We start from the raw sequence: 57,671 nt of genomic DNA on the forward strand, positions 1-57,671 counted from the left end.
TTTATCTATTTAACTGGCTTTCAGTTTATACCAATGCTGCGGCATTTTGACGGACAGATTATGCTCAAGCTGTATCCGATTCAAGATCATTCAGAAAGCGTAGTTTTATTCACTTCATTCGAATTTTATTAGTCTTTCTAGGCGATTCTATTCGGCATCATCGGAATTGCACAAAATGGATCAATCGGTGGTTTAGTCATTCTTGGTGTGAATCTTGCGTTTGTCGTAGTTTTTTCATTCTTGTATATTCCGTTTCGCGTTAAAAAAATGTATCAATAGACGTAAAAAAACCGATCTGCCCTGCGGGGCAGATCGGTTTTTTTTACGTCTATTGATACATTTTTTTTAACGCGAAACGGAATATACAAGAATGAAAAAACTACGACAAACGCAAGATTCACACCAAGAATGACTAAACCACCGATTGATCCATTTTGTGCAATTCCGATGATGCCGAATAGAATCGCCTGAAAGACTAATAAAATTCGAATGAAGTGAATAAAACTACGCTTTCTGAAATGATCTTGAATCGGATACAGCTTGAGCATAATCTGTCCGTCAAAATGCCGCAGCATTGGTATAAACTGAAAGCCAGTTAAATAGATAAATAACAATGAAAAAACTATGTTCAAATAAAAGCCTTGAACAAAAATTAATAAAATCAAGGCTATTACTGTCAGCCTTACATAAAGACCTACATACTCATTTGTCCTGACAAACGTACGGCTAAATAAATACGCAAAAGTTTTGCGCTTCGCATAAGGAATCGGCCGATAAAGAAAATCCAAATACGCACGTCGTCTCACAGTTCCTTTCAAGTGTGGGACATCGGTGAACAAATTGACAAGTCTATAAAAGCGATTCATGCGCGCTTCTTCTTTATCTACTAAATATTCAAATCGAAGTGTCTTTCCTTTTGCTAGTCCACGGATAATGTAGTAACTTCCGCCAAGCAAAACAAGCACAGCCGGAATCGTCCAAATGAACGAAAACGCAAGGACTAAGTAAATGGCAAGTGCACTGATAAGCACGCGCACAAACATCCATGTTGTATCATTATTATCAAGTTTAGCGGTCTCAAAACCCGCATAAACATTCCAGGCTTTAACAAGAAGAAGCATAATAAAGAGTCCGATAAAGCGGCTGTAATGAAAGCCTGTCACTGCTGTGTACATCGGCATACAAACTAATAATACGATCGCAAACAGATAGCTTTGCATCACAATACTTATTCGTTTTGCCCTTTCAAAGTACTTTAACATTTCTGTTTCTTTCACAATCAAATAGACCGTATCCGGTCGTTTAAGTAGCGTCACAAGCGAAGCAAAACAAAGGGAAGCTGTAAGTAGTACCACCATTAAAGGCACGGCTGGGAAAGACGGCTGAATATGTTTCACCCAGTCAGCATAGTAAAAAAATGCCCGCCCCAATACCGATTATCAGCACAAAAAGCAAGTGATCGTTGAACATATAACGGAGATATTTATTCAACTCATCGGTATAAGAACTGAATCGTTTTTTAAAGAGAGTAATGCTGTCAAATTTCTTCATCAGCTTCCTCTTCCTTCGTTAGTTGGATATAAATCTCATCAAGAGATGCCCCGTCCATCCCAAATTGTGCTTGCAGTTCTAAAAGCGTTCCTTTCGCACGGATTTCGCCTTGATGCAAAATAATAAACGCATCACAATATTTTTCAGCCGTTGCAAGAATATGCGTCGACATCAAAATACTTGCGCCCTTATCCCGCATTTCGCGAATCCAGCCGAGTAACGATTGAATTCCCAGTGGATCGAGTCCGACAAAAGGTTCATCAATAATGTAAAGCTTCGGCTCAACTAAAAAAAGCCGACATGATCATAACTTTTTGCTTCATCCCTTTAGAGAAATGTGCAGGGAACCAGTTGAGTTTCTTCTCTAAACGAAACTCTTTTAGGAGTGGACTCATCCGCGTTTTAAACTCTTCCTCAGAAAGTCCGTAAGCCATCGCAGTCAGTTCAAGATGCTCATAAAGCGTTAATTCTTCGTATAAAACGGGTGTTTCTGGGATGTAAGAAAATTGAGAACGATACTGTTCCACATCTTCTGTCAGTTCATGACCATTGATCCGTATTTTGCCTTCTTTCGGCTGCATCAATCCCGTAATATGTTTAATCGTTGTACTTTTTCCTGCACCATTCAAACCGATCAAACCGATAATTTGTTTTTCTTCAATGTCAAAAGAGATATCTTTTAAGACAGGGCGCTTCGTGTATCCCCCTGTTAAATGTTCGACTTCTAGTATGGACATTCCAGTCACAGCCTCCTTTATAATTTAATTGGGCTATTTTAATAATAGCATATTTACCCATAAACTTCTCATAATTATTTATCACAATTACATGCTTTTCGTTTTTTTTTTATGGTAAATTAAAAGAAGAGACATTCTGAAATAATAGAAAGGTGGCCTTGCTATGGAAGATTGTATTTTTTGTAAGATCATTCGTGGAGAAATCCCTTCTGAAAAGATTTATGAAGACGATGAAGTCCTTGCATTCCTTGACTTAGGTCAAGTTACAAAAGGACACACACTTATCATCCCTAAAAAGCATGTACGCAACGTTTTTGATTTGCCGCCTGAAACTGCCGCGGAAATTTTCCGACGTGTTCCTAAAATTGCAGGTGCTTTAAAAGAAGCGTTTCCGCTTGAAGGTTTGAATGTAATAAACAACAATGAAGAAGTCGCTTCTCAAACCGTCTTTCATTATCACGTCCATTTAATTCCACGTTATTCGAAAAACAAGGATGATTTTGGCTTTAAATGGAAAGACAATTCCAATACTTACAGCGCCGAAGATTTTAAAGCCCGCGCTGAGGCTATCAAAGCACATCTCTAGCATTCATAATTGTAAAAGAGCTGTTATCAATCGAAGGAGCTGGTAATTCATGAATAAAAAATCATTATTTTTAGGAGCACTTATCGGCGCCGCTACCGGTGCTGTCACTTCAATTTTGCTCGCGCCGAAATCTGGAAAAGAATTTCGTCAAGACATTATCGAAAAATCGGGTGAAGCTTCTGTCATCCTAAAGGAACTTGCATATAATGCAAATGAGCTGATGCAATCTGTACAAGTACTAAGTTCTGAAGGCTCTACATTAATCAAAGATGTATCAAGCGATATCATGGAATCGGTTTCCAAGTGGAACGAAGAAATGGAACCTGAAAAGAAACGTTTGAAAGATGAGATTAAAGATATGCAACGGACTATCTCTGATCTTGAAAAAACCTTGAAAAAAGACAATAAATAAGTTTAACGCCAAGCTTCTATTCGACTTGAAGCTTGGCGTTTTCTCATTTCTTCATCATTTTTCTGCTGTTATTTCATTCGCCTTATTTCCGACATATTTTATTCTTTTTTACGAAAAAGGGTTGAAATCCATAAAAAGACGGCATACAATACAAATACAAACTGATCTAAAAATGGAGGAACGTGATCATGCGCTGCTTGAAATCTGTGAATACAGACCGTCGTGATGCTTATCATCGTGCCGTATTAAAGGGAGTTTTAAGCTGGTTTTTCATGCTTTGCCTTTTGTTCCTGATTCACAACTTTTTCGTCCCGGGAGAATTTTCTCCAAAATACAATGGGATCGCCTTTTTAGGGCTTGTCTTGCTTTACCCGATTCATAAAGGACTGCATATTTTGGCTTCGTTCAAGTATCGTTCCGGCATGGAAATAAATCTTATCCGTCGGTTTTACATCGTACCTTGTATCCAGGTTCGTGTAAAAAGTGTAATTCCGAAAGGCTACTATTTATTTTCATTATTATTTCCGTTTTTCTTCATTTTAGCTTTGCTTGTGTTATGGGCACTTTTCATTCCCATTTGGAATTCACCAGTATTTTTAATATTGCTGGCAGCCCATATTGGAATGAGTTATCCGGATTTTATTATCGCTAATAATCTTAGGAACTTACCTAAAAACTGCTTTGTTGAAGATGCGAAGCGCGGTTATTCGATTTTAATTTCGGATTAAATGGAATGTAAATGAGAAAATAATTAAATTTTTGACATATTTTCTTTTTTTTACTTCTTTTTATGTTATGATATGATAGGATTAAAGAGGTTATCTCAATCAACTAAGGAGAGTGTATGTTTTAATGAATATCAAAAAGAAAGCAGCATTAGGGATTGTTTCTGCGATGGCAGTTGTTGGATTAACAGCTTGCGGTAATGGCGGAGATGTAGTAAAAACGGATGACGGGAACGTCACAAAAGATGAACTTTATACGGCAATGAAGGACAAATATGGTAGTCAAACGGTTCAACAATTGACTTTCCAAAAAGTTCTTGAAAAGAAATACAAGGTTTCTGATAAAGAAATCGACGCTAAAGTAAAAGAGTATAAAGATCAATATGGCGATCAATTCTCATCAGTTTTAGCACAAAGTGGCTTAACTGAAGACAGCTTCAAAGAAAATATCAAGTACAACATGCTTGTTCAAAAAGCTACTGAAGCAGACATCAAAACAGATGACAAAACTCTAAAAGAGTACTACAAGACTTGGCAACCAGATATCACTGTACGTCATATCTTAGTTGAAAAGGAAGCTACAGCTAAAGAAATCGAACAAAAACTTAAAGATGGTGGTAAGTTCGCTGATTTAGCTAAAGAATATTCAACTGATACAAGCACAAAAGAAGATGGCGGTCTTCTTCCAGCATTCGGACCTGGAAAAATGGACCCAGCATTTGAAAAAGCAGCTTATGCCCTTAAGAAAAAAGGCGACATCAGTGCTCCTGTGAAATCGCAATATGGTTACCACATCATTCAAATGGAAAAACCAGCTTCAAAAACTACGTTTGAAAAAGACAAAAAAGCTGTAAAAGCAGCTTATCTTGCTTCTCAAGTAACACAAGAAAACATGCAAAAAACTTTGGAAAAAGTTTATAAAGATGCAGGTATTAAAGTAGAAGATAAAGACTTGAAAGATGCTTTCAGCAGCTACACTTCTTCAAGTAAATCTTCAAGCAGCAAATAATAAAAAAAGTCAGCCTGAAAAATCAGGCTGACTTTTTTTATCCAATGAAATAAATATTAAACATTTTCACTAGTGATCAAGCCGGTTTTTCATCAGACGCTCCAGTTTACATGCCAAGTTTTGAATAAGGCTGAGAATGAAGCATCCATGAAATGCCGTATTTATCAACAAATTCGCCCATTTTTCCGCCCCAAAACTGGGATTCAAACGGCATTCTGACATCTACCGTATTGGATGCAGCAATTTTGCTGAAAAATTCATCCGCTTCTTTAGCCGCCTTTTCATCTTCACTGTTCACATCAAGCATAATCGAAATTTGATTCCCGCTTTCAAGCTTTCTGCCAAAACTATCCGAACAAAATAGATTTGCTCCAAGAACTGTAAAACCACCATGAATCGTTGTATTGGCAAGCGCTTCATCAGACATTTCAGGCATTCCGAAATTTTTCGCTTGTTCTTTTTCTACAGGCATTCGCATGATGTTCGTTGCTCCAAAAACTTCTTCATAATACTCAAGTGCTTCTTTTGTGTTCTCAAAATTTAAATATGGGTATAAATTCGCCATATTCCCATCCCCCATTTTTCAAAAATTTGTCTAGCACGATAAGTTTACCCGAATCTTCCAGTTTTAACCAAACAAAAACACTTCTTACAAGCTGCTTTAAAAAAATCATTCCGTGATCAGCTGCTTGCAAGAAGTGTTGGTTTTACATTTCGTCAAAACTCGGGCGATAAAACGAGCGATTATCGAGTCCGAAAACCCGTTCAGTAAACTCTCCTGGTTTAGTGTGGCGCAGTGCCTTATCCATCATGTTCATCGTAGCATCCATCAAGTCGATTTGATGCAGAATTTCCGCTTCACGAACAAGCGGCGGCTTCGGACTGCCCCATTCGCCTTTGCCGTGATGAGCAAGCAGAACGTGTTTCAATACGACAACCTCTTCCCCATCAATGCCAAGCTCATCTGCCATCTTGCTTACTTCTTCCACGACGATGGAAATGTGGCCGATTAAGTTGCCTTCCAGTGTATAGGTTGTGGATACCGGACCGGAAAGTTCGATTACTTTTCCAAGGTCATGCAAAATGACACCCGCGTAAAGCAAGTCGCGATTCACATGTGGATAAAGATCTGAAATTGATTTTGCGAGCCTAAGCATTGATACAACGTGAAAGCTGAGCCCAGATACAAATTCATGATGATGACGAACTGCTGCAGGATACTCAAAGAAAGCATCCTGATACTTTTTAATCAGCGAACGAGTAATTCGCTGCAAGTTTGCATTTTTCATTTCGAAAATGTATTGCGTAATTTCATCCGACATTTCATCTTTATCCACTGGAGCGGTCTCCATAAACTCACTCGCACTTACGTTATCAAGCGGTGTTGCAAGCCGAATTTGTCTAATTTTAAGCTGCTTGCGTCCCCGATAATTTTGAATTTCACCAGCAATATGGACGATCTGTTCCGCCGCATAGGCTGTTTCATCCGTTTCAGACACATCCCATAGTTTTGCTTCGATTTCACCCGATTTATCTTGCAGCATCAATGTCAAGAAAGGTTTTCCGTTGCTTGCGATTCCTTTTGTGCTGGATTTGATCAGTAAAAATAGATCAACACTTTCTCCAACATCATGCAGCAATAATTTTTTATCCATTCAGATCGCCTACTTTCTCTGCTTCAGAGTTCTTTTCTTTAGTATAGCATGAGTACTGCGTTATCGGAAAAATATTTGCTAGTTTCCTTATGACACGTAAAAAACAAAATTTGGTTCTTCGTTTTCCGATACTTCAAAAGCTCCATTAAAAGTTCTAACCGGTGCGCATCAAAATTGACAAAGCCGTCATCAATTACGATCGGCAACGGATAATCCTCAGCAATCGTTTCAATTAAAGCCAGCCGAACCGCCAAATAAAGCTGTTCCTTTGTCGCTTGACTGAGTTCCTCTGGCTTAAAGATCACCTTATCTTCTCTTAAAACTTCGAGCCGCTTCGATTCATTAAACATTACCTTCTGATAGCGATCGCCTGTCAGTTTTGAAAAGTAATTTGACGACAGCTCTAGCGCCTTAGGAAATTTAGTTTCTTGGAGATGACCAACCGTATTTTCAACCAACTGCTGTGCCAGCTTCAAAATAATCCATTCATCCGCTAATCCTTGCAGTTTATCACGCTCCATATAAAATTCTTGTGTTAAAAGGGAAAACGTTCCGCCTTCCTCAAGAACTGCAAGCTCATGGCGTTTTTCCGCGCGCTTGCGTTCAAATTCTACTTGCTCGCTTTCCAGCCTACTAAGCTGTTCACGAAGCTTCAATTCCCGCTCCTTCAAAGCTGCAAAAGCCTCATAATCCTTAAACTTTAGTGTTTCTGGAATTTGAGCCGATAGCAGCGTAAATCGTTCGCGAATCGCGGCCAGCTCTTTTGCTCGAAACCCTTTAGCTCGAAAATCGGCTTCCGTTTCTGCACTAGCTTCATCAAGTAACTGCTTCATTTCTTCCTGCATTTTCCGCAAATCACGAAGCGCTAAATCCAGTTCGGCTTCAACCTGCTCTAATTTTTCTTCATTTTTAGCTGCAAAAGCCATGTTTTCACGATAAACCGCAAGTTTTTGCCGCAAAACCGCCACACTTTCCTCCGGCGTTTCCGAAAGCTCGCCGAATTCCCCCAAATCTGCTTCCCACTTTTGTAAAAATGCGCGCCCGGTTCGACTTCTCTCCGCAAGATCCTGACTGCGCTCAAGTTTAAACTGGTCTTCCCTTAGTCGCGCCAAGTCTGCTTCAAACTCGCCTTGCGGACTAACGCCAAGCTCCGCATAAAATTCCTGCCTTTTCCCTTCAAGACGTAAAAGCTCTTTTTCTGCCGCTTCAAGCGCTCCTTCTCGTTCGGCAAGTCCTAACAAGAGCGCATCCAATTTCCCAAGCAAATTTTTCCATTTTGCCCGGTAGCGCTTCTGTTCTTCAAAAGCCGTCTGCGCCTGATGATTATCTTGTTTCGGCTTCCGCACAAACATTACCGCCAAAAGCACAATAAAACTCGTGATTGCAAGCAGATACGTCCAGATTCCTGGCCAAAAAATAGCAGCCCCTGCACCGAAAACAAGATACAAAACGGCGAAAGGCAGCGGCTGCGCCGCTGCCTTTTCAGCCTTGCCCAGTTCCGCTTCATGCTTTTGATATTCACTTCTTGGCCACATCACAGCTTCAAGTTCATCAATTTCTTGTTGAACCCGCGCTTCTTCTTTTTTCTCAAGCTGTACATCAAACTGCAATTCTTGAACTTGTTTTTGCTCCTCACGTAGTCGCTCAGCAATTTCATCAGCATCTTTACCAAGCAATTTTTGAAGTCGTGGCAAAAGAGATGTATCCACTTTAAAACTCAATCCGCTGTTTAGCTTACCCTGTTCAAACTCTCGTTCCTGTTCCTGCTCCTTACGTTCTCTATAAACCCGATACGTTTCAAGTAGTTGCTCAATCGCTTTCGCTTCCTCTTCATCAAGCCCAAGTGATTGCTTCCTCTCTATTGAAAGGCTTTTCCGCCGTTCTTCAAATTGAAGTTTTTCATTATTTCGCTCACTGAATCGCTGCGCGAGCTGATCATAGCGCAAAAGCCCATCCGGCGGAAAGTCTGTCTCATCCTGAAGTTCCTTTAAGAGTGCTTCCCGCTCCGCATATAACGGCCATTTCTCCTTTACACGTTCAAGTTCTGCGAGTTCAATGAGTACCCCGCGTTTTTCTTCAAGCCGCTCCTCATCTTGCTCCGTTAAAAACGTTAAGTCTTTTACGATCGTCGCATAATTTTCATTTTTTTTGTTTGGAAGAAAGATATGCCTGATGACGCTTCTTTACGCTTGTTAGGACTTGGTTAATTTGGGGCTTCTTCCCGCTTGGCTTAAAAAGATTTTCCAATTTTTTATTCAGTTCGTCATTTGTTCTAAGCAGCGTATCCGAACCTGAGCTACCAGTTGCGAGCAAATATTTTTCAAATTCATCTTGCTTCAGTTGCCCAATTTGTTGCAACCCATGAATGTTGAATGAAAATATCGCTTCATACATTCCGCGATCCATTCCATTTAAAAGCTCATTTAGTTCCGCTTCCCCGCGTACCGTCCCATCCTCCAAATAGAGTGCCACATCTCCGGCCGACTTACCACGCAAGCGCTCCACGACAACCGTGCCAAATACAGTATCCTGAAGTGTAATTCTTCCACCATAAGCCCCTTTATTCTTCGGTTCCATACGCAAATTCTGACTTTGCCGCACAGGGAATCCAAATAATATGCTATGAATAAATGCCATCATCGTTGACTTTCCAGCTTCATTTTCACCGAAAATCATTTGAAAGTCCGAAAAGCCATCAAATTTTGCATTTGACCACTTACCGAATCCGATAATTTCCATTGCACTGATTCTCATCTGTCTGCCTCCTCTACCTCATGATAGACTTCCCCAAGGCGCTTAACTGCTTCTTTCAAAAGTACGGCTTTCTTTTCAGAATCAATTTCCGCCAAATACCTGCGCAATCCAGCATGAAAATATAGCGGCTCGATTGTTTTAAAAAAACGTTTCGTCTTCCATTAATTCAGCCAGAGAAGCATCCAATTCATCCGCTAAAAACTGACCTTGATACCATTTATCTGAAACAGCTTGATTTTTCTCAATGAACCGAAGTGTATTTATCCAAACAAAAGGACTCTCAGTTCGCATTTCTTCAAAAAGCTGCAACCACTCATCCGCATCAAATTTTGATGCTTGTTCTGTTACAATCTCAAGGTCGATAACATAGGAACAAAGCGTATCCCGATAAGTTTGAAACAGCTCATCTGTTGCGCGGTAAATCTCCGTCCGGTCGGCTTTTCCTTCCAAAACAATCTGCTTTTTTTCCCACATGACAGGCGCTGTTTCAAAAAAAGAGAAGGTTGCTCCCATCTCGGAAAGTTCAACAATCGTTCCACCTTTCGCTCCCGTTTCCTTCTTGCTTCGTCCTTGAATATTTCCCGGGTAATAAATTCCCGGCTGACTTGAAAGAATTTCACGTTTGTGGATGTGTCCGAGTGCCCAATAATCGAAACCTTTTTGTTTCATTTCTTTCAGTCCAAATGGCGCATAGACATCATGCTCGCTCGCTTTTGTCTCCTCCGAGCCGTGCAAAAGAGCAATATGAAAATCTGCATCACCGTGTTTACGATAGTCCCCAAGTCGATTTTCACGAATATGACGCTTATCGTAGCTGAATCCGTAAAAATGGATCTTTGTTCCAGTAGGACTTTGCCACGGCACACAGCTTACATCACTTGAAAACGTGTGAACATTTTTCGGAAGTTCCAATCTATCTCGCTCTTGTTCTAGAAAATCATGATTCCCATGAATGAGAAAAACATCAATTCGAGCCTCTTCAAGCCGCTTCATTTCCTTATAAAATTGGACTTGCGCTTTAATGCTTTGATCTTCCTTATCATAAATATCACCAGCGATTAAAACGAATTCAACTCGTTCAGAAATCGCGTGTGAAATTATTTTTTCCAAGCGATCTTGCGGCAGCATCTTGAAGCTCGCTATAAATTTCTTCTGGAAGCAAACTCAGCCCCGCAAAAGGACTATCTAAGTGCAGATCGGCAATATGTAAAAAACGAATTTTCGTCATCCATTAAGCCTCCAAATCGAATATATGTTCTAATTATACCAGTCAGAATATATTTGGCAAGCGTGAAAATGATCTATTCAATCTAACTTCTTTTATGATAAAATTATAGTAAGGAGATAGCTAGGGAGGAAACTACATGAAGAACTGGAATAAATCTTTTGGGGTCTACGCACTCTTCGTAAAAGATCAGCAAATATTTACTGTGATCCGCCAAAACGGAGCTTTCCAACACAAGTATGATTTACCAGGAGGCTTCCTGATGGAAGAAGAAATGCTGCATGACGCATTAAAAAGGCATTTACGGGGGTATGATGCTTTTCCTGAAAGAATTAAAAGTATGGGTACATTTGATTTCTTAGTCGACCACAACATGAAAGGCAAAAAAAATATTGCATCAAGTTTGCGCTTTATTTCTAGTAGATTTAAATTTTTCAAAAGAACAGCCTATTTCATTAATTTGGGCCGATGAAAAAGAACCGCCGCAAAAATTCCTGTTTTTGCCGCTTGATAAAATAACAGAAACTACCGCTTCGCCAATCTTGCAAAAAGCGAAAGAACTCGCTTACGAGATGGAAGCAAAGGCTTATTTATAAAAATAAAAACGATACGTTCTATCTAAATTCTAAAACACATGCAGACGTTGTAATACGGACTTGCATGTGTTTTTCGTCATCTGTATTTTTCAGTCTAAAAAGGCACTCCTATAAATTGCGCAACAAAAAAGCACTTACTTCCTCAGGTCAACTGAAGAAGCAAGTGCTTTTACTAAACTTATTTGACTTCGTAAAGATCTTGGAGTGGCATCATAATAATGCGGTTCAAATCATTAATAATCGTGCTCATCGCTTGTTCTTTTTCCATTAACGCAAGAATCACAGCATTTTGCTGTACTTCTTCCGCAATTTTTTGAGCTTTATCAACCGTTTCATCGTCAATTTCTTGACCAGTCATTTGTTTTTCTTGAATTGTTACTTGAATTTCACGGAAGCGATCAAACTTTTCTTTTGCTTCTTGATCACTATTTACATCTGCATAAGCAGCTTGAAGCGCCTTAAATTCTTCTGTTTCGCGAATACCGCGTTCCAAACCATGTGCTAAATCATAAATATTTTCGCTCATTGATTAATCCTCCACAAGTTAAATTATTTCTTCCTCTACTATAACAAAACTGGAAAAGAGAAGCTAGGCATTACATCCAAATCGCCAGAATCCCTTGAATAATTCCTATTAATCCGCCAAGAAATCCACCCAAATAGGTGATCATTTTTAACTCTTTTCCGGAAATATCGACAACAATCTGTTCTACTTCTGCCAAAGAAAAAGTCGAAATTTGTTTTTCGATCAGCGCCGCGATTTCGAGCCGATTCAAAATATCTGCGCTATGATTCGATGCAAAGTCTAGCAGCCGTTCGACGACATACGGAATGATGTGGTCTGAAATTTGAACTTGGTATTTCGCCAAATTTTCCTGAAGCGGCCGATTGAGCCACTTCTCACCTGCAAGAAAAGCACGGCTTTCCATTTTCATCTGCATCAACAGTTCCGCTTTCTTTTCCTCCGAGAGCACATCCGCGAGCTTCTTATCCAGCAAATGATGCCACTCTGCCACAAGCATAGTTTCAATGGTTACCTTCATTTCCGGTCGAAGCAGCATTTTTTCAAGTTCGCTTTGCGCTTTTTCCGTAAGAGTATCCAAGTTCAAAAACATCTTTGCAAAGCTGCCCATCTTGCCATGCTGCTCAAAAAAAAGTTTGCAGCATCACTCGAATTTGATTACCCCCAGCCTCGCTTTTGACATAGGCAGAAGCCCGATCAATTCCCATCTCAGAAATATCCGGCACATTTTTCACCAAATAAGCATCTAGCGCTTCCGGTACGATCGACTTAAGCTCCTCATTTTCTTTCTCCGCCAAAAATCGTTCTGCTTCACTTGCAGCTTTCTCAGAAACCCAATCTGCGAGTCGTTCTTTTCCATTTTCAAAACCCGCTAATTCCGCCAGCTCATCAGGTGTTGTTTCAAGCGCCATTTTTTCCTTAAAAAGCTCCTGAGCCGTTTGCACAATCCCTGTTTGAAGTCCTTCATCCTTCAATTTCGTTTGAATCATATCGCCCGTAAGCAGATGCCCCGTAATAACTTCTCCAATTTTCGAGGCCAGTTCATCGCGCCGTTTTGGAATCAATCCCGGTGTAAATGGGAGCCGCCACTTGCCAATATAAATCGCTTGATACGGTCTAAAGAGCATACGAATCGCAATAAAATTCGTCATTGCTCCGATAAAACCACCGATCAAGGCCATTAAAATGATTGATAAAAACACATTCATTTTTGCACCATCCTTTTAAAGTGGTTTTATTATAAGCCAAAAACAGCCGCGCAACAATGCCATTCCCCTAATTTCATTCTAAAGTCTGAACACAAAAAGTCGAGAAAGCAAACTTTCCCGACTTTTTCTTAAAGATTTGTCATTTTTAACGGATCAACCCATTCATCAAACTCTTCACCAGTCAAAAACCCTGATTTAACAGCTTCTTCGCGTAGTGTTGTTCCATTAGCATGAGCAGCTTTTGCAATTTGTGCCGCCTTTTCATACCCGATGTGCGGATTAAGTGCTGTAACAAGCATCAGTGAATTTTCAAGCTTCGTTTCGATAACATCACGATTTGCTTCAAGCCCGTAAAGCGTATGCATTCGGAACGAACGCATACCGTCTGAGAGAAGCCGTACCGATTGAATAAAATTAAAAATAATCACCGGCTTATACACATTCAGTTCAAGGTTTCCTTGACTGCTCGCCATATTAATCGTTGTATCATTTCCCATCACCTGAACAGCCACCATCGTAAGCGCCTCCGCTTGCGTTGGATTAACCTTCCCCGGCATAATCGAGCTACCCGGTTCATTCGCTGGAATCGTAATCTCGCCGATCCCGCTCCGCGGTCCGCTCGCAAGGAAGCGCACATCATTTGCCATTTTCATCAAGTCAGAAGCCAAACTGCGAAGTGCTCCGTGAGTATAATTCAGCGGGCTGTGGCTTGTCAGTGCAAAAAATTTGTTTTCATCCGAGCTAAACGGAATACCTGTTAATTTCTGAAGCTCGGCTGCCACTTTATCTCCAAAATTTCGTGAAGCATTAATGCCAGTCCCAACAGCCGTACCACCGATCGCAAGCGGAAGCAGCGCTTTAGAACTTTCTTCAATAAACTGCTTGGAGCGGCGGATCATCGCCTCATAACCGCTGATTTCTTGACCAAGCGTAAGCGGTGTTGCATCTTGCATGTGCGTTCGTCCAATTTTCACAATTTCCATAAACGCTTCTTTCTTTTCCTTTAGAACCGCTTCAAATTTATCAAGCTCAGGTAAAAGCATTTTATGTATCAACTGATAGGCGGCTATGTGCATTGCTGTCGGGAAGGTATCATTCGAACTCTGCGACATATTCACATCATCATTCGGATGAATATTCAGCCCGCTCTGCTCCTTCGCTACATATGCTACCACTTCATTCACATTCATATTCGTTTGTGTGCCGCTTCCCGTTTGATAGACAACAAGCGGAAAATGTTCATCCAGCTTCCCGCTGATAATCTCATCACAAGCCTTTGCAATTGCAGCTCTTTTGCCCTCATCGAGCTTTCCTTCCGCTGCATTCACTGCCGCACAGGCTTTCTTCAAAAATGCAAACGCATCAATCACTTCAAGCGGCATCTTATCCGTGCCGATCTTAAAATTTCTGAGGCTTCGCTCCGTTTGTGCTCCCCAAAATTTCGAAGCATCAACAGAAATTTCGCCAAACGTATCCTTTTCCATTCTTTCCACGGACAACCACTCCTTTTGACCAGTATAGCACATTTTTTCTAGTGATTTTCAGCCTGAAGCGGTTTTTTCTTCATCACAAAATACGTCGCAAAAAACAACCCGATAATCAGTAAAATCGTAAACCCGAAGCAAACCCCGAAATAATCAAGCCCTTTTCCCTCTGAAAGAAAATAAACCGCATTTTTACTTAAATACGCCGGATTAAACATTTGCCATTTTGCATCCACCGCTGTGATACTTGTTAAGATGAGTCCAAGGAGGACTGTGATACCCGCCGTAGCTGCCCCACTTTTAAAACTTGCGCTACACAAAATGACAACACCTATCAAAAAAGGCGAACCAAACGAAATAAATACCAAAAGCAAGACTGGCATGCCATATATTAAATTTGCCAAACAAGAGAAACGTATAGTAAGCCGAGAAAATGTAACCTGCCGTGAGAACACTGAAAGCCGCTACAAATTCGCTTATCCATTTTGAGCCGATGTAGCTTGCCATTCGAACAGGTCTTGTCATAATAAAGGCCAGCATTTCGCTCGAACGATCTGCCGAAATTGCCCCCATTGCCGCAATCGCAAAAATAATAATCCCCATTTGGTCATATTGAGATGCTAGTGTCTGTCCGAGAATGCTTTCCGGCGTTTGTTGCCCCATCAACTGAATGAGTGCATCTGGATTTTCAATACCGCCAACTGCCTTCAAAATCTCAGGCATATATTTCACTAACAGCGGTTGAGTTAATCCGAGAATAATAAACACAATCGGAAGCCAGATGATCTTTAATGTTCGCTTACTTTCGAGCCATTCTTTTCCAAGTAATGCCTTCATTTGCTCACCTTCTTCATGAAAACTTGTTCAAGACTTTCGTGAATATTTTCAAAACGCTCTACATCAAGCCCTGATTTAAGTGCTTCAGCAAGCAGCCATTCCCTCGCAGTTACAAGCTCTTTGGCATCAAACCTGCACAAATGTCCGATTCTTTCCGCCCGGTTCCATTTATCGTTTTGCTTCACTTTATCAAACCAAGCTTCCGGGTCTTGCACAAACTCAATTTCAAAAATCGAAGTACTGGCGTTTTGCTTGATCGCATCAAGTGAACTATCAAGCACAATTTCGCCTTGACGCATCATCGCAATGTGATCACAAATTTCCGCTGCATCTTGCAAAATATGCGTCGAAAATAAAATAGTCGTCTCCGACTTCAACGCTTCAATCAACGTGATCACTTCGCGCCGCCCGATCGGGTCAAGCGCCGAAACCGGTTCATCGAGCACAAGCAGTTTTGGCTTATGCAAAATGGCCTGCGCGATTCCAAGCCGCTGCCGCATTCCACCAGAATAACCAGCGATTTTCTTTTTTGCTTCATCCAAAAGCCCCACTTGCTCAAGCACCGCTATAATGCGTTCCTCAAGCTGTTTTCCCTTCATATTCGAAAGTTTGCCCATAAAGCGTAAGCATTCAAATGCCGTCATATAGCCATAGAACGAAGGATATTGTGGTAAATAGCCAATCTGTTGTCGCAACAAATGAATCGGCTTTTCATCAAGCAGAATCGTTCCGTTGTCCGGTTTCAAAATTTGCACGAGCATATTAATTAGCGTTGTCTTTCCAGCTCCGTTTGGACCGATGAGCGCCACACATTCCCCATCTTTTACGGAAAGAGAAACAGCCGAGACAGCCTTCTTGCTACCAAATTTTTTCGTTAAATTTTGAACCGCTAATGTCGTCATGCTTCTTTCCTTCCAAAAATAAAGTAAGCAATCGGACCAAATGTGCTAATAAATAAAATGACCAAAAGCCAAACTACAGGCGCCTTTCGAACATGCCAATTCCGCACCAGATCAACAAGAGCGACAATGAGCAGAATGACGTATAAAGCAGCAATTGGAAGCAGTAATAAAATATCTATCCCTGCAATTTTCATGAGATTTCCCCCTCAAAATTTAATCTGTTATATATATTGTATAACAGAAAAAATGAACGGTCAACTCAATAAATAGCATCATTCAATTTCTTTAATAGTTTAAAAAGCTGTTTTTGCTCGGCTTCAGAAAGTATTTCAGTAATTTCTTCATCTGGTTTCGGTAAAAACAAGTTAATATCTTCCACAATTCGTTTGCCCTCCACTGTTAAAAACAAACGCTTCTCACGCGCATCACGACTACCTGTTTTCCGATAAAGCAACCCGCGCTTTTCGAGGCCTTGAATCATACTCGTAATACTGGCACCGCGTGTACCAAGAATCGGCTGCAGTTCTTTTTGAATCATTCCTTTGTTATCCATATAGTAAAGTGCATGAAGCAAGCGTGCTTGCTGTCCGTTCAATTGATACTGACCCACATACGCATCCATTTGTCTTCTGAATTTAATCGAAACACTGCGAATCAGCTTCTCTATAGAAGGTTCCAAGTATTTCCCTCCTTTATATCGAATTCTAAGTAAATTATAACATAAAAATAAGGCGAGGAATTCTCGTTTCCCCGCCTTACTTTCTTAGAAGGAACCAAACCAACCGCTGACTCCATCCTTAACTTTCCCGCCAAACTCCACTACTTTATCCGCACCTTTTTTAATGGTGTCGCCAGCTTCATCGGCCTTTTCTTTCACTGAATTCCAAAACCCTTCTTGTTCCTCTTGCTGTTTCTTTTCTTCAGCTTTTTTCGCTGCTGTTTCTTGAGCAGCACTTTGCGTATCAAAGTCTTCTGGTTGTAAATAACGAAGCCCACTCTTCATCACATAGTGAGCAAGATTTGCAACCCCTTCCGAACTTGTCGTTGTTAAATAATGACTTTCATCCGTTTTGTCATAGCCAATCCAAACGGCTCCGACAAGATTTGGGGTGTATCCAATAAACCACTGATCCTTTGTTCCATTTTTATCATCAAAAGGCACTTGTGTCGACCCAGTCTTACCCGCCATTTCATAACCCGCAACCGCTGCATTTTGACCTGTTCCGGTATTGACTACATCAAGTAGCATTGAAGTCATATCATCTGAAACTGATTCAGAAATAATTTTTTTTCGTTTCCGGCTCATGTTCATAAACGACATTGCCGGATGGGTCCACAATTTTGCTAACAACATAACCCTCAGTCGGTTTGACACCTTTATTCGCAAACGTTGCATATGCAGCCGCCATTTCAACAGGAGAAGCTCCTTTTTTGAGGCCGCCCAGCGCAATTCCAAGTGTATTATCGCCATCTTCAAGCGGAATGCCAAAATTCTCAATCGACTTCATTCCTTTTTTTATGCCAATTTGATCGAGCAGCCATACAGCCGGCGCATTGATCGAATTCGCAACAGCCTGATACATTGGCACTTCACCTTGATAAGTTCCGCTAACATTGGTTGGCGTATAGTTCCCCTTATACGTCGTTTTTTCATCTTTCAACATTGAGTCGACCTTCCAACCAGCTTCAAGTGCTGGTACATAAACCGCTAGTGGCTTCATCGTCGAACCCGGTTGAGCACGCATCTGCGTTGCACGGTTAAATCCACGGAAGGTATGTTCGCCGCGACCACCAATCAGCGCCCGAATTCCGCCTGTCGCCGGGTCCATTAAAACGGCGCCCGATTGAACGAGTGTGCCGTCACTTGCGGCGCTTGGAAAGAGACTAGAGTCACTATACGTATTCTCGAGCGATGTTTGATAGTTTTGATCCAGTTCGGTATATATTTTATAACCCTTCCGCATGATTTCATCTTGCGAAATATCTGCATCATTAACCGCTTCATTGATGACCGCATCAACATACCATGGATACTTATTCGCAAGCGGATCAGTCGCTTTACTTGAAAGTGCCACTTTTGTCGTGCTGTATTCCTTATACTCTTTTTCCGAGATTTTATTATTTTCCTGCATCGTTTTCAAGACAATATTGCGCCGCTTCGTTGCTTTGTCAAGGTGCTTATATGGATCATAAGCACTCGGAGCTTGAAGTAGCCCAGCAATCATTGCCGCTTCTGGAACGGTGAGATCAGCTGCACTTTTCCCAAAGTATTTTTTAGAAGCATTTTCAACGCCCCATTCCCCGTTACCGAAGTAAGAACGGTTCAAATACATTTCAAGGATTTCGTCTTTGGAATACGTTCGCTCAATTTCACGTGCCATAAATAGTTCCTTTGCCTTACGCGTAAAAGTTTGCTCCTGACTGAGAAGCGCATTTTTGGCCAGTTGCTGTGTAATCGTACTGCCGCCGCCAGTGATTCCGCCGGTTTTTACAAGTCCGAGCGCAGATCGCATAATCCCATTTATATCAAACCCATTATGCTCATAAAATTTGCGGTCTTCAATTGAAACTACCGCATTTTGTAGATTCTTGGAAATCTTGTCAATTTTAACAAATGTAGCGTCCGTTGACGAAAGTTCTCCCGCTTTGTCTCCGTCTTTGTCATAGACAATGGTCGCCGTTTCAAGTCCCTTTTTAAGCGCATCGATATCCGCTGATTTGGCTACGACAGTTAAGTAAATAATAAATCCGAGAATCGCAATTAAAACAAATAAAATCATCCATTTAATAATATGCTTATTCTTCATAAACCGTCTGAGCTTTCGCCAAAAAATACCCAGCCATTTCCAGATAAAGCTGAAAAATTGTTTGATCGATTTTAAAATCTGCTGCTTAAAATTTTCCAAACTTATCTCCTAACTTTCTTTTTAAATTAGCCGCGCAAAAAACAAACAACGGCTATGCTCATTTTACGCTATTTGCCATTTTTTTTTCTACCGCCCTAAGCCTTATTTTTTTAAACCTCTGCTTTCCCAAAAAATAAATGTTTTCATAAAATACTATTCGGGTACACAACAAGTATGAACAACGGATTTCGACAAAACTTGCAATAAAAGACAACTCGGAAAGGATTTAAAAATGCCAAATAAACTGATTTATTTCTTGTCACAATCGCATATTCGCAGTTCCATTGCGGAAGCATGGGCCAAGAAATTGCAGCTCTCAGGCGTAACCTTTATTAGCGGTTCTTGGCTCAAAGCTCGAGAAACCCATTTCGTTTCTGATGCACTCCACGAATTTGCAATCGAACCACCGAATAGTCTATCACATGTTCCCAGTCAAAAACTTTTAGATAAAGCCGATTTGATTGTAACGATTTATGACTCTGCGTATGAGCTTGCGCCCCGTTTCCCGAACTCCTTAGATTATAAAGTGATCTACTGGGATATTAAAGATCCGGAACACGCAAGCGAGCTTGGAACAAAGTGGGCCGTCTATCAAGAAGCCTGTGATCAAATTGCACTAGCCGTCAAACAATTAAAAAAAACATTTTATCGAAGTTTAATTTATACTCTCCGAACCCGTTCGGAGAGATTTTTATCATGGAGGGAAAAACAGTGGAAGGCTATCAAGATATTAAAAAAGGCGAAAGAGCAGCACTTTTAAGTATTATCGCATACCTCTTTCTTGCCGTAATCAAAGTCAGCGTTGGCGTTTTCGGTCATTCCGACGCACTGTTTGCTGACGGACTTAACAACACAACCGATGTCATCGCTTCTGTTGCCCTTTTAATCGGTCTTCGGATTGCACGCATTCCTCCTGACGCCGATCACGCATATGGCCACAGAAGAACCGAGACAATCAGCTCACTCGTTGCTTCCTTTATCATGCTTCTCGTCAGTCTCGAAGTTTCCTATAATTCCATTCTTAATTTGATTCATGGCGATTTTGCTGCGCCAAGTCTCCTATCTGCCGTCGTTGCTTTGTTTTCCGGATTCTTTATGTTCGGGATTTATTTTTATAACATTCGTCTTGCGAAAAAAATCGACAGTCAAGCAGTCAGAGCCGCCGCGCTTGATAACCGCTCCGATGCTTATGTAAGCTTTGGGGCTTTTATCGGAATTGTTGGTGCTATGGTTGGTCTTCCTTGGCTTGATGCCGTTACTGCTCTTCTTGTTGGTATTTTAATCGGATATACAGCCATTAAAATCTTCTTTGATGCAGCTCACAGTTTAACAGACGGCTTCGACGTTTCAAAGCTCGATATCATCCATGAACTCGTCCGTGAAGTGCCTGACGTCAAGGAAGTGAAAGATATTAAGGCAAGATTTAATGGCAACCGTATTTGGATTGATTTGACGATTAGTGTCGACGCGAGCCTAAATGTCGTCCGCAGTCATGAAATTACCGAACAAATTGAGCAAGCGATACGCACTAAATTCCCAACTGCCTATACCCTTGTGCATATTGAGCCTTTTTTTGAAAAATAAAATTTAATTGTTTTCTGCTTCAAAGTCCATTATAATTTAGATAAGTTTAACTAATTTGTAAGGGGGGATTTTCTGATGGGGCTGAGCAACTAAAAATAAAATTCGACATCGCACAATATAGCAGACACGCTCGCATTAGGAAGATTCTCTTCTCAAAAAAACGGGTCTGCTCCTAGTCATTATTAATACAAAAACTTAGGAGGTGGCAGCCATTTATGGAATTCTTCTGTAAATGGCCTACGATTGATACTTACCATTAAATTTTTAATCATCGCGCTTCTCATCGGCGTTTCAGCATTTTTCGTTGCAACTGAATTTGCAATCGTGAAGATGCGCCCGAGCAGGCTCGATCAACTGATCTCTGAAGGAAATAAACGTGCAAATCTTGCTCGTTATATTTATAACCATCTGAATGCTTACCTATCAGCATGTCAGCTTGGTATCACCATCAGTTCCCTCGGTTTAGGTTGGCTTGGGGAATCGACGGTTGAAGCAGCTCTTCATCCATTGTTCGATTTGATGAATATTCCAAGTTCTGCGGTCACTATTTTATCATTTGCAATTGCCTTTATTTTGATCACATTTCTCCATGTTGTTGTCGGAGAACTTGTACCAAAAACACTTGCGATAGATAAAACTGAAGCCGTTGCCCTTGCCGTTGCAAGACCGCTTCATTATTTCTACAAGGTGATGTTCCCGTTCATTTGGCTATTAAACGAATCATCTGTTGTTATTTCAAAGCTGTTCGGTTTAGAGCCTGCGAACGAACATGAAGTTGCGCATACTGAAGAAGAGCTCCGTATCATTGTTGGCGAAAGCTACAAGAGCGGTGAAATCAATCAATCGGAATTCCGTTATGTGAATAAGATTTTCGATTTCGACGAGCGGATGGCAAAAGAAGTCATGATTCCGCGGACAGAAATCGTTACCATTGATGCCGGTTCAAGCATTGCTGAACTGTCTGATTTAATGAAAACAGAGCGTTACACACGTTATCCTGTAATAGATGGCGACAAAGACCATATTATCGGCGTCTTAAATTTAAAAGAAATTTTATCGGCATATGTTGAACATGGTTCGGATAAAAACTTCGGTATTGATCCATACGTCAAACCAATTATTCGTGTGATTGAAACCATTCCGATTAAAGAATTACTGTTCCGGATGCAAAAAGAGCGTTCGCACATTGCCATTTTGCTAGATGAGTACGGCGGAACATCTGGGCTTGTCACAGTTGAAGATATTATCGAAGAAATTGTCGGCGATATCCGTGATGAATTTGATGCAGACGAAATCCCCGAAATCAGGAGAATTAAAGATGGGCATTACATTGTTGATGCGAAACTTTTAATTGACGAAGTCAATAACATTCTTGGGACAGATATTGAGGAAGAAGAAGTCGACACAATCGGCGGCTGGTTCCTGACACAAAATTACGAGGTTGAAGTTGGCGATGAAATTGAATATGATGGTTACATTTTCCGTGTAAAAGAAGCCGAACCACATCACATTGAATATCTCGAAATCATCAAACAGCAAAAACCGGCAGAAACGTCCGAAGAAGAATAGAAACTGATCAGGCTGGAGCTTTCAAGATGCTTCAGCCTTTTCTTAAGCAAGGAGCAAAACAATGCTTACAATCGAAATTTTACCGGCGTGGCAGCATCTGACTTTGACAGAACTATTTCGCGATACCTTTCACTTAGGAAAGAAGCGGCGCCATGAACTCAAGATGTCAGAAGAGCTCACACTTGACGGCAAATCACAGCCGAACTGGGATGAAAAACTGTCAGCCGGAATGCGCTTAGAAGTCCCATTTCAAGATGAAAACATCGCTTTGGCTGAAAAAGGACCGCTTGATATCGTCTACGAAGACGCTTTTATTTTGGTCTTGAACAAATCTGCCGGCGTAAAAACCCATCCAAATAAGCCGAACGAGACAGGTACGCTCGCAAATTCCGCAGCATTTTACCTAAAAAACGACCCAAACTCATCGCCATATGCCGTTCACCGGCTCGACCAAGAAACATCTGGCCTTGTCCTTTTCGCCAAAAACCCGCTCAGTCTCGCCGCCTTTTCTTGGTTGCTTGAAAATCGCGATATTCATCGTCGTTACGTTGCGCTCGCAGGAGGTCGCATCAAACAACCGCTTACGATTAACAAGCCCATTGGAACGGACCGACATCATCCAAATAAACAGCGCGTTAGCGAAGGCGGCAAATCGGCCATAACACATGTGACGCCGCTCAAGTGGCATCAAAATGAAAACACGAGCCTTGTCGAGCTAACACTTGAAACTGGTCGCACTCATCAGATTCGCGTTCACCTCTCAAGTATAGGTCATCCAATTGTCGGCGACCGGCTTTACGGCGGAATAAGCCGGGCAAAACGCACATTGCTCCATGCTAAAGAGCTCGAGCTTTTCCATCCGTTTTTTGATAAAAAAATGCACTTTCATGTAGAGCCACCAAAGGATTTTCGGTTGAGCTGAACAAAACTAACCTCCAGAGTAAAGTTGTTAAATTTAACAGCTTTACTCTGGGGGATTCTTTTTCCTTAACTATTCTAGTTTTTTTCGCGAGAGGCTACAAGATAATAGATTCCGCTATACCCCGCTAAAAACGCCGAAATCCAAATTGGTATAACAAATATGAAGACAGCCTCATTAAAACTTACAATGTTAGCAAACATGAGGAGTAAAAAAAGAACTAAAAAAAGCAGACAAGCAAATATACAATATCTTTTCATTTTTTGCCTTTTCATGAAAAAAGTTGCAATAATACTAATGCTTAGAAAAGCCAAATCTAGATACCCTAAGATTTGATTGTCATCAAGTTTAAGCCCATTTCCAACACCAGTTGCAAAAACTAAAGCGAATAGACAGGAGAGCATATAAAATGACATAAAAGTTACCGTCATATAGTATTTAAATCTAGTTTGCTTCACAAATATATCTCCTTTCTAAAATGGGCCATACTTAGCAGGGTTAAAACCGAAATTTATCTCCCCTGGCAAAAAATATGGAGCAATAATAAAACTACTTAACCGCGGAATCACAAGTGGAGTTTCTCCACTTCCATAATATAATGCTTGCCAAACCAGTTTTGAACAATAAGCCCTATTATATCCGCCCTTTAAGCTTGTATATAGACTGTACTCAACATGCCTATTCTTTTTTAAGCCATGATTGGTTGCCCAATATCGCCAATCTGCCCAACCTGCTACATCACTTCTTATTTTCTTACTCGCTTTTATTCTGTATACAGTAGTCCATGCACTTTGGTATTTGTTAAACCAATCTCCTTTTTTCAATTGTCTATTATTATCCATTTTAGAATAACTACCATCTTTATATCCCGGCATATCTAATATCCAATTATCGGTAGTAGCAATTGCTGCATGACCAATAAAAGGTGCCCATGGTTCTCTAACACCGCTTACAACAACGAAATCACCTTTTTGAATTGTATTTACAAATCTTCTTCTGTTATCTGCAGTTGTTCTTCCTTGTATGACAGGCTCAAATTGCACACGATCAAAATCTGAAGTTACACCAAACCCATTATCTCTTAACCATGTTTCATATGTCATATTTTCGTTCACTAAATGATCCTTTTTCACTTGAACATAATTTGGCCATAAAAAGGTTTTCTCTAATTCTATCCATGAAGAAAAAGGATAGCTTTTTTTCGAAAAAAAACTTACCATCAATAGCTTTTTGATAGATGTCTTTTATCTTAATATTCTCTCTTTTGTAGTTATCACTCTGCTTTACCTGAGCACTTCCATAGGCAACAGCTAAATTCATTTGACTAACTATAATAAAAGTTACACACAGCAAAAAAAACTACACACGATTTATGCACGTTGTTATTCATGAGGTTTTATTCTCCTAACGAGTTTTCATATACTCTCTAATTATATATATCTATTCACCAGTATAAATCGGCCGAATCATACTAAATCAAGTATATTTAACAGAAATCAGAATAACAAGTTACAAAAACGTAAGTTTGTATCAATTTTATAAACAATCTCAAAACAATTCATTCAGATGCTTCAACGCTTCACGCTTGCTGAGCGGCGCAAGCTCCTGCTGTTCAACAAACGCGCGTACCGCCTCCGGATCGACTTTCGCATACTGACGCAACCCCCAACCGATCGCTTTTTGGATAAAAAACTCGTCAGAACCAGCTAAACGCGCGCAGTTAGCAAACAACAAATTTGCATCGGTCTTCTCCTTATACGACAGCTGAAAAATAAGTGTCGTTCGGTTCAGCCAGATGTTATCGCTCTCGAGCCACTTGGCATTATAGACTTCAATCAATTCCGGATATTTTTGAAAGTGCTTGCCGACCGCCGAAGAAGCAAGCGAATCAACCGTATCCCACCATGACTTCATCGTGATCAGTTTCTCGTATACCAAAATAGCATCCGCGTCTTGCTTTTTCGCAAAGCGCCCAAGCAAATCATTCGCCAAGTATTGAAATTCTCGCTCGGGTTCCTGATAAAGTTCTACAGCCAACGTAAGTCCGAAATCATCTAGTTCGGCTTGTTCTAAAAATGTCTTCAAAATTTGTTTGCGCTCAGGCGCTCGAATGCCTAAAAATGAAAACTGGTTGCGCATGTAAGCTTCCATCTTAGCTGCTCCTGCTTCATCGCGTTTCGCATAACAAATTTCCTTCAGCTCAGCTATGTCCATCTCGGCTCGCCTCCAACATTTCTCGTTCGCGCTCAATACTTTCAAGAAAATAAGCAAGGTCATCCGGATCTGGTCCTACATATTGGCCTGTTTCAAGCTTATTCAGTTTGCGCATATCTTCTGTGTCCAGCTCAAAATAAGCCAAATTCGCATTTTCTTTAATACGCGTTGAAGTAATGGACTTCGGAATAATAATTGTATTGCGATTAAGATGCCATTGCAGGACTACTTGATCAACCTGAGCTCCGTGTCGCTTCGCAATGTCCTGCACAACAGGGTTCTGCATCAAAGTCCCTTTCGCAAGCGGCGACCATGCGGCGTGCGCAATCCCTTCCTTTTTTAGAAACGCTCGAAGTTCATTTTGGGGTAAGAGTGGGTGTGTTTCCACTTGATTCAAAACCGGCTTTTCATTGGCAACAGCTAGCAAGTCTTTTAAATGATGCTCTTTAAAGTTTGCAACGCCAATCGCTTTTACAGATCCTTCATTATATAGTCGTTCCATTGCACGCCATGAATCGCGATATTTTCCAGCAAGCGGCCAGTGAATCAAATACATATCTAAATCTGTTAAATTCAAGTTTTTAAGTGTTCTTTCAAAGGCAAATAGCGTTTCATCATAACCCTGATCACCATTCCAAAGCTTGGAGCTGATAAAAAGTTCATTGCGCGAAACACCGCCTTCGCGAATTGCAAGACCAACTTGTTCTTCATTATTATAGACCGCCGCCGTATCAAATAAGCGGTACCCAGCATTAATTGCTTCTGAAACCGCCTTTGTAATGTAACGCTGTTCGCTCATTTGGAATACACCAAGACCAATATAAGGTATTTCTACTCCATTACCGAGCTTGAGTTTATCCTGTAAAGTTTTCACCATCTGAAAGCCCTCCTTAGAGACCGCTCTTCAGCAAATTTGAGTTAATAAATCTAGTATAACCAATTTCAACTTTTCTTCCTAATAAAAAGTCAATTTCTATGCGAAAAAAAAGCGAAAAATGATTTTTGTTTAAGCAAGTAAGATGAAAGCGTTTACGATGATAAATTACGCTGATTTCTCAAAAAAAATGTTTCCTATTTGCTACCTCGATATGTTAGTATTATCTTGTGGTAAATTTCAAGTTGATTATTTTTATTTTTTTTGTAAGCATATTGTTAAGAAAACGGCCTCTTGCTTTTACTAAATCGGAGGTTTGCACTCGCAAAATTACTTACTTAAAAGATCGGGGGAATTTTAGAAAATGGCTTTTAAAAATAAGAAAGACCGTTTCGCTTCTTTGCTGCATGATATCGCTGTTAACCTACACGAAGGTGCGAACTTTTTTTGCATCATACAGCATTAGCTCGCTTGACGATCTTCACACTTTCTCAGACAAAATGAAAGAGTATGAAACAACTGGCGACACGATGGTGCACAAAATGATCATGGAGTTGAATGATGCGTTTATCACGCCAATCGAACGGGAGGATATGCTTGAGCTTACAAACCGTTTGGATGACGTGATGGATGGTCTTGAACAAACTGCTTTCTCTCTTGAAATCTGTCAGATTACACACTATGACGAATACATGCTTAAATTCATCAAAGCGATTCAAGAAAGTACAGTCGAAATCGAAAAAGCAGTCGATCTTGTTTTCGATAAAAAGTTAAAAGATGTTCGTAAGTTAGCCATCAAGATCAAAGACTATGAATCTCAATGTGATGAAGTTTACCGCGAATCACTCATCCGCCTTTTCCAAGAAGAAACGGATGCCATTAAAATTATACGTAAGAAACAAGTTTATGAAGACCTAGAAGAAATCGCTGACAACTGCCAAAGTGTAGCAAATACACTTGAATCAATTGTCATGAAAAACGCCTAAGGAGCTGACCAATGGAAGAATTATTTCTCATTACAGTGGTCATTGTCCTTGCCGCTCTTGCCTTCGACCTTATTAACGGGTTCCATGATACGGCAAATGCGATTGCAACCAGTGTTTCCACAAAAGCTCTGAAACCGCGTCACGCGATTATGTTAGCAGCCGTTATGAACTTTGTTGGGGCAATTTCCTTTACTGGGGTTGCAAAGACGATCACAAAAGATATCGTTGATCCGTTCAGCGTTCCGCACGGCGAAATAGTTATTTTAGCAGCACTTCTTGCTGCAATATTTTGGAATTTGCTTACTTGGTATTTTGGTATCCCAAGTAGTTCTTCGCATGCCTTGATCGGTTCGATCGCTGGAGCAGCCATTGCTTCTGCTGGTTTTGCATCAATTGAATACGGCGGTTTCACAAAAATTTTAGTCGGTCTGATCGCATCGCCATTCTTGGCTTTCGCAGTCGGTTACACCATCTATACGTTGTTTAAGATTTTCTTGAAAAACTTAAATCTCTCAACAACAAATCGCAATTTCCGCTTGATTCAAATTGCAACAGCAGCCCTTCAGTCCTATACACACGGGACAAATGATGCACAAAAATCAATGGGGATCATTACGATGGCTTTAATTGCGAATGGCTTCCAGCATACAGATGACGTTCAGCTTTGGGTACAAGTATCTTGTGCGATTGCAATGGCAGTCGGAACAAGTATCGGTGGTTGGAAAATCATCAAAACTGTCGGCGGAAAAATCATGAAAATTAAACCTGTAAACGGGGTAGCAGCTGATCTTGGTTCTGTAATTGTCATCTTCGGAGCGACATTTATCCACCTTCCAGTCAGCACGACACACGTTATCAGTTCTTCCATCTTAGGTGTTGGAACTGCCCACCGTGTAAAAGGCGTTAAATGGGATACTGCGCAGCGCATGATCATCACTTGGATTATCACACTGCCAATCTCTGCAACAATAGCCGCGCTAACATTCTTTGTATTACGTCTTTTCCTATAATTAAAAAAGAAAGAAATTCCAGTCATAGCCGCTTCTAGGTTATGACTTTTTTTATTTCATGTATGGTTTTTCACTTTGAATTTAGGGAATGTTAAATGATGGAAAGGAGTTTTAAAATGGATTATATACTTGAAAAATCTCCCTCGCAAACTGATTCCCGCTTGTTTGCTATAAAAAATCAAATCGGCGAAAAGGTCGGTCAAATTATCAAGTACAGTTCAAAGATTGCTTTTTCTAAAGAACAAGCTGTCTTTTCTCTCGAAGAAACAGAACGAGCGGTACTCACTCTTGAAATCGGCTGGCCGAATCACGATGGGGCTACCGTTGTTTTTCATGATCGCGAAAACAAAAAAGATTTGGCTTTCTATCAACACCCTTCATCCAAGTATCTGCTTCATATCCTCGCAGATGAATCCGAATTCCCAATTGAAATCATTCAAAAAAAAGCAAACGGAAAAGTCATCATTTATTTCCATAACCAAGAAAGTGCTATCCTAACAGAAGATGATCAGCTCGTTCAATTTCATTTCATTGATGACAATACGAATGTACCTGACAGCTTCTTTTTTCTGAGCTGGTTTATGATTCAAATTTTTCGAGAGTCATATTAGCGTATATTCATTAATATACGCTTTATATTCATCATTAAAAATAAAAGCGTTTTCTTTATAAAAGTTTTTCAAATTCTATTGAATATTTAATCATAATCATGTATTATTATTACATAATATAAACCTAAACATAAATGAAAAAGGAGTTGCGCATATGCTAAAAGCAAAATCACTCAGGAAATTCGCCATCTTTAGTTTGATAGCTCTCTTTATCTTATCGATTTTCATGCCGTTCAGTTCCGCAAAGGCAGCAGAAGATAACTCGCTTCAGGAAATCAAGGATAAAAAGCAGCTCGTAGTCGGCTTGTCGGCGGACTATCCGCCTTATGAATTCCACCAAACAATTAAAGGGAAAGATGAAATTGTCGGTTTCGATATCAGCATCGCTCAAAAAATCGCGGACGACATGGGCGTTAAGCTCGACATTAAAGAAATGGGCTTTGATAGCCTTCTTGGCGCTTTAAAAACAGGGAAAATCGACTTGATTATCTCTGGAATGTCGCCTACACCAGAACGGCTTAAAGAAGTTGACTTTTCCGATCCGTACATGGACGTCATCCAAAAAGTAATTGTCCGCAAAGCAGACAAATCGAAGTTCAAAACAACCAGTGATTTTGATGGAAAAAGTGTAGGTGCGCAAAAACAAACCACGCAAGAAGAACTTGCACAAAAAGAAATGACCGGATCAACCGTTACGTCACTGCAAAAAGTTCCAGACCTAATCCTAAACTTAAAAAACAACAAAATCGACGCAATCGTGCTTGAAGGGCCAGTTGCTGATGCCTATGTCAGCCAAGATGACTCGATTGTTGTTTCCGATGTAAAATTTGTAAACGGTGAAAAACAAACTGCGATTGCTATGCAAAAAGGAGCAACATCGCTTAAAAATCAAGTAAACAAGACGATTACGGAAATTAAGGATGAAAATTTGCTGAAAGGCTACCAAGATGAAGCTAACAAATTGATGTTCCAAAAAGACAGCTTCTTCAATCAATATGGCCATTATTTCCTCACAGGAACACTTTATACCATCATTCTTGCCGCTATCGGCGTGTTCTTTGGAGCTATCCTTGGATCACTTCTAGCGCTGATGAAGCTTTCAAAAACAAGATGGCTACGCTGGCCTGCCTCGTGGTATATCGAATTCGTCCGCGGCACACCGCTTCTAGTCCAAATCTTTATCGTATTTTTCGGTACCCAAGTATTCGGACTTAACCTTTCGGCGTTCGCTTCCGGCTGTATCGCACTGTCACTGAACAGCGCTGCCTACGTTGCTGAAATCATCCGGGCCGGTATCTCTGCTGTAAATAAAGGTCAAATGGAAGCAGCTCGTTCACTAGGTATGACACAAGGAAAAGCAATGCGTTATATCATCTTGCCGCAAGCTGTGAAAAATATTCTTCCGGCACTCGGAAATGAATTTGTTACTGTCATTAAAGAATCTTCAATCGTATCCGTTATCGGTGTCGGTGAACTGATGTTCATGACAGGTGTTGTCCAAGGAGCAAGCTTCAAGCCGTTTGTTCCGCTTATCATTACTTCACTTATTTACTTCGTCCTAACCTTCGGACTTTCAAGACTGTTGGGCGTTGCTGAAAGGAGACTTAAAACTAGTGATTAATGTTGAAAATCTGCATAAATACTATGGAAAAAATGAAGTCTTAAAAGGAATTAACCTTGAAATCGCTACCGGAGAAGTGGTCGTTGTCATCGGCCCTTCTGGAAGCGGGAAAAGTACATTCTTACGCTGCCTTAACCTGCTCGAACAGCCAACTGATGGCAAAGTGATCTTTGAAGATAATAATCTTTTAGCAAAAGGTACCGATATTAATGCCCTGCGTCAGCGGATGGGAATGGTATTCCAAGGATTCAACCTCTTCCCACATAAAACAGTACTCGAAAACCTAACCCTTGCACCAACAAAAGTAAAAGGCGAAAGTACTGCCGAAGCAGAAAAGAATGCCAAAAATCTACTTGAAAAAGTTGGCTTAGCCGAAAAAGCCACAAGTTACCCTTCTAGCCTATCCGGTGGTCAGCAACAGCGTGTTGCAATCGCTCGGGCACTCGCAATGAATCCTGATGTCATGCTGTTTGACGAACCGACTTCTGCACTTGATCCCGAAATGGTCGGCGAAGTGCTCGGCGTTATGAAGGAACTTGCCAAAGAAGGCATGACCATGGTTGTTGTCACACATGAAATGGGCTTTGCCCGCGAAGTGGCTGATCGCGTTGTATTCATGGACAGCGGCGTCATCCAAGAAGAAGGAACACCCGAAGAAGTTTTCGGAAACCCTAAAAACGAACGGACAAAAGATTTTCTTGGAAAAGTTTTGGCCTAATTATGCTACAATAAAAAGAAAAAAAGGAATGCAAATTTGCGTTCCTTTTTTCGTCCAAGGAGGAGAACTATGGATAAGACAAACATCGCAAAAAAGTTTCAAGAAACGCCCGCGAACATCCTGGCAGATATCGGAACCCTAGCTAAAACCACCCCAGATATCCTTGACCTTTCAATCGGCGATCCCGATCTTATTACCGATGAAGCAATCATCCAAGCCGCTTTTAAAGACGTCTTAAACGGCGCAACCAAATACACCGAATCTGGTGGAGAGCTTGAACTCATCAAGTCAATCCAATCCTTCTTCAAGCGCACCTATAACCTTAGTTTTGCCGAAAATCAAATTCGAGCTACAGTCGGTGCGCTGCACGGCATGTATTTAGCGCTTCAAGTTATCCTTGATCCCGGCGACGAAGTCATCATCCACGAACCCTATTTCTCGCCATATAAAGATCAAGTCTTAAATTCCTCCGGTGTCCCAGTCTTTATCCCAACTTATGAAAAAGATGATTTCATGATCCGCATAGAAGTTCTCGAAGCAGCCATCACAGAGCGTACAAAAGCACTTATCTTGAACACGCCAAACAACCCAACCGGCGCCGTATTTTCAAAAGAAACGCTTCAAAAAATCGCTACACTAGCTAAGAAATACGATTTCTATATTTTGGCTGACGAAGTCTATGATGGCTTTAGTTTCTATGAAGCTTTCACGCCAATGGCTTCACTTGCGCCTGATCACACAATCACGTTCGGCAGTATGTCAAAAAACTTTGCCATGACCGGATGGCGACTCGGCTACATGATCGCACCTGCCTACATTAACGAAGCAGCTAAAATCTTAAACGAGGGCATCACCTATTCGGCTCCGACCCCTTCCCAGCGCGCTGCCGTCTATGCTTTAGATCACGCTGAAGAATTAATTCCAAAAGTAGCAAGCGTCTTCAAAGAACGGCTTGAATACGTGGAAAAACGTGTGGCTGCAATTCCTTACCTATCGCTTCACCCAGTCAAAGGCTCGATCTATGCTTTTATTAATATAAGTAAAACCGGTATGGATTCAGTCCGCTTCAGCGAATACCTTTTAAAAGAAACCCAGGTGCTCGTCATTCCAGGACTGGCTTTTGGCGACAGTGGTCATCATTACGTTCGCTTGGCCGCCACACAAAGCCTTGCACTTTTAGAAGAGGCTTTCGACCGGCTTGAAACCCTTTCATTTTCATAAAAAAAGCCCGCTAAACGATTAGCGGGCTTTTTACAAGCTTCTTCTTAATTCTTCATTTAATTAGCAAATACTTTCTCAAGCGGAACGGCATCAAAGTTCGGGTAAACAGGAACACCTTTTGGGAACTGAATTCCGGCCGTCGCTGCATTCGGAACAGCAATCACACTTAAGCCGGCTTTTTGCGCAGCAATCACACCATTAAGTGAATCTTCAACCGCATACGTTTTTTCGGTACGGCTTGCAAGTTCAGCTTTTGCCTGTAAATAAAGAGTGGGGTCGGGTTTGATTTTTTCAACATCATCGGCCGTTTGAATACTTGAAAAATAAGGTAGCAAATCAAATTTTTTTAAAATTGGTTCGACCCAGTCGCGCCCTGAACTTGTTGCAAGCCCAATTTTAAAACCATTTTGAACTGCATAATCAAACACACGCTTAAAACCTTCACGAAGCTCAAGCTGATCAATTCCTGCATAAAGCTGTTCTTCAATATGTGCAGTGAAAGCTTCTTGATCAAATTTTCCGTTTGTTGCTTCGTTTAAATAGTCATGAAGCGGTTCTTCCGTCGTTCCGATAATCTGCTCGTAAATTGAAGCAGGAACCTCAATTCCATAAGTTTCCCTCACATAACTCATCGTTGCTTCATGCCACAAGTTTTCTGTATCGATCATCGTACCGTCAAAATCAAATATAATCGCCTTCAAACCGTATCCTCCTTTTCCGATTGAAATCACTTTTATTATAACATATTTTTTATTTTTCCGGAAAAAGGGCGTAAATCGGGGTTGCTTTTTCCTTTAAAAACGAATATTATAGTATAGTAAATTGCAATTGTTCGTAAATTATATTTTGAAAAGGGAGTGTCGACACTTTATGTTTCGATTAAAAGAAAATGGAACTGATGCTAGAACGGAAGTCATCTCTGGTATTACAACGTTCCTAACGATGGTTTATATTATCGTTGTCAATCCAGCTATTCTTTCCTCTGCAGGAGTACCATTTAACACCGTCTTTATGGCGACCATCATTTCAGCTGTTATCGGGACGCTTTGGATGGCACTATTTGCCAATTATCCAATCGCAATTGCGCCTGGGCTCGGAATGAACGCTTACTTTGTAACTGTTGTTACCACACAAAAACTCGATTACTCTGTGGCTTTCGCAGCTGTTTTTGTCGCTGGTTTAATTTTCTTAGTCTTATCTTTAACACCTTTCCGTGAAAAAATCATTACAGCAATTCCGCATAACTTAAAAGCCGGTATCACAGCTGGTATTGGTTTATTTATTGCTTTCCTTGGTTTCCGAATGACAGGAATTATTGTTAAAAACGATTCTAACCTTGTTGGTCTTGGCGATCTGCATTCACCAGAAGCGTTGCTTGCTATCGTCGGCCTGTTAATTACACTGATTTTCTTGGCACTACGTGTTAAAGGTGCCTTATTTATTGGAATGATCGCAACTGCTATTATTGCATTCTTTACAGGCGAACTGAAGTTTACAGATGGCTTTGTAAAGTTACCGCCAATGCCTGAATTTGTATTTACGAATCCAATTCATGCTTTTTCAGACGTCATATCGCATAGCTTATATGCTGTTATCTTGTCTTTCCTATTAATTACAATTTTCGATACAACTGGAACAATGATCGGCGTTGCTAAGCGCGCTGGGCTTATGAAAGGCGAATCGCTTCCTAATGCGAAACAAGCTTTGATGGCTGATGCAGTTGCTACAACAGTCGGTTCTGTTTTCGGAACAACACCTACAAGTGCGTACATCGAGTCTTCTGCTGGTGTTGCAACAGGTGGACGAACTGGTCTTACAACACTGACCGTGTCAATCCTTTTCGTTATTTCAGCATTTTTTGCACCGCTTGTAGGAGCAATTTCGGGTATTTCTGCAATCACAGCCCCTGCCCTTATTATTGTCGGTAGCATGATGATCGGCGCTGTAAAAGAAATTGATTGGGATACCCTCGACGAAGCATTCCCTGCATTTCTCGTTATTCTTGCAATGCCGCTTACATCAAGTATTGCAATCGGACTTGCATTTGGATTTATTTCTTATCCGATCTTAAAAGTCTTCACTGGTAAATGGCGTGAACTTAACTGGTTCTTGATTGTTATCGCAATCTTGTTCTTCATTCTCGTCGCCTTCTTACCGCACTGATTGAGCAAAAAACAAAAAGAGCCTGTGTATTCCTAAAGAATACACAGGCTCTTTTAGCTAGACAAAGCCATTTTCATTTGCTATAAAGAAAGTAAGCTTATTTTTAGAAAAGGATGTTGTCATTTTGTACGTAAAATCATTACTCGCAGGAATCGGACTTGCAATCCTCGTCTTTCTTGCAAGCTTTATCTTGCCGAATTACACTCTTGCAACCATGTATTCATTCGTAGCAATGCTGCTCGTCTTCACTTCTATCGCTTGTTCTGCCTTTGTTTCATTTGGCGGGCGCGGCAATCGTGAAAGCAGAAGCAAACAACTGCGATGGAGTATCATGCTCTTTCTCGCAGCTGCACCAAACTTCGTCGGCTTTATCTTTAGTTATTATTTATAAACTAAAAAACAGCACTTTTGCCCGAGTAAGTTCACGGTCAAACGTGCTGTTTCTTTTTTATTTAAAATGCAGCAATATAAGCTTTCATATATTCCGGTAAATCTGGCGGACGTCTGCTTGAAATAATATGACCGTCTGTAACAGCTGCCTGATCGTGCCAAATAGCTCCAGCATTGGTCATATCATCTTTAATGCCTGGTGTGCTTGTAACATTAACACCTTTCAAAATTCCTGCTGAAATCAAAACCCAGCCCGCGTGGCAAATTTGTCCAATTGGCTTCTTTTCATCATCAAAATAACGAATGAAATCGAGCACTTCTTTGAAACGACGCAACTTATCCGGCGACCAGCCTCCTGGAACAATAATCCCATCATAATCTTCTTTTTCAATATCTGTAAATGCAAAGTCAGAAGTAACTGGAACTCCGTGTTTGCCATGATAGACTTCATCCTTTTTCTCTCCGACAAGATGAACCACCGCGCCTTCTTCCCGTAAGCGCAAAACGGGGTACGTCAACTCAAGATCTTCAAAGTCATCACTCACAAGAGCAATAATTTTTTTACCTGTTAAAGTCATTTTAACAGCTCCTTTCTAGATAGTTCCAGTATAACAAGAGCGAAACGGGAACAAAAATGATCTGTTTTTAAACAAAAAAAATACGCTGGACAAAATGTCCAGCGTCGCCACCATGTTCATATGTCTATGCATAACGGGATGAGGCATAGACTGAAACTACATGGCAAATGAGATGAATGAAAACAAATAATGGTTCGGTGTCAAAACAGACGATTAACCGAAGTTAATCTATTGGAAGATGGATACACCGAAAGCCATTATAACCATGATAGGGTCTTATCCCCATGAAAACCAAAAGTAATTTTTTAGCTTTCATCGGGATAAAACTCTATATACTTATTGTACTATTCTTCTCAAAAAAATCAAGAGGTTAATTTATGGACATTCTGTGACAATTCTTGAAAATCAACAAGAAAAATAGATTCCTTTTATATCTTAACGGAGAATTCAACTTAAATCGAGTAAAAAGGCTCAATAACGTGAAAAAAACAGCAAACTTTTTTAATCAAAGATCGTCATAAACATCCCTGCCAAAATCGCGACGATTGGAATCAGAACCCAAACTTGACCGCCAAGGAGTGAGCCAGATTTTACTGGTCTCTGGCTAAGTTCATGGACTTGCTGTTTCAAGTCTAAAACTTCGAGTTCGAGATCTTGCACTTTATCTTCAAGTTCGTAAAGGCGTTCTTCCATTTCAAGTCCCTCCTAACATTTTTTACCTACTCCTTATTATAACAGTTTCATTTTTTTAAGAATCCTTCCTAGGACCGATTTCTTAAGGCAAGAGTTTCAGCTAGCAAATTTGCAAGCAAAAACCGGGTTTCCTAGCGGAAACCCGGCTATTCTTTTTAACGAATGCCTAAAGCTATTTTTGCATAACGCGACATTCGGTCTTTTGTCCAAGGCGGATTCCAGACAATATCAACGTTTGTATCTTTTACTTCAGGAATATCTGCAAGGGCTGCGTGTACCTGATCCGTGAGTATACCTGCAAGCGGGCATCCCATCGTCGTCAGCGTCATCGTAACTGTGCAAAGCCCATCATCATCTAAATCAACATCATAAACAAGGCCGATATTGACAATATCAATACCGAGTTCAGGGTCAATCACTTGTTCAAGCGCACCCATAATATTTTCTTTTAATTCCTCATCCACGAAGCACGAACCTCCTTTTGGCAGTTAGTAGACATATTGTAACATATCTTTTGCTTTTTTTCACCAGCATCGTTTATAAGCATTTTTTTGAAAAAAATCGGTGGTACGGTTGATACCATCAATGGAAACTTTATGTTTCGCCTGATCATCTACGACAAACTCAACTTGCTCCGCTTGCTCTTCTTCAAGAAGCCGATCATATAATTTCTCGCTATACTTAAACGGAACCACATCATCTTTTTTGCCGTGCCATAACAACAGTGCCCGCCCATTAACTTTTTCGAGCTGTTCGCTTAAATCATACGGTTCAAGTTCTTTGATACGTTTTGCAGTATCGAATGGAAACTCCATCCCATGCGCAGTCGCTTGTTCTACAAGTTCATTTGCAAACTCGCCGTAATAAGCACTTCCCATCAAACTAACCGCCACCTTGACCCAGTCGTAGCGCGCCAAAATTCCGAGCGACGTAATAGCGCCCATCGAAACACCGCCGACACCAATTCGTTCAGCATCCGAAAGCCCTGCTCGAACAAGCTCATCCCGCAGTCCCGCTAGTTCGTCAATGTTCGCTTGGACGGTATCCCAGAAATAAACGGCCTGTTCAGCAGACGTCGTATCCCGTTTTCTTTCCCCGTGAAATTTTGCATCCGGCAAAATTACTCTGAACCCTTGTTCCGCAAGAAAATAGCCGTAGTGCAAGTACAGTTCCTTTTCCGACTGGAAGCCGTGATAAAAGAATACCGTTGGCAATTTTTCTCCGTGTAAATCTTGTCTTACAACATGTAGTGCTGGAATATTTTTGAAATTTTGATTAGTAACTTGAATCACTCTTACAGCCCCATTTCTGTCGATTTAATTAAGTCTTTGTAAAGGTTCTTCCGTTTACAAAGCGGCTTTTACAGTCTATCATAGAGATACATTCATTTTAGCATGAAGAAAAAAAAACGTGCTAATAAATGAATTACTAAATAAAGGAGTCAGTTTATGGACAAAAAATTAATTGTACTAGATCTCGATGGAACGACTTTAAAAAAACGACGAAACCATCTCCTTGCGTACGAAAAATGCTCTGCAAACAGCACGCGATAAAGGTCACGAAGTCATGATTGCAACAGGTAGACCTTACCGCTTAAGTAGCCAATATTATAAAGAACTGGCGCTTCATTCGCCAATTGTTAATTTCAATGGGGCTTTTCTACATCATCCGCTTGACCCTGCCTACCAAGACGGCTACCATCAAGCGATTGACCTATCTATCGTGCACGAACTACTTGATTACACCAATCAATTTCCGCTGTCGAATATTGCAGCTGAAGTTCAAGATAATGTCTTTCTAGCACGAGGCGACGACAGTGTTCCTGCAAACTTCAAAGCGGGTGGCGGAGAAGTTCATATTGGTAATTTGCGCGGTAAAATCAACGCCGATCCAACTTCGCTACTTTTCTTTGGTCAAACCGATCAACTTGATGTGATCAGCAAACATTTTGATGATACCCTTTCTCACATTATTTCTTATCATACATGGGGCGCAAGCTGGCCAGCCGTCGAAGTAGTGAAATATGGTATCCACAAAGCGATCGGTGTTCGCGAAGCTGCAAAATCACTCGGTTTCGATGTAAAAGATATCATTGCATTCGGCGACGAAATGAATGATCTTGAAATGCTTGACTACGCCGGAACAGGTGTAGCAATGGGGAATGCTGTCAGCGCCGCTAAGAATGTAGCAAACACTGTAACAGCTACCAATGAAGAAGATGGCATTGCCGTTTATTTAGAAGAAAATCTACTCTAATAAAAAACCGAAATCCAATAGGATTCCGGTTTTTTGCTGCGCTTTAAAATAAGGGAGATCCGCCTGACAAATAAAGCCCGAGCGAAATTGTGACAACGACAGCTACGATAAAAAGAATGAAAAATAAACCTGTCGGCCGTTTTTTCTTGCGGAAACTAAGCAGCATCTCAATAATACCAATCGTGACAATCCCCATCAAAATTTTAAATATCGCTGCGACAACACTCGTTTCGAGACTGTACTGAATCATCATGATCCCGCTCAAAATCAAAACAAGATAAAAGACACGATCAATCATCGACAAAATTGTAAAGTTTTTTTCTGATTTCGGATAAACAATCCAAGCTGCAACCGTCAAAATAATGATAGCAGCCCATGAAATCGAATGAAGATATTCCCACATAAGCGTTCCCTCTTTCTGTTATCAAATCACTAAATTCATCATAGCACTTAGGTACCCGAAACTCAAAGCTCAAGCAAATCGCGGCTGTCAAAGAAATACAAGTAAGCGGCTGTCACCGGTTTCCCTATAATCGCTTCTACCGCTTGCCGGTATAGTTTAATTTGAACCTCGTAGCGGCCTTTCATCACACGCATGGCCGTTTCTTTATCCGAATACTTTCCTTGCACCTTATCCGTCTTATAATCCACCAAAATTACATGTTCCGGATAAACAAGCAGTAAATCAACCACTCCTTGTACGAGAATAGGACTGTCCGTATGCGCATCACGATTTACTTCACTAACCGGAACCTGATAGACAAACGGGACTTCCCTTTCAGCTTGACTCGCATTATCCAGCAACGCTTCCCCGATTTTGGTTTCAAAAAACCCTAAAATCTGTTCACGTCGAATTCCATTCTTCTCCGCCTCAGTCAGCTTCTCTTTTGCCACCATCTCATCAAGTAGCGCCTCAAGATTCGCCAAATCCGGCTTACTTTCAAGCGGAACTGCCTGCATCACCGTGTGCATCGCCGTTCCAATTTCTGCCGCCGTTAGTTCCTTTTCCGTTTGCAAAAACTTTGGTCGATCAAGCGAAGCACCTTTAAGCGTTTGAACAAAGCGATCGTCCGTAAAGCTGTCTTGAATTTGGAACTGCCTTTTCAGCTCCGTCACCGACTGCTTTGAATAGACCTTTGTTTCCGCAAGATTGGGATAAGAAAACCCTAAAACCTCTGCAATTTCACTCGTATCTTCCGCAAGCGGCACTTTTATAAATTCCTTTACTTCTTTCATAAAATTATCAGATTGGCGTTTTGCTGCCAGCGGTTCAAATTCTGCTTGTTGCATCACCATAAGTTTCAGCTTCATCTTCGTTGCAAGCGGCTTCACGATCACAGCCGAATCATCTGCTTCCGCTTGTTCAAGAAAATTCGGATGCCGCACAAAAGCACGGCCGATCCAGTCCAAATAAGTCGTTGCACTAAGACGCTCGCTTGCCGGCAAAAGTGTTTCCTCTGTTTCAGCTGCTGAGAGAAACTGTGCCAAGCTATTCTCCCATTTCGGAACTGTCCCTACTAAAATTAATTTTTCTTCCGCGCGCGTAAGCGCCACATAAAGAACCCGCATTTCTTCTGCTAGCATCTCGCGTGTCTTCTTCTGTTTGACCGCTTGTTGCATAATCGTTGGATAAGTGATCCGCTTTTCTGTATTCGTATAACTTGATGCAAAGCCAAATTCTTGATCGAGCAATGTTTTTGACGTAATATCACGGCGATTGAATTTCCGATTAATTCCCGCTAAAATAACCACTGGAAATTCCAAGCCTTTACTTGAATGAATCGTCATCATCCGAACGACATCTTCCTTTTCTCCAAGCGTCTTTGCCGTTCCAAGATCTTCACCGCGTAGTTCCAAGCGTTCAACAAAGCGGACAAAGCGGAATAAACCGCGAAAAGCCGTTTTTTCATACTGCCCAGCTCGTTCATAAAGTGCCCGCAAATTCGCTTGGCGTGTCTTTCCGCCCGATAATCCGCCGACAAACTCATAAAAGTCCGTATCCTCATAAATCTGCCAAATCAAGGATGTTAAATCTTCTCGGATTGCCAAGTCGCGCCATTTTTTCAGCTGCGCCAAAAAGTCAGCGAGCCGCTCCGAAAGTCCATTGTGATTTTCCGAAACATAATCCCGCAAACCATCAAAAAAGTAGCCTTGCTTCTTTTGTAGCCGAATCTGTGCTAATTCTTCCTCAGAAAGCCCAACAATCGGCGAACGCAAGACCGAAGCGAGTGGAATATCTTGATACGGATTATCCACAATCTTAAGCAGCGAAATCATCACAGCCACTTCAATCGCCTCAAAATACCCCGTCTGACTGCTCGCATAAAACGGAATATCTCTTTCACGCATCGCTTCTTCCATATCCGTTGCACTAGTCATTGAGCGGGACAAAATCACAATATCTCGGTATTCTACTTGACGAAACTGCCGTGTTTCCTTGTCATAAATTTGAAAGCGTTGCTCGACCAAATCAGCAATTCGCTTGGCCACCGCGCGTGCTTCAAGCTGATCCTTCTTCAGTTCATTCGGCGTAAGTTCTCCGTCTTCCGCTTCCCTCACCTGATCTTGATCCCGATCAACAATTAACAGCTCCGTTTCAAGCTCTTTACCAGCCGGAAACTCTGCACCTAAATAAAGCTCCGCATCCTCATCATAATCAATTTCACCGACATTTCGGTCCATAATCTGTTTAAAAATAAAATTGACCGCATCCAAAACTTCCGCTCGGCTTCGAAAATTTTTCGAAAGATCAATCCGCAGCCCCGTATTCTCTCCGGACTTTGAATAACGTCGGTATTTCCCCATAAAGAGTGCCGGTTCCGCGAGCCTGAAACGATAAATTGACTGCTTGACATCACCAACCATAAACAAATCGCCCGAAGCTTCATCCGGTTGTGTCACAAGCGACAAAATCATCTCCTGCACCAAATTGGTATCCTGATACTCATCAATCAGCACTTCCTTATAACGCCGTGTAAGCTCCTCCGCCACAACAGATTTTGACCCATCTGCTTCGCGCAAAACCGCAAGCGCCAAGTGTTCCAAATCACTAAAGTCCAAAACGCCTCTTTCCGATTTAGCAGCAAAAAATCGTTCTGAAAACCGCTCCACTAAATCAGCAAGCGTCCGAACATCCGGCTTCATACTTCTAAGATCATCCAAATACTGACTGGCTTCGCGCTTGAACCAATCCCGATTCGCCTCTTGAATCACTTTTTTCGCCACATCTCGCGCTTTCTTCGCCTGCTCAACTAAATTTGCATCAAGCTCATCTTTATTCTTCAATGTTGCAATCCGCTTAAAAGCAATACTTTGAAAAGCTGTCCGAAGCTGATCAAAATCCTCTTCCCCGAGCACATCCGCAAGCATCTCGACCTGCCTCAAGTCATCCGCAAAAGTATCCACATACGCCCCCGGACCATCCGGCAATTCACTAAGCCTCTTTCCAAAAGACAAAAGCTCGTGCGCCTTCTCGATTTCCTGCTGCAAACTCTCCAAAATAATAGGGTAATAAGACAGTTCATTTATTCGCTTAACCTCAGCTTCATCATAAAAATGCACCATCCCAGCAAGCCACTTCTTCGGTTCAGGACTTGATTGCGCAAAATCATACAGTTTGGAAATCAGGTCTGCCAAATTTTGATCCGTTCGGTCATCCGTCATCGCATCAGCAAGATGGAAAAAAGCCGTATTCTCTTCTTTTGAAAACTCTTCTTCCAAGAATTGATCTAGCACCTCATCGCGCAGCATCATGCTTTCAATTGTATCCATCAGCCGAAAATCCGGATCAACATCCGTTCGGTAATAATACTTTCGAATTAAATCTAAACAAAACGAATGGAGCGTCGAAATGGATGCCGTATTGAGTAAAGCTACTTGACGTTTCAAATAGAGCGAATCTGGTGCTTTTTCGAGTTCACTTTCAAGCGCTCGCCCAATTCGGTGCTTCATCTCAGCAGCTGACGCATTTGTAAACGTCACAACAAGAAGTTCATCTACATTGCACGGATCGTCCTCATCTAAAAGTCGTGTAATAATCCGGTTAACAAGAACTGCCGTTTTCCCTGATCCCGCTGCCGCAGCTACTAAGACATTTTGACCACCAGCATGAATCGCACGCCACTGTTCATCCGTCCACGTTACATCTGCTGGTTTTTCAGGAATTCGTTTCATCATCTTGACCGCCTCCTTCCGCTTTCATTTTTTCAAGAACCGTTTTCGGGTCTTCATTTTTCAAATAGCGATATTTTTCACTTTCCGATCCCGGATCGAATTGACAAACAGAACGGAATGGGCAAAATTGACACGGAGTTTTTTCTTGCAAGTTATACGGGTTAATTGTCACTTCGCCGTCCAAAATTTTATTACCTGCTTCTTGATATTTATGTCGAACAAAGCGTCGCATTTCATCAAATTCATTTTTGCTGGCTGTCTTCGAGCGCGCACTAAGCGAGCCGTCTTTACGTATTTCTGCTGGAACAATCAAAGAAGAACCGCCGTTTTCAAGCGTCTCATCCATTAGCGTGATGGTAACTGGATCTCTTAAAACCAAACCCTTCATTTTGTAACTTTTTTTAATTTCTTTCAACAATTCGTCATCCGCAAGCGGAGCATCTGTCGAAATTAATTTGTTATGCATATGAAAATAGAGTACGCCTGCCGGTTCTGCATTTTTTCCAACCAATTTTGCTGCATTTGTCACCACAACATCTAAATAGGTCAACATTTGTAACGCGATTCCATAATAAACTTCCGGCAGTTTTAAATCATGTGCACTCGATTTGTAATCAATAATCCGTAAAAAACTCTGCCCATTTTCTTGAGCTTCATCAATCCGATCAATTCTTCCTTGTAAGAGCAACTCGCGACCTTCCTTAAGCGGTATTTGCATTGCTGGAATTTTACTGCTTCTGCCAAAATCCACTTCCAGCCCAATCGGGCGAAAAGCGCTGACTTTCGCTTGTTCATTCAAGACAGCCGTTGCACGCGCAATTATGTTAAATAATTTATATTTGATATATTCCATCCGCTTCGTGCTGAGTAGAATTTCGTGCTGCAGTTTCGGTGCCAAATAATTCATCGCTTGTTCCGCAAGCAGCAAACATTCTTCGCTCGACAGGCTGCCCCATTCGCTTCCTCGATTTTTCAATTCTGCTGAAATCCATTCCATCGCACCATGAAATACTTCACCAATATCAACTGCTTCAAGCTGATAGGTCGCCCGCTCTTCCAGTTTCAAACCATAGCGCGCAAAATGCTGAAACTCGCAGCTGAAAAATTTCTCCATTCGTGAAACACTGGCATGAATCTGCTCACCAAATAACCCCGAAGCCGTTTCCTTAGTAAGCAGTTTCGTTTTATTTTGATAATCTAAACTGCTTAAAATCCGCTTGGCTGCTGGATCATTCTGCTCCACAAAATAGTTATAAACTCGCCACCAGAGCGCATCGACCGAGTAACCGCGCTTGTACATTCCAAGAACAGAAGTGAGGAGTCCGAGCGTTTCACGCCGCGTTGCAATATACCCTTTTTGTTCCTTTGAACTCAAAAGACTTGGATCTGTTAAATAAACCTCTTCCGTAAGCTCCTTAAATGTCGCCTGAATTTTCCTTATATAATTTGACGGCGCAAGCAGTTTTCCTTCCCCGTCTGCAGCAGGATAACTCAAATAAAGAGCTTCTTTCGCCGAAGTAAAGACACGGTAGGCAATAAATTCCTCATACCGCAACGCTTTTAAATTAGTCGGCCGCAGTTCAAGACCTTGCTCCTGTAAAATTTGCCGATCTTCGTCCGATAAAATCCCCTTATCACTCAGCTTACGCGGTAAAACACCATCATTTAACCCAACTGCGAAAACCGCCTTCGCTTCAAGCAATCGCGCATGTTCCATATCCGTTACAATTAACTGATCAAGCGCTGGGGGCAGCAGCGAAAATTCCATTGCTTCAAGTCCAGTTTGAATAATCTCGAGAAAATCCGTCCGCGTTAGTTCTTCATCGCCTAATACCTCAACAAACTCATCAAGAAGCGCGATAACCGCATTCCAAGCCTGTTCATGCTCACGTGCGAGCTCAATTAAACCTTCACGTTCAGCCTTTTCCCGCCAAACCTCAATATGCTGTGCCGCTTCCACATGTTCAAGAAAAGCAAACAAACCGCTTGCAAATTCCTTCCCAGTCGCTTCCGGTTTGATCCTTTCCTCTAAGAAAAAAAGCGGTTCTGCAATCATTTCGCGTACTTCATTAATCACTTCTTCGATTTTAATTTCAGCATCCGTTTGCGTCCCAACATCCGTTGCCAAGCCACGAACTTTCCGGTAACGCCATTTCTCACTTGAGATAAAACGATTTCGATTATAAATTCCATTTTCCAGCAAATAATTTTCAAACTGATCAACTTTAAACCGCTGTTCATCCGAGTTTGCGACAAGCGGAAACAGCATTTCTGTCCGAACAGCTTGAAATAGCGCTTCATACTGCCAATTATTCATCACTGCTTCCAAGCTCGAGCGAACAAATTCGACCAGCGGATGCCTTGCCATCACACGTTTCTTATCCCAAAAATAAGGAATCTGATCACGTTCCAAAACCGAGCGGACAATGTCTTCATAATCATCCATATTGCGAATAAGCACAGCCATATCCGAATACTTATAGCCTTTTGTTCGTACAAGTTGTGTAACCTCTCGCGAAATTCCTTCGATCTCAGAACGCCGATTATTAGCTTGATGCAAGTGAATCCCATCAGCAGTTCCTTCATAAGGAGTAAAGCTTGGTTTTCGCCACGCAGCTTCAAGTACTGCTAATCCGTTTTTTGTCGAACGTTGAAACTGGGATAAAAATCGAGCTGGTTCGACCCCAGTCCCGCTTATTTCCGCAAGCTGACTGATCGCCTGATACGTATCAAGATTTCGTTCAAACATGCTGAATTCAGATACCTTTCCCACAAGTGAATCTTGATCAAGTGATAGCCCAATCAACACGCGATTAGCCGTTTCAAACAACTTTGCAATCACAGAAAGCTCTTGTTTTGAAAACGAATCAAATCCATCTATGTAAACGGAAGCATTCTTCATAAAACTGCTTTCAGACATCTTTTCAATCAGCAATTTTAGATAGTCTTCACTCTCCAAAAATTTCCCAACTAACTTTTCTTGATATTTTTCAAATAAAAGCGCAACATCATGCATTTTTTCCTTTGTTGTAAAATTTTCTGTTTCGACATGAATTGATGTTTCTTCTATCTCATACTGCCTAAATTCTTTAAATAGGTCGGTAAGTTCTTTATAGAATCCACGCTTTTTTGCTGCTCTATGAAAAACATGCAGTTGATCAGCTTCCTCTTTAACAACTTCCCGAAGCAACATCTCCGTTCCAGTTCGAGTTAAAAAAGTCCGTCCTAAACCGCCCGTTTCAGAAAGAACTCGCCAAGCTAAGCGGCTGAAACTGTATACTTGAACATTCATCAAACCATTTGCGCCTGTTTCTTTAAAGAAAAAGCGCTCCATTTGATAGGTCATTTGATCGGGCACAATCAAAATTTGTTTTTCTTGAAGATTCTGCTGCTCACTTTTTCTGATTTCACGAATCAGTTGTGTTGTTTTACCAGACCCAGCGGTTCCTAAAATAAATTGAAGGGTCATTACGCCACCTCCGAACATACGTTTCATTTATTGTAACGAATATCTTTTTATTCGTCTAGCTTCTTCACTTGAAATTTTGACTGCACAAAAAAACTAAGGCAGCTCGACACTCCCTTAGTTTTTCATAAAAATCACTTAAATGCTAGCATTTCCTTTTCAAGTTGAATTAATTCAGCTGTCAGCTGCTTAAATTGTTCTTTATCTCCATTATCGAGCGCTTGGTCGATCTTCGCTCTGAGCTGTTCTACTCTGCGTTCCTCTAGGAGCATTGTCATGTAGCATTCAATAAAAATATTGGTTACTTCTTTTTCACCTTTCAACATGCCGACTTGGTTCATCAATGAATTTGAAAAATCACGCATTTCCACGACTAATCACTCCTTTGTCAGAATACTTATTGCCAAATTCACTCGAAAATTCTATATTCCGGCTTAAAAATCATTAAATGGTCCAAAAATCCAACTTTTCTAAATTTTACTGACGTAGCTAAACTTGTATGCTATAATAGCAGGCAACTAACGGGATAGAACGCCAAATTGGTGGTTAGAAGTTTTCATTATCCAAACTTCTTTTCATAGATTGAAGACAAACTAAGAAGAAGGAGATGTTTGAATTGAAAAAAACACAAGGCCAACAAATTTATGAAGTGAACCCACGCACCATGATTATTCTGCCCTATAGAGTTGGTGGATCGCTGTATTCCGAGGTTTTAGAACTTGGCTCTCACTCTATATCAAAGTTTACCCCCTTTGAATTAATTAAAACTAGCTGTAAATATTTCGGGGCAAATTATGATGGAAGAAGAGAAGGCACTAGACATTTGATAGGTATTACACATAAGCCACCGATTATTATTGATCCTATTTCATTCACTTATGTTTTTCCCACCACTTCTCCACTCAACCCACATTGCGTCTGGGTTTTTCCGCAACACATCAAGGACTATAGAGCTGCCGATAACAATAGAACCTACATTCAGTTTACGAATTCAGAAAGCGTTATTCTTGACCTTTCACTTAGTTCATTTAATAATCAAATTGCCAGAACTTCGATGCTCCACATGAAGTTTTCTCAAAAAATGAGAAAAGTCGAAGCTAAATTTCCAAATGCCCCTATGTTTTTCTCACCACCAAGCTTTATTGCCGAAAATCAAATGAATTATCATTTTTCTTCTCATAATGAGTTTTCAGCAGAAGACGCGGAAGAATAAAAAATAAGTGAGTTCTCTTAAGCACAACTTAAGAGAACTCACTTATTTTGCTTTAAAATAACTTCAGATATTTCCTTGATCAAAGTTAAATCTTTTTCTGAAAATGAATAAGGCAATTCTAAATACCATTTTTCAAGCTCTGGATTCCCAATTAGTGGAAAAGCGTTTACAGAGTTTTTCTCACGCAGTCCTACAACGTCATCTAACAAAAAATCAGTTGTAGTACCGAGCGTTTCCGCAAGCTTAGCGAGCATAAAGATCGGTGGCCGATGTGTCGAATTTTCATACTTGCTTATCGTTGACGGTGTTACCCCGATTTTCTTCGCTAGCTCTTTTTGCGTCAAACGGTTCTTTTTACGAAGACTTATTAGTTTTTCACCAAAATTCACGGCACTCACCTCTCTTTTCTTCTATTATAGCAATCCTTTTCCAAGATATCGACTGCCATACTTCCAATTTATACATTTCTGCCAAATAGAAGCTCTTTACAAAAGTTTGAAAAAGTCTTATATTAATAACGAATGGGGGTGATGAGTGATGAAATCAGCTCATAATCAAGCGTTCCATGCAAAGCCTCTTTTAGCGGCGATACTTTGTATGGAGTGGTAAACTAAAAATCGCCAACTAAAATGGCTTTGCCAACTTATTATTTATTAAAATAATAAAGGAGCGAGCCTACATGAAATATCAATCTGTTCAAGATATTCTACCGGAAAAACTAATTGCTGAAATTCAAAATTATATTGAAGGAACGGTACTTTATATCCCTACCCGTAAAAAAACGTCATGGGGAGAAAAGTCTGGCACCAGGGCATTTATAAAAGAGCGAAATAAGGCTATCAAATCTGCTTTTGCAAACGGATCTTCAATTAAAGAATTAGCAAATCAGCACTTTCTCTCTGAAAGTACTATTAAAAATTATCGTATATCGTAAAACTCGCTGATAAATATCCGCGAGTTTTTTCTTTAACTTAATTATAACTGTTCTCGACACTAGCCAATTATTACCCTTCCCCTTTAAAATAGCAATTGGAGGTGCCAAAATAATGGAAGCTTTTATCCAAAATCATATCTTTAACGCTATCATGCGCCAAGCGAAGCACGTACTAGATGCAGAGCGCAGTGTGAATGATTCTAAAATAAAAACTGAATTTGCTTTTTACTCTTTAAGCAAAGCAGAAGCTTTATTTCATGAACTAACCATTCCACAACTCGACCTATTAAACCCCTTAACGACGATTAAAAACGAGCAGGATTTCGAGCGGTTTAGAGAATCATTGTTACCCTATTTAATTGAATTCCCTTTACTCAGTGAAGCACAAATCAAAAAACTATTCAAAAAAAACAAAGAAGCTGCATCCACCAGATTTAACCTCTATGAATTTACGAGAATTATCCTATCTGAGTTGGTTTGACAAAGGATCAATGAAAAAGTTCATCATTCATCAACTTGATGGGGACCTAGTCGGTTTAAAAGGCAACTTCATTCCCAGTCAAAAAAAGAACTTGTGCTATTTTTGTCATCAAGTAACGGATGTTGGTCTTTTCACAATTGATGTTTCACTAAACACTAAAACCAATACCTATAAAGCACTCAGCAACTATATTTGTCTGGATGCAGAAAAATGCAATGCACACATCACAAGTACAGACAACCTGGATTACTTCGCACAGTATAGCAAATCTAAAAGAAGCGTATAACTCTGTTTATACGCTTCTTTTTATACACAAAATCTAATATTAATACAATCAAAATTTGGTTGACCACTGAATAAAAATTCAATAAAACCATTACATACTTATTAAAAAAGATAATATAAGGTATTAAAGAACATAATGACTAATAATTATTCATTTATCAAATATATTTCATTTTGTTTAAAATATAAAGATTAACATTGACTTTTCCATGTCTATACTTTATCATTTCATTGTATTATAATTCACAAAAGCGAGGGATGTTATGAACTTTATAGACGACTATGCTGCAGTACTTGGAATGCAAGAACTCTTAACCTATCTCAATACATTTTCCGATCTATCTTCACGTTATATTCAAGAAGTCTGCTTTGCTAAAAACGAAATTATTGTCCCGTCTACAGAATCTCCAAATTACTTTTATCTCATCAAAACCGGCATTGCCTTCATTGAAATACCTTCAGAAAGCAAAGAGAGAGAAGTGATTTATTTTTTAACCCCCAACCAACTTTATTCCCCGGAAAGCCTCTACAGCAATTTCAAAGAATACCTCTCCCTTTTCCCCAGACAGCTTCGAGCCGGTTCTAAAGTAACAGCTTATAAAATTGACTGTGATTTTATGATGGATCACCTGTATGCACAGCCTAAACATTTAAACTTTCTCTTTCAAACCGTCTTGCGTGAACTTAGTTCTGCACAGCTAATCTCACATATCCATAAGCTCCCTACCCAAAACCGTATCGATATGATGCTAAAAATCATCATGGATTCCGTAGGAGTGATTGGAAATGATGGTGTATCCATTCCTTCTGCTATCAACCAATCTGTACTTGCGTCTTTGTGTAGCTTATCACAGAGTGCAATTTCTCTACGTCTAAAGAAATTAGTAGAAAACGGAACATTGGCCTCTACTTATACACCATTGCTCGTTCGAGATCCGCAATTTCTAAAAAAACAAAATTTTGTATCTCCTGTCTAATAAAAAGTGTACCTCGTTTGGTACACTTTTTTATTAGTAAATCCGACCCAATGTGCATTTTATGGAATAAATTGATAATTATACCATATACGTGTAATAAAGTTTATATACAATGGGCTGTTAAAACGCAAAAAAATTTGAACATTTTATGACGACGCTGCTTTTAGGACTATAAATAAAGCTTGGATGATTGACTATAAAAAGAGTTTTTATTATCGTTAGAATATGAAATATGTAAAAAAATTACCTTTTTATTGGAGGCTATTATGACACAAAGCCAATATAAAACCACACAATCTTTTATGCGCGACTTGCTTGAATACTTGAAACAAAATGCAGTGCTTTCAGAAAATCATGTTCGGGAACTGCACCTTAAAAAGAAAGATTTGATTATCACACCTGCTTCACGTAAAAGCGACTCCGTTTTTATCATCAAAGAAGGTGTAGCTTTTTTTGAAGTTATTCAAGATCATCAGGCGAGAGTAGTTTCCTTTTACTCGGATTGGACACTTTTTCATTCTAAACCTATCTTTGCAGATTATAAATCCTTCGAAATTAATTTCCCGCATCAAATACGAGCTGCGACTAACATGACGATCTATCAAATCGACCGTGATTTTTTAATTGATCATTTGTACAGTCAGCCTAAATTCTTTCATTTTTTGACCGAGGCATGCTTGGCATCTGTCACGATTTCCATCTTGATGTCGTCTCTAAGTCGACTCCCACCACTTGAAAATCTTTCAGTTAACTTAGAAATTTTAGCACTTCTTATCGGCAAAGAGAATGATTCTACCTATACACTTCCGGCTGCGATTTCACAATCCGTATTAGCATCACTTTGCAACTGCTCACAGTCAGCCATTTCCGCTCAAATCAATTTTTTAGTAGAACAAGATATTTTAGCGTCGAGTAGCAAACCTTTTATTATCAAAGATATTCACCGCCTGCAAGATTACTACGATTCCAATTTTGATATCGGTCAATTTCGCACTGCAAACTAATCTTTCAACCAAAAACAGCCCTTCTCTCCTAACGAAGGACTGTTCTTTTTTGTTAAAAATTATCATAAAAGCGAGGTATCTCATGTGGAATAATTGCTTCTAGACGAGCAGCCGTTTCTTTTGAGATTTTTATTTTCCCTTGAGCCCGCAAAAGCTCTGGTCGTGCAAAGCCAAGCAACATCTGGCTGAATGCTCCAATATTCGCTTCGACTACCTCTTGCCGCGGAGCCTCAGAAACCTTCTCAATTCCTTTTGCTACTTTGTAAACTCCTTCATTAAATGGCGCCGTTTCATCTTTAATTTTGAAATAAAGCGGTTCTTCAAGTTCCGGGAAAGGATAACGTTCCAAAAAGCGTTTAACATCCACAATCCGCACCATGAAGGTCAGCTCTTGAGTCACCCTAAGCGCCGTCGGATTAGCGAGACTTAAGGCTAACTCGTCCACCTCTCCGGCGTTCTTAATCGTCACCTTTTCAAACATCGAATCGTGGCTTGAAATAAATGCCCACAGCTCCGTTTCAGCTACACTTGTAAGTCCGACTAATTCGTGAACAATCATCTGAACCCCTTTAAATGCAAAGCTTAAATAGCCTTGCGCTTCACCATTCTCATCCAAATAAAGCGCAATTTCATTCACATAGCCACGGCGAGCTAGGCGAGCCCACCAAGCATCATCACGAATAAGCATACCGTTATGCCTTTCCGCATAGCTTGCATAAATTTGTTTTGCTAGTTCAAAGTCTGCGTTAGAATGACTGATTCGTTTGATTTTCCCAACACCCGTGCTTTTTTGCATGAACTGTTTCAATCGAAGTTCCATACGCGTTTCTTTAAATGCTAACTCATAGCCGAATTTACGGTAAAATGTCACGTCAAACGGATGGAGATAGGAAATAATTTGCCCGTTTTCGCGCATCGCCGAAATAGATTTTGTCATCAACTGCCGAATTAAGCCACCGCGGCGATGTTCGGGATAAGTTGCTACATAAGCAATACCGCCCATTTCATAGCGCTCCCCAAATAACGAAACAGCAAGCGGATAGGTCATCACTTGTGCTGCAAGCTCTTCATCTTCAAATGCTCCAAAACGCCTTCCATGTTCCATCCAATAAAAAAAAATCTTCTTCTCCGCCGCCTGAAGACGTTCGAAACGCGTAATCCCGCAATTTTTTAATTTTATGAATTTCTTCTTTTTGAATTTCTCTTATTTCCAAACCAATCACTCCTCACCTTATTTATTTTAGCACTTTTTGCCAAAAACTTCTGATTCATTTTTCTAACTAACTTTTTGTAAGCCAATTAGTTGCTAATCAATGAGGATTTCAGTTACACTTAAGCGTATACAAATTTTTAGGAGGAAAAAAACAAACATGTCAAACGTATTATTTATTAAAGCAAATGGGCTTCCTGCTGAAAGCTCTGTAAGTGTTACCTTGTACGAAACTTTCTTAGAAAGTTACAAAAAAAATCATCCTGCTGACCAAGTCACTGAACTGAACTTGTTCGAAGCTGACTTGCCGTACTACGACGGCGTGATGATGAGCGGTTTGCACAAAGAAGTAGCTGGCGAGCCTTTATCTGCAGATGAAAAGCGTCTAGCTGACATTGCAAACGGCTATCTTGATCAATTTCTAAAAGCTGATAAAGTCGTTATGGCTTTCCCATTATGGAATTTCAGTATTCCAGCTCAATTCTTAACTTATCTTTTCTATTTGAATCAAGCTGGAAAAACCTTTAAATATACGCCAGAGGGTCCTGTTGGCCTTGTTGGCGATAAGAAAGTAGCTCTTCTTAACGCGCGCGGCGGAATTTATTCTGATGGCCCGATGGAAAGCTATGAAATGTCACTTAACTACGTAAAAAACATCTTAAATCATTTTGGTATCACAGATGTAGAAACCGTTGTTGTTGAAGGACATAACGCTGCTCCTGATCAAGCACAAACCATCATTGAGGCAGGACGCAAAGAAGCAGAATTACTTGCTGCAAAATTTTAATAAAAGAAGCGGAAGCCGAGAGAATTTTCTCAGTTTCCGCTTCTTTTATCTACTTTTGACTAGCAAATTAATAGCCTCTTCGATATACGCTTCCGTATTTTCATTCCCGCTCTCGTTCTCGCGTTCGATACAAACCGCTAAATTCTCCGCAACGACAAGCCCGATTACGCGGTCAACACTAGTCCTGACTGCACTAAGCTGCGTAACGATATCACGGCAGTCCTTTTCGTCGTCCATCATTTTTAAAATCCCGCGAATTTGTCCTTCCGCCCGCTTCAGCCGGTTTTTCAATTTGTCATCATACGTTAGTTCACGATTTCTCCCTGCCATGCGCCCATTCCTCCCATCACATTGGTTACTTGATAGCCTTTATCGCCTAAAAACCGTGATGCTTGTTCAGATCTGCCGCCAGCATAGCAAATAATGGCGTAACTCGCGGTTTGGTCAAGTTTCGGATACGCCTCCGCTAGTTCTGTGATTGGAATATTCACAGCTCCTTGAATATGACCGTTTGCGAAATCCTCCGCGTCTCGAACATCTAAAATTTGATATTGATCCAGTTCCTGACGGAGTTCCGCTGTTGTCGTTGATAAATACATTTTATTCCACCTCTTCCGGCATGACAGATTGATACAAGCTGAATCCGCCATCCAAATTTTTCACTTGATAGCCTAAGTTTTTCAAAATACGTTCCGCTAGATAGCCTCTAAGTCCTACTTGGCAGGTTACCACAATCGGCTTCGCTTTGTCGAGTTCTGATTCTGCTCGGTCGCGAAGTTCGTGCAGCGGGATGTGATACGCATTTTTAATTTTTCCGTTTTCAAGTTCCGCCGCGTTGCGGACATCAAGCAGCAGCGCTCCATTTGATAGCTCACCTTGAAGTTCGTGCCACTGAATATTGTCAGATAAGCCTTCATAGATATTCATTCCAGCGTAGCCAGCCATATTGACAGGGTCCTTGGCCGATCCAAATGGCGGCGCGTAAGTGAATTCAAGTTCTGGTAAGTCAGAAATTGTCATACCCGCTTTGATCGCTGTCGCTAAAATATCAATCCGTTTATCTACGCCGTTTTCCCCAACCGCTTGTGCTCCTAAGATTTTCCCATCCGCTTGGCTGAACAGTACTTTTAAGAGTATCGGCGTATTGCCTGGGAAGTAGCTCGCATGGCTCTTACCTTGAATATGGATCACTTGATACGGAATTTCAGTAGCTTGCAAAGCTTTTTCGTTTAATCCCGTCGATGCAGCAGCTAAGCTGAACACGCGGACAATGGCAGTGCCGAGGAATCCTACATTGCTGCGTTTTTTGCCGAAAATAATATCTGCTACCATACGTCCTTGGCGGTTTGCAGGCGACGCCAGCGAAATTAGTGCATCTTGACCGCTCACAATTTGTTTCACAACGATTGCATCACCAATCGCATAAATGTCCGGCACGTTTGTTGCGTAATCTTCATCGACGAGGATTCCGCCGCGCAAACCGGTTTTGATGCCGGCTGACTCTGCTAAGCTGGTTTCCGGCGCGACTCCGATCGCAAGGATTGTTAAATCGCTCGCAAGAACTTTCCCGGTGTCAAGCTCAATCTTTTTACCTTTATCGCGGAATGCCTTTGCTCCAGCACCAAGTTCAAGGTTCACTTGATTCTTAAGCAGTTCTTGTTCGATTGGAACAGCCATTTCAGTATCTAGCGGCGGTAGCACATGCTCGGATTTTTCGACAATTGTTACTTCTAAGCCGCGCTGTTTCAAGCTTTCAGCCATTTCCATGCCGATAAAGCCTGCTCCGATGACTACTGCTTTTTTTGGATGATTTTGTTCGATAAATGCTTGAATGGCATCTACATTTGGAACTGAACGCACCGTAAATAAATTTTCCGCTTCGTTTAATCCTTCAATTGGCGGTGTGACAGGACGTGCTCCGGGAGATAAAATTAGTTTGTCATAGCTAAGTTCAAATTCTCCTTCGGCATTTTTTACCGTGATGCTTTTTTGGTCGGGTTGAATCGACATCGCCTCATGATAAGGGCGCACATCGATCTGGAAGCGTGCTCTGAGACTTTCTGGCGTTTGCACAAGCAAATCTTCACGTTCTTCGATTTCACGCGAGATATAGTATGGCAACCCGCAATTGGCGAAAGAGACATAAGGCCCTTTTTCCAGTACAATAATTTCTGCTTCTTCATCTAAACGTCTAAGCCGTGTTGCAGCCGACATTCCGCCGGCTACTCCGCCGATAATAACGATTCTCATTTTATTCCTCCTTTAACAAGTCCTTGCCAAGCCATCATTCCACCGCGGACATTCGTTACCTCGACGCCGTTTTTGCGCAGAATTTTCGCTGCACGTTTGCTGCGCATTCCCGAAGCACAAATGACGTAAACCGGTTCTGTTGAAGAGAAAGCCGCAATTTGTCCAAGCGGCACATTTTTAGCTTTGGGAATATGTCCGCCCTTATATTCATGGGTTTCACGGACGTCAATGATCACTGGCCGATCTAATTTTTCAAGTTCTGTTGTAGTTATTGATGGTATTCTTTGAAACATCTGATTCACTCCTTTGTTTTCATGATACCCCATAGGGTATATAAAAGCGAATGAGATGCTCAAGAAATTTATTATTTGGAAGTGAAAGCGGAGCAAATGGGTAAAAAAAGACCCGGAATCAGTCATCCGATTCCGAGTCGTTCTTTCATTAAACAGCTTGTGCACCTGTAAATTGACTATTATATAGGTCGGCATAAAAGCCTTTCTCAGCGAGCAATTCTTGGTGCGTACCTTGCTCGATCACATTGCCGTGGTTCATCACGAGAATAAGATCAGCATCACGAATCGTTGACAACCGGTGAGCGATCACGAAACTCGTCCGCCCTTTCATCAAGTTGCCCATCGCAAGTTGAATATTAAGCTCTGTCCGTGTATCTACACTTGATGTCGCTTCATCGAGAATTAAAATCGACGGATCAGACAAAATTGCACGTGCAATTGTCAGCAGTTGTTTTTGTCCTTGCGAAATATTCGTTCCTTCTTCATTCAGAACCGTATCATAACCATCTGGCAAGCGGCGGATAAAGTCATCTGCATATGCGGCTTTGGCTGCTGCAACAACTTCTTCTTGAGTAGCTCCGTCGCGCCCATAAGCGATGTTTTCAGCAATCGTACCATTAAAGAGCCACGTATCTTGCAGTACCATACCGAATTTAGCCCGAACGTCATCCTTCGTCATATCTCGAGTATCGACACCTTCCACTCGGATTGAACCGCCATCAACATCATAGAAGCGCATCAGCAAGTTAATGATCGTCGTCTTCCCTGCCCCAGTTGGTCCAACAATTGCTACCATTTGTCCTTCATCTACTTTAAAGCTCAAATCATTCATAAGCGGCTTGTCTGGAGTGTAACCAAACTTAACGTGATCGAAAACGATATTTTGTTTTTCGGATTCAATTACTTGAACATGTTCTGGAATCACATCTTGTTCTTCTTGCTCATCCATAATTTCAAAAACACGTTCTGCCGAAGCGATCGTCGATTGAATCACGTTGGCAATATTGGCCACACTTGAAATAGGTTGTGAGAAAAGTTGAACATATTGCGTAAACGATTGAATATCCCCTACTTGAATCGTACCATTCGTCACAAAAATCCCGCCGCCGACACAGACTGCCACATAGCCGAGGTTGCCGACAAATTGCATCATCGGCATCATAATCCCCGAAATAAACTGCGCTTTTTTAGCCGCTGTGTAGTAATCTTCATTAACGGTTTCAAATTTCGCCAAGGTATTCTTTTCTTGTCCGAAAGCTTTTACGATGGTCTGTCCACCATAAGTTTCTTCTACCGTATCATTTAAAATCCCGAGATTTCTCTGTTGCGCCGCAAAGAATGCTTGCGACTTTCCGGCAATAATCGCAACGATAATAATGCTTAGTGGCACAGTTGCAACCACAATCAAGGTCATCTGCCAACTAATCGTAAGCATCATAATTAATACACCGACTAGCTGCACTATCGCCGTGATCGCTTGCGTAAGCGACTGTTGCAATGTGTTGGCAATATTATCCATATCATTAACTGCCCGGCTTAAAATATCTCCGTTTGAGCGCGTGTCGTAATACTTAAGTGGCAGGCGCGCCATCTTTTCCTTCAAATCTCTCCGCATGTCATAAACCGTCCGCTGAGCAACGCTTGACATCACGAATTGTTGGATGAAGCTGAAAATCGAACTGCCCAGATAGAGTAGGAATACTAAAAATAAGATGTCGAAAATTTTGTCGTCATTGATTCCCGCTGGACTCATGACACCTTTAAAGATTTCCGTCGTTGCCTTCCCAAGCTCTTTTGGACTGAAAATGTTAAATATAGTTGAGAGGATTGCAAATAAGAATACAACCGAAATAGCAATCGTACGCGGCTTCATATAGCCTAATAACCGCATCAGTGTCTTCTTAAAATCCTTCGGTTTCGAGGTGACTGCCATGCCACCACCATGACCATGTCCTGGACTCATGCTATCTCCTCCTCTGAAAGTTGCGAACGCATAATTTCGCGATAAATTTCGTTTGATTCTTTAAGCTCTTCGTGAGTACCAATTCCGGCTACTGTTCCTTCATTTAAAACAATGATTT

59 protein-coding genes and 7 pseudogenes (1 of these 66 running past the window's edge) are annotated in these 57,671 nt (G+C 40.9%); 26 read left to right on the forward strand and 40 right to left on the reverse strand.

Translation table 11 applies throughout. The annotated features are described in order from the left end of the window. Positions 1-279 (forward strand): annotated as a pseudogene (locus MFLO_RS16095) (ABC transporter permease); the annotation flags it as partial. Here the strand turns inward: MFLO_RS16095 and MFLO_RS00005 are convergent. Further along, positions 273-1,551: pseudogene (locus MFLO_RS00005) on the reverse strand (ABC transporter permease). The pseudogenes MFLO_RS16095 and MFLO_RS00005 overlap by 7 nt on opposite strands. Next, positions 1,538-2,288: pseudogene (locus tag MFLO_RS00010) on the reverse strand (ABC transporter ATP-binding protein). The pseudogenes MFLO_RS00005 and MFLO_RS00010 overlap by 14 nt, the downstream one beginning before the upstream one ends. Positions 2,289-2,451: 163 nt before the next feature. Here MFLO_RS00010 and MFLO_RS00015 point away from each other — a divergent pair. The 4 genes from MFLO_RS00015 to MFLO_RS00030 all read left to right on the forward strand — a co-directional run bounded on the left by MFLO_RS00015 (position 2,452) and on the right by MFLO_RS00030 (position 5,020). Next, entirely contained in the window at positions 2,452-2,874 is a 423-nt protein-coding gene (locus tag MFLO_RS00015; protein ID WP_036095415.1) for an HIT family protein, read from the forward strand. Between the two features lie 49 nt (positions 2,875-2,923). Then, positions 2,924-3,286 (forward strand): YtxH domain-containing protein, encoded by a 363-nt coding sequence (locus MFLO_RS00020; protein WP_036095416.1) that lies wholly within the window; start codon positions 2,924-2,926, stop codon positions 3,284-3,286. 188 nt (positions 3,287-3,474) lie between these two features. Continuing rightward, positions 3,475-4,014, forward strand: a complete 540-nt coding sequence (locus MFLO_RS00025) for a metalloprotease family protein (RefSeq protein ID WP_036095418.1) — start codon at positions 3,475-3,477, stop codon at positions 4,012-4,014. A gap of 130 nt (positions 4,015-4,144) precedes the next feature. After that, complete coding sequence (locus MFLO_RS00030) at positions 4,145-5,020, forward strand: peptidylprolyl isomerase (protein ID WP_036095964.1); 876 nt, start codon at positions 4,145-4,147, stop codon at positions 5,018-5,020. A 106-nt stretch (positions 5,021-5,126) separates the two neighbouring features. On the opposite strand, the gene MFLO_RS00035 is transcribed toward MFLO_RS00030, so the two are convergent. From MFLO_RS00035 to MFLO_RS16100, 6 genes are all read right to left on the reverse strand, one after another. Beyond that, positions 5,127-5,585, reverse strand: a complete 459-nt coding sequence (locus MFLO_RS00035) for a VOC family protein (protein ID WP_036095420.1) — start codon at positions 5,583-5,585, stop codon at positions 5,127-5,129. A gap of 142 nt (positions 5,586-5,727) precedes the next feature. After that, a complete protein-coding gene (yhaM, locus tag MFLO_RS00040) occupies positions 5,728-6,675 on the reverse strand; it encodes a 3'-5' exoribonuclease YhaM (RefSeq protein ID WP_036095423.1) in 948 nt (315 codons plus the stop codon). Positions 6,676-6,713: 38 nt separating this feature from the next. Beyond that, positions 6,714-8,621, reverse strand: a complete 1,908-nt coding sequence (locus tag MFLO_RS00045; protein WP_051993332.1) for an AAA family ATPase — start codon at positions 8,619-8,621, stop codon at positions 6,714-6,716. A gap of 193 nt (positions 8,622-8,814) precedes the next feature. Beyond that, positions 8,815-9,429, reverse strand: coding sequence for an AAA family ATPase (locus tag MFLO_RS14360; protein WP_051993334.1), 615 nt, complete (start codon positions 9,427-9,429; stop codon positions 8,815-8,817). A 138-nt stretch (positions 9,430-9,567) separates the two neighbouring features. Beyond that, positions 9,568-10,539, reverse strand: a complete 972-nt coding sequence (locus MFLO_RS00050) for a metallophosphoesterase family protein (protein WP_241433472.1) — start codon at positions 10,537-10,539, stop codon at positions 9,568-9,570. Next, complete coding sequence (locus MFLO_RS16100; protein WP_241433473.1) at positions 10,508-10,657, reverse strand: hypothetical protein; 150 nt, start codon at positions 10,655-10,657, stop codon at positions 10,508-10,510. Before MFLO_RS16100 ends, MFLO_RS00050 begins: the two co-directional genes overlap by 32 nt. Positions 10,658-10,793: 136 nt before the next feature. Here MFLO_RS16100 and MFLO_RS00055 point away from each other — a divergent pair, with 136 nt between their 5' ends. Beyond that, positions 10,794-11,126, forward strand: a complete 333-nt coding sequence (locus tag MFLO_RS00055; RefSeq protein ID WP_036095425.1) for an NUDIX hydrolase — start codon at positions 10,794-10,796, stop codon at positions 11,124-11,126. 302 nt (positions 11,127-11,428) lie between these two features. On the opposite strand, the gene MFLO_RS00060 is transcribed toward MFLO_RS00055, so the two are convergent. The 10 genes and pseudogenes from MFLO_RS00060 to MFLO_RS00095 form a co-directional block, all read right to left on the reverse strand. Further along, positions 11,429-11,776, reverse strand: coding sequence for a YlbF/YmcA family competence regulator (locus MFLO_RS00060; protein ID WP_036095427.1), 348 nt, complete (start codon positions 11,774-11,776; stop codon positions 11,429-11,431). 70 nt (positions 11,777-11,846) lie between these two features. Beyond that, positions 11,847-12,383 carry a DUF445 family protein gene (locus MFLO_RS16680; protein WP_277619750.1) on the reverse strand — a complete coding sequence of 179 codons (537 nt, stop codon included), beginning with the start codon at positions 12,381-12,383 and terminating at the stop codon, positions 11,847-11,849. Positions 12,384-12,396: 13 nt separating this feature from the next. Continuing rightward, positions 12,397-12,981: a DUF445 domain-containing protein gene (locus MFLO_RS16685; protein WP_277619751.1), complete on the reverse strand. Its 585-nt coding sequence runs from the start codon at positions 12,979-12,981 to the stop codon at positions 12,397-12,399. A gap of 128 nt (positions 12,982-13,109) precedes the next feature. Continuing rightward, positions 13,110-14,474, reverse strand: a complete 1,365-nt coding sequence (gene fumC / locus MFLO_RS00070) for a class II fumarate hydratase (RefSeq protein WP_036095429.1) — start codon at positions 14,472-14,474, stop codon at positions 13,110-13,112. A gap of 38 nt (positions 14,475-14,512) precedes the next feature. Beyond that, positions 14,513-14,785 carry a hypothetical protein gene (locus MFLO_RS16105; RefSeq protein ID WP_241433474.1) on the reverse strand — a complete coding sequence of 91 codons (273 nt, stop codon included), beginning with the start codon at positions 14,783-14,785 and terminating at the stop codon, positions 14,513-14,515. Beyond that, positions 14,778-15,302 carry an ABC transporter permease subunit gene (locus tag MFLO_RS00075; RefSeq protein ID WP_241433475.1) on the reverse strand — a complete coding sequence of 175 codons (525 nt, stop codon included), beginning with the start codon at positions 15,300-15,302 and terminating at the stop codon, positions 14,778-14,780. The genes MFLO_RS16105 and MFLO_RS00075 overlap by 8 nt, the downstream gene beginning before the upstream one ends. After that, the gene (locus MFLO_RS00080) at positions 15,299-16,204 is read right to left on the reverse strand and encodes an ABC transporter ATP-binding protein (protein WP_036095431.1); all 906 of its coding nucleotides are present in this window, start codon (positions 16,202-16,204) and stop codon (positions 15,299-15,301) included. The genes MFLO_RS00075 and MFLO_RS00080 overlap by 4 nt, the downstream gene beginning before the upstream one ends. After that, positions 16,201-16,398, reverse strand: a complete 198-nt coding sequence (locus MFLO_RS00085; protein ID WP_036095432.1) for a PLD nuclease N-terminal domain-containing protein — start codon at positions 16,396-16,398, stop codon at positions 16,201-16,203. Before MFLO_RS00085 ends, MFLO_RS00080 begins: the two co-directional genes overlap by 4 nt. 65 nt (positions 16,399-16,463) lie before the next feature. After that, complete coding sequence (locus MFLO_RS00090) at positions 16,464-16,883, reverse strand: MarR family winged helix-turn-helix transcriptional regulator (RefSeq protein ID WP_241433476.1); 420 nt, start codon at positions 16,881-16,883, stop codon at positions 16,464-16,466. An 84-nt stretch (positions 16,884-16,967) separates the two neighbouring features. Continuing rightward, positions 16,968-19,110 (reverse strand): annotated as a pseudogene (locus MFLO_RS00095) (transglycosylase domain-containing protein). A 232-nt stretch (positions 19,111-19,342) separates the two neighbouring features. On the opposite strand from MFLO_RS00095, the pseudogene MFLO_RS00100 reads away from it, so the two are divergent. The 4 genes and pseudogenes from MFLO_RS00100 to MFLO_RS00115 all read left to right on the forward strand — a co-directional run. Further along, positions 19,343-19,747: pseudogene (locus MFLO_RS00100) on the forward strand (low molecular weight phosphatase family protein); the annotation flags it as partial. A 74-nt stretch (positions 19,748-19,821) separates the two neighbouring features. Further along, positions 19,822-20,694, forward strand: a complete 873-nt coding sequence (locus tag MFLO_RS00105) for a cation diffusion facilitator family transporter (protein WP_036095435.1) — start codon at positions 19,822-19,824, stop codon at positions 20,692-20,694. Positions 20,695-20,937: 243 nt separating this feature from the next. Beyond that, on the forward strand, positions 20,938-22,263 hold the full coding sequence (locus tag MFLO_RS00110) for a hemolysin family protein (protein WP_036095437.1): 1,326 nt from the start codon (positions 20,938-20,940) through the stop codon (positions 22,261-22,263). Between the two features lie 61 nt (positions 22,264-22,324). Continuing rightward, a complete protein-coding gene (locus MFLO_RS00115) occupies positions 22,325-23,185 on the forward strand; it encodes an RluA family pseudouridine synthase (protein WP_036095439.1) in 861 nt (286 codons plus the stop codon). Between the two features lie 74 nt (positions 23,186-23,259). Here the strand turns inward: MFLO_RS00115 and MFLO_RS00120 are convergent, their stop codons facing one another. From MFLO_RS00120 to MFLO_RS00140, 4 genes are all read right to left on the reverse strand, one after another. Then, a complete protein-coding gene (locus tag MFLO_RS00120; protein WP_036095441.1) occupies positions 23,260-23,640 on the reverse strand; it encodes a hypothetical protein in 381 nt (126 codons plus the stop codon). Between the two features lie 15 nt (positions 23,641-23,655). Further along, on the reverse strand, positions 23,656-24,402 hold the full coding sequence (locus MFLO_RS00125; RefSeq protein WP_149022922.1) for a hypothetical protein: 747 nt from the start codon (positions 24,400-24,402) through the stop codon (positions 23,656-23,658). 328 nt (positions 24,403-24,730) lie between these two features. Beyond that, positions 24,731-25,390, reverse strand: a complete 660-nt coding sequence (locus tag MFLO_RS00135) for a DNA alkylation repair protein (protein WP_036095968.1) — start codon at positions 25,388-25,390, stop codon at positions 24,731-24,733. Beyond that, positions 25,383-26,273 (reverse strand): aldo/keto reductase, encoded by an 891-nt coding sequence (locus MFLO_RS00140; protein ID WP_036095447.1) that lies wholly within the window; start codon positions 26,271-26,273, stop codon positions 25,383-25,385. The genes MFLO_RS00135 and MFLO_RS00140 overlap by 8 nt, the downstream gene beginning before the upstream one ends. Positions 26,274-26,634: 361 nt before the next feature. On the opposite strand from MFLO_RS00140, the pseudogene MFLO_RS00145 reads away from it, so the two are divergent. The 6 genes and pseudogenes from MFLO_RS00145 to MFLO_RS00170 all read left to right on the forward strand — a co-directional run bounded on the left by MFLO_RS00145 (position 26,635) and on the right by MFLO_RS00170 (position 32,437). Continuing rightward, positions 26,635-27,256: pseudogene (locus MFLO_RS00145) on the forward strand (DUF47 domain-containing protein). Between the two features lie 11 nt (positions 27,257-27,267). Beyond that, a complete protein-coding gene (locus MFLO_RS00150) occupies positions 27,268-28,266 on the forward strand; it encodes an inorganic phosphate transporter (RefSeq protein ID WP_036095449.1) in 999 nt (332 codons plus the stop codon). Positions 28,267-28,382: 116 nt separating this feature from the next. Beyond that, positions 28,383-28,877 carry a hypothetical protein gene (locus MFLO_RS00155; protein ID WP_036095450.1) on the forward strand — a complete coding sequence of 165 codons (495 nt, stop codon included), beginning with the start codon at positions 28,383-28,385 and terminating at the stop codon, positions 28,875-28,877. A gap of 154 nt (positions 28,878-29,031) precedes the next feature. After that, positions 29,032-30,498, forward strand: coding sequence for an ABC transporter substrate-binding protein/permease (locus MFLO_RS00160; protein WP_036095452.1), 1,467 nt, complete (start codon positions 29,032-29,034; stop codon positions 30,496-30,498). After that, a complete protein-coding gene (locus MFLO_RS00165; protein WP_036095455.1) occupies positions 30,491-31,216 on the forward strand; it encodes an amino acid ABC transporter ATP-binding protein in 726 nt (241 codons plus the stop codon). Before MFLO_RS00160 ends, MFLO_RS00165 begins: the two co-directional genes overlap by 8 nt. A gap of 69 nt (positions 31,217-31,285) precedes the next feature. Beyond that, positions 31,286-32,437 (forward strand): pyridoxal phosphate-dependent aminotransferase, encoded by a 1,152-nt coding sequence (locus MFLO_RS00170; protein WP_036095458.1) that lies wholly within the window; start codon positions 31,286-31,288, stop codon positions 32,435-32,437. Positions 32,438-32,493: 56 nt separating this feature from the next. On the opposite strand, the gene MFLO_RS00175 is transcribed toward MFLO_RS00170, so the two are convergent. Then, positions 32,494-33,138, reverse strand: coding sequence for an HAD family hydrolase (locus MFLO_RS00175; protein WP_036095460.1), 645 nt, complete (start codon positions 33,136-33,138; stop codon positions 32,494-32,496). A 169-nt stretch (positions 33,139-33,307) separates the two neighbouring features. Between MFLO_RS00175 and MFLO_RS00180 the strand changes: the two genes are divergently transcribed. Together MFLO_RS00180 and MFLO_RS00185 are read left to right on the forward strand one after the other, a co-directional pair. Next, the gene (locus tag MFLO_RS00180) at positions 33,308-34,600 is read left to right on the forward strand and encodes an NCS2 family permease (RefSeq protein WP_036095462.1); all 1,293 of its coding nucleotides are present in this window, start codon (positions 33,308-33,310) and stop codon (positions 34,598-34,600) included. A gap of 124 nt (positions 34,601-34,724) precedes the next feature. Then, entirely contained in the window at positions 34,725-34,991 is a 267-nt protein-coding gene (locus MFLO_RS00185) for a hypothetical protein (RefSeq protein WP_036095465.1), read from the forward strand. A 61-nt stretch (positions 34,992-35,052) separates the two neighbouring features. Here MFLO_RS00185 and MFLO_RS00190 read toward each other — a convergent pair whose 3' ends face one another. From MFLO_RS00190 to yjfP, 4 genes are all read right to left on the reverse strand, one after another. Beyond that, positions 35,053-35,568, reverse strand: a complete 516-nt coding sequence (locus MFLO_RS00190) for a type 1 glutamine amidotransferase domain-containing protein (RefSeq protein ID WP_036095466.1) — start codon at positions 35,566-35,568, stop codon at positions 35,053-35,055. A 501-nt stretch (positions 35,569-36,069) separates the two neighbouring features. Beyond that, positions 36,070-36,261, reverse strand: a complete 192-nt coding sequence (locus MFLO_RS00195; RefSeq protein ID WP_036095468.1) for a hypothetical protein — start codon at positions 36,259-36,261, stop codon at positions 36,070-36,072. A gap of 155 nt (positions 36,262-36,416) precedes the next feature. Then, positions 36,417-36,725, reverse strand: a complete 309-nt coding sequence (locus MFLO_RS00200) for a metal-sulfur cluster assembly factor (protein ID WP_036095469.1) — start codon at positions 36,723-36,725, stop codon at positions 36,417-36,419. Positions 36,726-36,785: 60 nt separating this feature from the next. Continuing rightward, positions 36,786-37,553 (reverse strand): esterase, encoded by a 768-nt coding sequence (yjfP, locus tag MFLO_RS00205; protein WP_036095470.1) that lies wholly within the window; start codon positions 37,551-37,553, stop codon positions 36,786-36,788. 156 nt (positions 37,554-37,709) lie between these two features. Here yjfP and MFLO_RS00210 point away from each other — a divergent pair. Beyond that, positions 37,710-38,517, forward strand: a pseudogene (locus MFLO_RS00210) (Cof-type HAD-IIB family hydrolase). 43 nt (positions 38,518-38,560) lie between these two features. Here the strand turns inward: MFLO_RS00210 and MFLO_RS00215 are convergent. From MFLO_RS00215 to MFLO_RS00230, 4 genes are all read right to left on the reverse strand, one after another. Beyond that, positions 38,561-38,920, reverse strand: a complete 360-nt coding sequence (locus tag MFLO_RS00215; protein WP_036095471.1) for a YisL family protein — start codon at positions 38,918-38,920, stop codon at positions 38,561-38,563. Between the two features lie 62 nt (positions 38,921-38,982). After that, positions 38,983-42,693 (reverse strand): helicase-exonuclease AddAB subunit AddA, encoded by a 3,711-nt coding sequence (gene addA, locus MFLO_RS00220; RefSeq protein WP_036095473.1) that lies wholly within the window; start codon positions 42,691-42,693, stop codon positions 38,983-38,985. Further along, the gene (gene addB / locus MFLO_RS00225; protein WP_036095475.1) at positions 42,674-46,159 is read right to left on the reverse strand and encodes a helicase-exonuclease AddAB subunit AddB; all 3,486 of its coding nucleotides are present in this window, start codon (positions 46,157-46,159) and stop codon (positions 42,674-42,676) included. The genes addA and addB overlap by 20 nt, the downstream gene beginning before the upstream one ends. 131 nt (positions 46,160-46,290) lie before the next feature. Continuing rightward, entirely contained in the window at positions 46,291-46,527 is a 237-nt protein-coding gene (locus MFLO_RS00230) for an IDEAL domain-containing protein (protein WP_036095476.1), read from the reverse strand. Between the two features lie 245 nt (positions 46,528-46,772). On the opposite strand from MFLO_RS00230, the gene MFLO_RS00235 reads away from it, so the two are divergent. After that, complete coding sequence (locus tag MFLO_RS00235; RefSeq protein WP_036095480.1) at positions 46,773-47,369, forward strand: competence protein ComK; 597 nt, start codon at positions 46,773-46,775, stop codon at positions 47,367-47,369. A gap of 38 nt (positions 47,370-47,407) precedes the next feature. Here MFLO_RS00235 and MFLO_RS00240 read toward each other — a convergent pair whose 3' ends face one another. Further along, positions 47,408-47,758, reverse strand: coding sequence for a helix-turn-helix domain-containing protein (locus MFLO_RS00240; RefSeq protein WP_036095482.1), 351 nt, complete (start codon positions 47,756-47,758; stop codon positions 47,408-47,410). Positions 47,759-48,048: 290 nt separating this feature from the next. Between MFLO_RS00240 and MFLO_RS00245 the strand changes: the two genes are divergently transcribed. The 5 genes from MFLO_RS00245 to MFLO_RS00265 all read left to right on the forward strand — a co-directional run bounded on the left by MFLO_RS00245 (position 48,049) and on the right by MFLO_RS00265 (position 51,050). Then, on the forward strand, positions 48,049-48,303 hold the full coding sequence (locus tag MFLO_RS00245) for a CD3324 family protein (RefSeq protein ID WP_036095483.1): 255 nt from the start codon (positions 48,049-48,051) through the stop codon (positions 48,301-48,303). Positions 48,304-48,415: 112 nt separating this feature from the next. Continuing rightward, positions 48,416-48,784, forward strand: a complete 369-nt coding sequence (locus tag MFLO_RS00250; protein ID WP_036095485.1) for an elongation factor G-binding protein — start codon at positions 48,416-48,418, stop codon at positions 48,782-48,784. Next, positions 48,747-49,070: an FBP domain-containing protein gene (locus MFLO_RS00255; RefSeq protein WP_077913101.1), complete on the forward strand. Its 324-nt coding sequence runs from the start codon at positions 48,747-48,749 to the stop codon at positions 49,068-49,070. The genes MFLO_RS00250 and MFLO_RS00255 overlap by 38 nt, the downstream gene beginning before the upstream one ends. Before the next feature lie 262 nt (positions 49,071-49,332). Then, positions 49,333-50,046 carry a Crp/Fnr family transcriptional regulator gene (locus MFLO_RS00260; RefSeq protein ID WP_036095487.1) on the forward strand — a complete coding sequence of 238 codons (714 nt, stop codon included), beginning with the start codon at positions 49,333-49,335 and terminating at the stop codon, positions 50,044-50,046. Positions 50,047-50,312: 266 nt separating this feature from the next. Continuing rightward, the gene (locus MFLO_RS00265) at positions 50,313-51,050 is read left to right on the forward strand and encodes a Crp/Fnr family transcriptional regulator (protein WP_051993336.1); all 738 of its coding nucleotides are present in this window, start codon (positions 50,313-50,315) and stop codon (positions 51,048-51,050) included. Positions 51,051-51,102: 52 nt separating this feature from the next. Here MFLO_RS00265 and MFLO_RS00270 read toward each other — a convergent pair whose 3' ends face one another. Beyond that, a complete protein-coding gene (locus tag MFLO_RS00270; RefSeq protein ID WP_051993338.1) occupies positions 51,103-52,155 on the reverse strand; it encodes a GNAT family N-acetyltransferase in 1,053 nt (350 codons plus the stop codon). Then, on the reverse strand, positions 52,124-52,264 hold the full coding sequence (locus MFLO_RS15630; protein ID WP_162148124.1) for a hypothetical protein: 141 nt from the start codon (positions 52,262-52,264) through the stop codon (positions 52,124-52,126). The genes MFLO_RS00270 and MFLO_RS15630 overlap by 32 nt, the downstream gene beginning before the upstream one ends. 156 nt (positions 52,265-52,420) lie before the next feature. Between MFLO_RS15630 and MFLO_RS00275 the strand changes: the two genes are divergently transcribed. Next, positions 52,421-53,047 carry an FMN-dependent NADH-azoreductase gene (locus tag MFLO_RS00275; protein WP_036095490.1) on the forward strand — a complete coding sequence of 209 codons (627 nt, stop codon included), beginning with the start codon at positions 52,421-52,423 and terminating at the stop codon, positions 53,045-53,047. Between the two features lie 45 nt (positions 53,048-53,092). Here the strand turns inward: MFLO_RS00275 and MFLO_RS00280 are convergent, their stop codons facing one another. From MFLO_RS00280 to MFLO_RS17080, 6 genes are all read right to left on the reverse strand, one after another. Next, positions 53,093-53,377, reverse strand: a complete 285-nt coding sequence (locus MFLO_RS00280; protein WP_036095492.1) for a metal-sensitive transcriptional regulator — start codon at positions 53,375-53,377, stop codon at positions 53,093-53,095. Next, positions 53,353-53,646, reverse strand: coding sequence for a rhodanese-like domain-containing protein (locus MFLO_RS00285; RefSeq protein ID WP_036095494.1), 294 nt, complete (start codon positions 53,644-53,646; stop codon positions 53,353-53,355). Before MFLO_RS00285 ends, MFLO_RS00280 begins: the two co-directional genes overlap by 25 nt. Position 53,647: 1 nt before the next feature. Continuing rightward, a complete protein-coding gene (locus MFLO_RS00290; protein WP_036095497.1) occupies positions 53,648-55,297 on the reverse strand; it encodes an FAD-dependent oxidoreductase in 1,650 nt (549 codons plus the stop codon). Beyond that, a complete protein-coding gene (locus tag MFLO_RS00295) occupies positions 55,294-55,590 on the reverse strand; it encodes a rhodanese-like domain-containing protein (RefSeq protein ID WP_036095498.1) in 297 nt (98 codons plus the stop codon). The genes MFLO_RS00290 and MFLO_RS00295 overlap by 4 nt, the downstream gene beginning before the upstream one ends. A 148-nt stretch (positions 55,591-55,738) precedes the next feature. Beyond that, positions 55,739-57,553, reverse strand: a complete 1,815-nt coding sequence (locus MFLO_RS00300) for an ABC transporter ATP-binding protein (protein ID WP_036095500.1) — start codon at positions 57,551-57,553, stop codon at positions 55,739-55,741. Continuing rightward, positions 57,550-57,671 carry the end of an ABC transporter ATP-binding protein gene (locus MFLO_RS17080; RefSeq protein WP_420912508.1) on the reverse strand. Its footprint extends 805 nt past the window's final position, so the window shows 122 of its 927 coding nt (coding positions 806-927); the start codon falls outside the window, past its right edge; the stop codon is at positions 57,550-57,552. Before MFLO_RS17080 ends, MFLO_RS00300 begins: the two co-directional genes overlap by 4 nt.

Origin of the sequence: Listeria floridensis FSL S10-1187 (genome assembly GCF_000525875.1) — a bacterium.
Taxonomy (GTDB): Bacteria; Bacillota; Bacilli; order Lactobacillales; family Listeriaceae; genus Listeria; species Listeria floridensis.

Coding starts and splice junctions, on each gene's coding strand:
- addB (WP_036095475.1), bottom strand. CDS start 46,159: ATGACCCTTCAATTTATTTTAGGAACCGCTGGGTCTGGTAAAACAACA.
- MFLO_RS16685 (WP_277619751.1), bottom strand. CDS start 12,981: ATGAATGTGTTTTTATCAATCATTTTAATGGCCTTGATCGGTGGTTTT.
- MFLO_RS00250 (WP_036095485.1), top strand. CDS start 48,416: ATGGAAGCTTTTATCCAAAATCATATCTTTAACGCTATCATGCGCCAA.
- MFLO_RS00290 (WP_036095497.1), bottom strand. CDS start 55,297: ATGAGAATCGTTATTATCGGCGGAGTAGCCGGCGGAATGTCGGCTGCA.
- MFLO_RS00255 (WP_077913101.1), top strand. CDS start 48,747: ATGAATTTACGAGAATTATCCTATCTGAGTTGGTTTGACAAAGGATCA.
- MFLO_RS00195 (WP_036095468.1), bottom strand. CDS start 36,261: ATGGAAGAACGCCTTTACGAACTTGAAGATAAAGTGCAAGATCTCGAA.
- MFLO_RS00215 (WP_036095471.1), bottom strand. CDS start 38,920: ATGTGGGAATATCTTCATTCGATTTCATGGGCTGCTATCATTATTTTG.
- MFLO_RS00295 (WP_036095498.1), bottom strand. CDS start 55,590: ATGTTTCAAAGAATACCATCAATAACTACAACAGAACTTGAAAAATTA.
- MFLO_RS16100 (WP_241433473.1), bottom strand. CDS start 10,657: ATGACGAAAATTCGTTTTTTACATATTGCCGATCTGCACTTAGATAGT.
- MFLO_RS00060 (WP_036095427.1), bottom strand. CDS start 11,776: ATGAGCGAAAATATTTATGATTTAGCACATGGTTTGGAACGCGGTATT.
- MFLO_RS00270 (WP_051993338.1), bottom strand. CDS start 52,155: ATGGAACATGGAAGGCGTTTTGGAGCATTTGAAGATGAAGAGCTTGCA.
- MFLO_RS00160 (WP_036095452.1), top strand. CDS start 29,032: ATGCTAAAAGCAAAATCACTCAGGAAATTCGCCATCTTTAGTTTGATA.
- MFLO_RS16680 (WP_277619750.1), bottom strand. CDS start 12,383: ATGGGCAGCTTTGCAAAGATGTTTTTGAACTTGGATACTCTTACGGAA.
- MFLO_RS14360 (WP_051993334.1), bottom strand. CDS start 9,429: ATGAGAATCAGTGCAATGGAAATTATCGGATTCGGTAAGTGGTCAAAT.
- MFLO_RS00245 (WP_036095483.1), top strand. CDS start 48,049: ATGAAATATCAATCTGTTCAAGATATTCTACCGGAAAAACTAATTGCT.
- MFLO_RS00125 (WP_149022922.1), bottom strand. CDS start 24,402: ATGGTAAGTTTTTTTTCGAAAAAAAGCTATCCTTTTTCTTCATGGATA.
- MFLO_RS00300 (WP_036095500.1), bottom strand. CDS start 57,553: ATGAGTCCAGGACATGGTCATGGTGGTGGCATGGCAGTCACCTCGAAA.
- addA (WP_036095473.1), bottom strand. CDS start 42,693: ATGATGAAACGAATTCCTGAAAAACCAGCAGATGTAACGTGGACGGAT.
- MFLO_RS00265 (WP_051993336.1), top strand. CDS start 50,313: ATGACACAAAGCCAATATAAAACCACACAATCTTTTATGCGCGACTTG.
- MFLO_RS00190 (WP_036095466.1), bottom strand. CDS start 35,568: ATGACTTTAACAGGTAAAAAAATTATTGCTCTTGTGAGTGATGACTTT.
- MFLO_RS00115 (WP_036095439.1), top strand. CDS start 22,325: ATGCTTACAATCGAAATTTTACCGGCGTGGCAGCATCTGACTTTGACA.
- MFLO_RS00170 (WP_036095458.1), top strand. CDS start 31,286: ATGGATAAGACAAACATCGCAAAAAAGTTTCAAGAAACGCCCGCGAAC.
- MFLO_RS00025 (WP_036095418.1), top strand. CDS start 3,475: ATGCGCTGCTTGAAATCTGTGAATACAGACCGTCGTGATGCTTATCAT.
- MFLO_RS00155 (WP_036095450.1), top strand. CDS start 28,383: ATGGATTATATACTTGAAAAATCTCCCTCGCAAACTGATTCCCGCTTG.
- MFLO_RS00285 (WP_036095494.1), bottom strand. CDS start 53,646: ATGTATTTATCAACGACAACAGCGGAACTCCGTCAGGAACTGGATCAA.
- yhaM (WP_036095423.1), bottom strand. CDS start 6,675: ATGGATAAAAAATTATTGCTGCATGATGTTGGAGAAAGTGTTGATCTA.
- MFLO_RS00035 (WP_036095420.1), bottom strand. CDS start 5,585: ATGGCGAATTTATACCCATATTTAAATTTTGAGAACACAAAAGAAGCA.
- MFLO_RS00085 (WP_036095432.1), bottom strand. CDS start 16,398: ATGAAAATTGCAGGGATAGATATTTTATTACTGCTTCCAATTGCTGCT.
- MFLO_RS00180 (WP_036095462.1), top strand. CDS start 33,308: ATGTTTCGATTAAAAGAAAATGGAACTGATGCTAGAACGGAAGTCATC.
- MFLO_RS00150 (WP_036095449.1), top strand. CDS start 27,268: ATGGAAGAATTATTTCTCATTACAGTGGTCATTGTCCTTGCCGCTCTT.
- MFLO_RS00075 (WP_241433475.1), bottom strand. CDS start 15,302: ATGAAGGCATTACTTGGAAAAGAATGGCTCGAAAGTAAGCGAACATTA.
- MFLO_RS00280 (WP_036095492.1), bottom strand. CDS start 53,377: ATGGCAGGGAGAAATCGTGAACTAACGTATGATGACAAATTGAAAAAC.
- MFLO_RS00055 (WP_036095425.1), top strand. CDS start 10,794: ATGAAGAACTGGAATAAATCTTTTGGGGTCTACGCACTCTTCGTAAAA.
- MFLO_RS00275 (WP_036095490.1), top strand. CDS start 52,421: ATGTCAAACGTATTATTTATTAAAGCAAATGGGCTTCCTGCTGAAAGC.
- MFLO_RS00080 (WP_036095431.1), bottom strand. CDS start 16,204: ATGACGACATTAGCGGTTCAAAATTTAACGAAAAAATTTGGTAGCAAG.
- MFLO_RS00260 (WP_036095487.1), top strand. CDS start 49,333: ATGAACTTTATAGACGACTATGCTGCAGTACTTGGAATGCAAGAACTC.
- MFLO_RS00140 (WP_036095447.1), bottom strand. CDS start 26,273: ATGGTGAAAACTTTACAGGATAAACTCAAGCTCGGTAATGGAGTAGAA.
- MFLO_RS00020 (WP_036095416.1), top strand. CDS start 2,924: ATGAATAAAAAATCATTATTTTTAGGAGCACTTATCGGCGCCGCTACC.
- MFLO_RS00015 (WP_036095415.1), top strand. CDS start 2,452: ATGGAAGATTGTATTTTTTGTAAGATCATTCGTGGAGAAATCCCTTCT.